Source organism: Longimicrobium sp. (assembly GCF_036399935.1).
Taxonomy (GTDB): domain Bacteria; phylum Gemmatimonadota; class Gemmatimonadetes; order Longimicrobiales; family Longimicrobiaceae; genus Longimicrobium.
The window spans coordinates 1-56,818 of the sequence record NZ_DASWMD010000069.1 but is presented as its reverse complement, the minus strand read 5'-3'; the positions used below and the strand labels follow the sequence as shown (position 1 = coordinate 56,818).

Annotated in this window: 41 protein-coding genes, 28 tRNA genes and 1 pseudogene (1 of these 70 cut by a window edge); 43 read left to right on the top strand and 27 right to left on the bottom strand. The window is 69.2% G+C overall.

The window, feature by feature from the left end:
• From VGB24_RS20650 to VGB24_RS20635, 4 genes are all read right to left on the bottom strand, one after another.
• Positions 1-3,059, bottom strand: the 5' portion of a protein-coding gene (locus VGB24_RS20650; RefSeq protein WP_331074812.1) for a PA14 domain-containing protein. The gene continues 2,671 nt to the left of window position 1, outside the view; the window shows 3,059 of its 5,730 coding nt (coding positions 1-3,059); its start codon is at positions 3,057-3,059; its stop codon lies beyond the left edge, outside the window.
• Between the two features lie 857 nt (positions 3,060-3,916).
• Entirely contained in the window at positions 3,917-4,636 is a 720-nt protein-coding gene (locus tag VGB24_RS20645; RefSeq protein ID WP_331074811.1) for a hypothetical protein, read from the bottom strand.
• 278 nt (positions 4,637-4,914) lie between these two features.
• Positions 4,915-5,130 (bottom strand): hypothetical protein, encoded by a 216-nt coding sequence (locus VGB24_RS20640; protein ID WP_331074810.1) that lies wholly within the window; start codon positions 5,128-5,130, stop codon positions 4,915-4,917.
• A gap of 127 nt (positions 5,131-5,257) precedes the next feature.
• The gene (locus VGB24_RS20635) at positions 5,258-6,865 is read right to left on the bottom strand and encodes a peptide MFS transporter (protein WP_331074809.1); all 1,608 of its coding nucleotides are present in this window, start codon (positions 6,863-6,865) and stop codon (positions 5,258-5,260) included.
• A gap of 219 nt (positions 6,866-7,084) precedes the next feature.
• Between VGB24_RS20635 and VGB24_RS20630 the strand changes: the two genes are divergently transcribed.
• The 5 genes from VGB24_RS20630 (at position 7,085) to VGB24_RS20610 (ending at position 12,757) form a co-directional block, all read left to right on the top strand.
• Positions 7,085-7,900 (top strand): inositol monophosphatase family protein, encoded by an 816-nt coding sequence (locus VGB24_RS20630; RefSeq protein ID WP_331074899.1) that lies wholly within the window; start codon positions 7,085-7,087, stop codon positions 7,898-7,900.
• 88 nt (positions 7,901-7,988) lie between these two features.
• Complete coding sequence (locus tag VGB24_RS20625) at positions 7,989-8,195, top strand: hypothetical protein (protein ID WP_331074808.1); 207 nt, start codon at positions 7,989-7,991, stop codon at positions 8,193-8,195.
• Between the two features lie 67 nt (positions 8,196-8,262).
• Positions 8,263-8,703 (top strand): OsmC family protein, encoded by a 441-nt coding sequence (locus VGB24_RS20620; protein ID WP_331074807.1) that lies wholly within the window; start codon positions 8,263-8,265, stop codon positions 8,701-8,703.
• A gap of 57 nt (positions 8,704-8,760) precedes the next feature.
• Positions 8,761-10,509, top strand: coding sequence for an aminodeoxychorismate synthase component I (pabB, locus tag VGB24_RS20615; RefSeq protein WP_331074806.1), 1,749 nt, complete (start codon positions 8,761-8,763; stop codon positions 10,507-10,509).
• A 67-nt stretch (positions 10,510-10,576) separates the two neighbouring features.
• Positions 10,577-12,757: a TonB-dependent receptor gene (locus VGB24_RS20610; protein WP_331074805.1), complete on the top strand. Its 2,181-nt coding sequence runs from the start codon at positions 10,577-10,579 to the stop codon at positions 12,755-12,757.
• 754 nt (positions 12,758-13,511) lie between these two features.
• Here VGB24_RS20610 and VGB24_RS20605 read toward each other — a convergent pair.
• From VGB24_RS20605 to VGB24_RS20545, 13 genes are all read right to left on the bottom strand, one after another.
• A tRNA-Gln gene (locus tag VGB24_RS20605) sits at positions 13,512-13,584 on the bottom strand.
• 34 nt (positions 13,585-13,618) lie between these two features.
• Positions 13,619-13,692 (bottom strand) — tRNA-Asn (locus VGB24_RS20600).
• Positions 13,693-13,706: 14 nt separating this feature from the next.
• Positions 13,707-13,779, bottom strand: a tRNA-Gly gene (locus VGB24_RS20595).
• 20 nt (positions 13,780-13,799) lie between these two features.
• Positions 13,800-13,874: transfer RNA gene (locus tag VGB24_RS20590), tRNA-Val, on the bottom strand.
• A gap of 4 nt (positions 13,875-13,878) precedes the next feature.
• Positions 13,879-13,952 (bottom strand) — tRNA-Met (locus VGB24_RS20585).
• A gap of 18 nt (positions 13,953-13,970) precedes the next feature.
• Positions 13,971-14,043 (bottom strand) — tRNA-Glu (locus VGB24_RS20580).
• A gap of 13 nt (positions 14,044-14,056) precedes the next feature.
• Positions 14,057-14,140: transfer RNA gene (locus VGB24_RS20575), tRNA-Leu, on the bottom strand.
• 22 nt (positions 14,141-14,162) lie between these two features.
• Positions 14,163-14,236: transfer RNA gene (locus VGB24_RS20570), tRNA-Arg, on the bottom strand.
• A 4-nt stretch (positions 14,237-14,240) separates the two neighbouring features.
• A tRNA-Lys gene (locus VGB24_RS20565) sits at positions 14,241-14,313 on the bottom strand.
• 194 nt (positions 14,314-14,507) lie between these two features.
• A complete protein-coding gene (locus VGB24_RS20560; protein ID WP_331074804.1) occupies positions 14,508-15,233 on the bottom strand; it encodes a hypothetical protein in 726 nt (241 codons plus the stop codon).
• A 165-nt stretch (positions 15,234-15,398) separates the two neighbouring features.
• Entirely contained in the window at positions 15,399-16,241 is an 843-nt protein-coding gene (gene ypfJ / locus VGB24_RS20555) for a KPN_02809 family neutral zinc metallopeptidase (protein WP_331074803.1), read from the bottom strand.
• A gap of 160 nt (positions 16,242-16,401) precedes the next feature.
• Positions 16,402-16,707, bottom strand: a complete 306-nt coding sequence (locus VGB24_RS20550; protein ID WP_331074802.1) for a hypothetical protein — start codon at positions 16,705-16,707, stop codon at positions 16,402-16,404.
• A gap of 71 nt (positions 16,708-16,778) precedes the next feature.
• Entirely contained in the window at positions 16,779-17,240 is a 462-nt protein-coding gene (locus VGB24_RS20545; RefSeq protein WP_331074801.1) for a hypothetical protein, read from the bottom strand.
• A gap of 170 nt (positions 17,241-17,410) precedes the next feature.
• On the opposite strand from VGB24_RS20545, the gene VGB24_RS20540 reads away from it, so the two are divergent.
• The 3 genes from VGB24_RS20540 (at position 17,411) to VGB24_RS20530 (ending at position 20,276) form a co-directional block, all read left to right on the top strand.
• Complete coding sequence (locus tag VGB24_RS20540) at positions 17,411-18,469, top strand: isocitrate/isopropylmalate dehydrogenase family protein (RefSeq protein WP_331074800.1); 1,059 nt, start codon at positions 17,411-17,413, stop codon at positions 18,467-18,469.
• A gap of 282 nt (positions 18,470-18,751) precedes the next feature.
• On the top strand, positions 18,752-18,967 hold the full coding sequence (locus VGB24_RS20535) for a hypothetical protein (RefSeq protein ID WP_331074799.1): 216 nt from the start codon (positions 18,752-18,754) through the stop codon (positions 18,965-18,967).
• Positions 18,968-19,094: 127 nt separating this feature from the next.
• A complete protein-coding gene (locus tag VGB24_RS20530) occupies positions 19,095-20,276 on the top strand; it encodes a CapA family protein (protein ID WP_331074798.1) in 1,182 nt (393 codons plus the stop codon).
• Between the two features lie 483 nt (positions 20,277-20,759).
• On the opposite strand, the gene VGB24_RS20525 is transcribed toward VGB24_RS20530, so the two are convergent.
• A complete protein-coding gene (locus tag VGB24_RS20525; RefSeq protein ID WP_331074797.1) occupies positions 20,760-21,353 on the bottom strand; it encodes a C40 family peptidase in 594 nt (197 codons plus the stop codon).
• Between the two features lie 308 nt (positions 21,354-21,661).
• On the opposite strand from VGB24_RS20525, the gene VGB24_RS20520 reads away from it, so the two are divergent.
• From VGB24_RS20520 to VGB24_RS20510, 3 genes are all read left to right on the top strand, one after another.
• Positions 21,662-22,600: a serine hydrolase gene (locus VGB24_RS20520; protein WP_331074796.1), complete on the top strand. Its 939-nt coding sequence runs from the start codon at positions 21,662-21,664 to the stop codon at positions 22,598-22,600.
• A 23-nt stretch (positions 22,601-22,623) separates the two neighbouring features.
• Complete coding sequence (locus tag VGB24_RS20515) at positions 22,624-23,571, top strand: TIGR01777 family oxidoreductase (protein ID WP_331074795.1); 948 nt, start codon at positions 22,624-22,626, stop codon at positions 23,569-23,571.
• 715 nt (positions 23,572-24,286) lie between these two features.
• Positions 24,287-24,565 carry a hypothetical protein gene (locus VGB24_RS20510; protein ID WP_331074794.1) on the top strand — a complete coding sequence of 93 codons (279 nt, stop codon included), beginning with the start codon at positions 24,287-24,289 and terminating at the stop codon, positions 24,563-24,565.
• A 132-nt stretch (positions 24,566-24,697) separates the two neighbouring features.
• On the opposite strand, the gene VGB24_RS20505 is transcribed toward VGB24_RS20510, so the two are convergent.
• Entirely contained in the window at positions 24,698-25,759 is a 1,062-nt protein-coding gene (locus VGB24_RS20505; RefSeq protein ID WP_331074793.1) for a M23 family metallopeptidase, read from the bottom strand.
• A 329-nt stretch (positions 25,760-26,088) separates the two neighbouring features.
• Here VGB24_RS20505 and VGB24_RS20500 point away from each other — a divergent pair, with 329 nt between their 5' ends.
• The 24 genes from VGB24_RS20500 to VGB24_RS20385 all read left to right on the top strand — a co-directional run bounded on the left by VGB24_RS20500 (position 26,089) and on the right by VGB24_RS20385 (position 38,840).
• Complete coding sequence (locus tag VGB24_RS20500) at positions 26,089-27,948, top strand: serine hydrolase (protein ID WP_331074792.1); 1,860 nt, start codon at positions 26,089-26,091, stop codon at positions 27,946-27,948.
• A 227-nt stretch (positions 27,949-28,175) separates the two neighbouring features.
• Positions 28,176-30,662 carry a leucine--tRNA ligase gene (leuS, locus tag VGB24_RS20495; protein ID WP_331074791.1) on the top strand — a complete coding sequence of 829 codons (2,487 nt, stop codon included), beginning with the start codon at positions 28,176-28,178 and terminating at the stop codon, positions 30,660-30,662.
• Positions 30,663-30,818: 156 nt separating this feature from the next.
• Entirely contained in the window at positions 30,819-31,361 is a 543-nt protein-coding gene (locus VGB24_RS20490; RefSeq protein WP_331074790.1) for a hypothetical protein, read from the top strand.
• A gap of 133 nt (positions 31,362-31,494) precedes the next feature.
• Entirely contained in the window at positions 31,495-32,091 is a 597-nt protein-coding gene (locus VGB24_RS20485) for a hypothetical protein (RefSeq protein WP_331074789.1), read from the top strand.
• A gap of 159 nt (positions 32,092-32,250) precedes the next feature.
• A tRNA-Met gene (locus tag VGB24_RS20480) sits at positions 32,251-32,324 on the top strand.
• Positions 32,325-32,380: 56 nt separating this feature from the next.
• Positions 32,381-32,453, top strand: a tRNA-Phe gene (locus tag VGB24_RS20475).
• A gap of 12 nt (positions 32,454-32,465) precedes the next feature.
• Positions 32,466-32,538 (top strand) — tRNA-Trp (locus tag VGB24_RS20470).
• A 7-nt stretch (positions 32,539-32,545) separates the two neighbouring features.
• A tRNA-Thr gene (locus VGB24_RS20465) sits at positions 32,546-32,618 on the top strand.
• Positions 32,619-32,628: 10 nt separating this feature from the next.
• Positions 32,629-32,700: transfer RNA gene (locus VGB24_RS20460), tRNA-Glu, on the top strand.
• A gap of 18 nt (positions 32,701-32,718) precedes the next feature.
• Positions 32,719-32,791 (top strand) — tRNA-Gly (locus VGB24_RS20455).
• A gap of 42 nt (positions 32,792-32,833) precedes the next feature.
• Positions 32,834-32,907 (top strand) — tRNA-Asp (locus VGB24_RS20450).
• 53 nt (positions 32,908-32,960) lie between these two features.
• A tRNA-Ala gene (locus VGB24_RS20445) sits at positions 32,961-33,033 on the top strand.
• 24 nt (positions 33,034-33,057) lie between these two features.
• Positions 33,058-33,141: transfer RNA gene (locus VGB24_RS20440), tRNA-Tyr, on the top strand.
• Between the two features lie 4 nt (positions 33,142-33,145).
• A tRNA-Val gene (locus tag VGB24_RS20435) sits at positions 33,146-33,219 on the top strand.
• A 15-nt stretch (positions 33,220-33,234) separates the two neighbouring features.
• Positions 33,235-33,307: transfer RNA gene (locus VGB24_RS20430), tRNA-Ala, on the top strand.
• A 19-nt stretch (positions 33,308-33,326) separates the two neighbouring features.
• Positions 33,327-33,398: transfer RNA gene (locus tag VGB24_RS20425), tRNA-Thr, on the top strand.
• Between the two features lie 41 nt (positions 33,399-33,439).
• Positions 33,440-33,512 (top strand) — tRNA-Gly (locus VGB24_RS20420).
• Positions 33,513-33,536: 24 nt separating this feature from the next.
• Positions 33,537-33,609 (top strand) — tRNA-Gln (locus tag VGB24_RS20415).
• Between the two features lie 45 nt (positions 33,610-33,654).
• Positions 33,655-33,741: transfer RNA gene (locus tag VGB24_RS20410), tRNA-Ser, on the top strand.
• A 9-nt stretch (positions 33,742-33,750) separates the two neighbouring features.
• Positions 33,751-33,836: transfer RNA gene (locus VGB24_RS20405), tRNA-Ser, on the top strand.
• A 16-nt stretch (positions 33,837-33,852) separates the two neighbouring features.
• Positions 33,853-33,926 (top strand) — tRNA-Pro (locus VGB24_RS20400).
• A gap of 19 nt (positions 33,927-33,945) precedes the next feature.
• Positions 33,946-34,028 (top strand) — tRNA-Ser (locus tag VGB24_RS20395).
• Between the two features lie 329 nt (positions 34,029-34,357).
• Positions 34,358-37,447 carry a SusC/RagA family TonB-linked outer membrane protein gene (locus VGB24_RS20390; RefSeq protein ID WP_331074788.1) on the top strand — a complete coding sequence of 1,030 codons (3,090 nt, stop codon included), beginning with the start codon at positions 34,358-34,360 and terminating at the stop codon, positions 37,445-37,447.
• A 13-nt stretch (positions 37,448-37,460) separates the two neighbouring features.
• Positions 37,461-38,840: a RagB/SusD family nutrient uptake outer membrane protein gene (locus VGB24_RS20385; RefSeq protein WP_331074787.1), complete on the top strand. Its 1,380-nt coding sequence runs from the start codon at positions 37,461-37,463 to the stop codon at positions 38,838-38,840.
• Between the two features lie 111 nt (positions 38,841-38,951).
• Here VGB24_RS20385 and VGB24_RS20380 read toward each other — a convergent pair whose 3' ends face one another.
• Positions 38,952-39,551, bottom strand: a complete 600-nt coding sequence (locus VGB24_RS20380; RefSeq protein WP_331074786.1) for a hypothetical protein — start codon at positions 39,549-39,551, stop codon at positions 38,952-38,954.
• Between the two features lie 255 nt (positions 39,552-39,806).
• Here VGB24_RS20380 and VGB24_RS20375 point away from each other — a divergent pair, with 255 nt between their 5' ends.
• The 3 genes from VGB24_RS20375 (at position 39,807) to VGB24_RS20365 (ending at position 43,244) form a co-directional block, all read left to right on the top strand.
• The gene (locus VGB24_RS20375) at positions 39,807-41,174 is read left to right on the top strand and encodes a sigma-54 dependent transcriptional regulator (RefSeq protein WP_331074785.1); all 1,368 of its coding nucleotides are present in this window, start codon (positions 39,807-39,809) and stop codon (positions 41,172-41,174) included.
• Between the two features lie 199 nt (positions 41,175-41,373).
• Complete coding sequence (locus tag VGB24_RS20370; RefSeq protein WP_331074784.1) at positions 41,374-41,919, top strand: hypothetical protein; 546 nt, start codon at positions 41,374-41,376, stop codon at positions 41,917-41,919.
• Positions 41,920-41,951: 32 nt separating this feature from the next.
• Entirely contained in the window at positions 41,952-43,244 is a 1,293-nt protein-coding gene (locus VGB24_RS20365; RefSeq protein ID WP_331074783.1) for a tetratricopeptide repeat protein, read from the top strand.
• Positions 43,245-43,323: 79 nt separating this feature from the next.
• On the opposite strand, the gene VGB24_RS20360 is transcribed toward VGB24_RS20365, so the two are convergent.
• From VGB24_RS20360 to VGB24_RS20350, 3 genes are all read right to left on the bottom strand, one after another.
• Positions 43,324-43,548: a hypothetical protein gene (locus tag VGB24_RS20360; RefSeq protein ID WP_331074782.1), complete on the bottom strand. Its 225-nt coding sequence runs from the start codon at positions 43,546-43,548 to the stop codon at positions 43,324-43,326.
• On the bottom strand, positions 43,545-43,946 hold the full coding sequence (locus VGB24_RS20355) for a hypothetical protein (RefSeq protein ID WP_331074781.1): 402 nt from the start codon (positions 43,944-43,946) through the stop codon (positions 43,545-43,547). The genes VGB24_RS20360 and VGB24_RS20355 overlap by 4 nt, the downstream gene beginning before the upstream one ends.
• A gap of 172 nt (positions 43,947-44,118) precedes the next feature.
• Complete coding sequence (locus VGB24_RS20350; protein WP_331074780.1) at positions 44,119-46,344, bottom strand: aconitase family protein; 2,226 nt, start codon at positions 46,342-46,344, stop codon at positions 44,119-44,121.
• Positions 46,345-46,594: 250 nt separating this feature from the next.
• On the opposite strand from VGB24_RS20350, the gene VGB24_RS20345 reads away from it, so the two are divergent.
• From VGB24_RS20345 to VGB24_RS20335, 3 genes are all read left to right on the top strand, one after another.
• Entirely contained in the window at positions 46,595-47,005 is a 411-nt protein-coding gene (locus tag VGB24_RS20345) for a hypothetical protein (RefSeq protein ID WP_331074779.1), read from the top strand.
• 83 nt (positions 47,006-47,088) lie between these two features.
• A tRNA-Ala gene (locus VGB24_RS20340) sits at positions 47,089-47,161 on the top strand.
• Positions 47,162-47,347: 186 nt separating this feature from the next.
• Positions 47,348-50,122: a phosphoenolpyruvate carboxylase gene (locus VGB24_RS20335; protein WP_331074778.1), complete on the top strand. Its 2,775-nt coding sequence runs from the start codon at positions 47,348-47,350 to the stop codon at positions 50,120-50,122.
• 138 nt (positions 50,123-50,260) lie between these two features.
• On the opposite strand, the gene VGB24_RS20330 is transcribed toward VGB24_RS20335, so the two are convergent.
• The 4 genes from VGB24_RS20330 to VGB24_RS20315 form a co-directional block, all read right to left on the bottom strand.
• Positions 50,261-52,423: a multicopper oxidase family protein gene (locus VGB24_RS20330; RefSeq protein ID WP_331074777.1), complete on the bottom strand. Its 2,163-nt coding sequence runs from the start codon at positions 52,421-52,423 to the stop codon at positions 50,261-50,263.
• Between the two features lie 232 nt (positions 52,424-52,655).
• Positions 52,656-53,990: an ATP-binding protein gene (locus VGB24_RS20325; RefSeq protein WP_331074776.1), complete on the bottom strand. Its 1,335-nt coding sequence runs from the start codon at positions 53,988-53,990 to the stop codon at positions 52,656-52,658.
• Complete coding sequence (locus VGB24_RS20320) at positions 53,987-54,799, bottom strand: alpha/beta hydrolase (protein ID WP_331074775.1); 813 nt, start codon at positions 54,797-54,799, stop codon at positions 53,987-53,989. The genes VGB24_RS20325 and VGB24_RS20320 overlap by 4 nt, the downstream gene beginning before the upstream one ends.
• Before the next feature lie 154 nt (positions 54,800-54,953).
• Positions 54,954-55,748 (bottom strand): Cof-type HAD-IIB family hydrolase, encoded by a 795-nt coding sequence (locus VGB24_RS20315; RefSeq protein ID WP_331074774.1) that lies wholly within the window; start codon positions 55,746-55,748, stop codon positions 54,954-54,956.
• Positions 55,749-55,992: 244 nt separating this feature from the next.
• Here VGB24_RS20315 and VGB24_RS20310 point away from each other — a divergent pair, with 244 nt between their 5' ends.
• Complete coding sequence (locus tag VGB24_RS20310) at positions 55,993-56,445, top strand: hypothetical protein (RefSeq protein ID WP_331074773.1); 453 nt, start codon at positions 55,993-55,995, stop codon at positions 56,443-56,445.
• Positions 56,442-56,818, top strand: a pseudogene (locus tag VGB24_RS20305) (hypothetical protein); the annotation flags it as partial. The gene VGB24_RS20310 and the pseudogene VGB24_RS20305, both read left to right, overlap by 4 nt.

Below are 56,818 nucleotides of genomic sequence, written 5' to 3'. Positions count from 1 at the left end.
GGCCCGTGGAGCATGGGTGCCGAGGTGGTCACGATCTTGGGGCGGTCGGCGCCGTCGAAGGTGGTCACCGTAATCGCGACGCTCACGCCGTCGATGGGCGATTCGGTTTTCCACGTACGGCCCAGGTTGTCGTTGAACGAGCGTGTCTTAAGACCGGATTGCAGGCCGAGGGGCGTGGTGCTGTACTCCAGGTTTCCACGCGTGTCGTACTCGAACCGCTGCAGGGCTTCTGGCTGGGCGGCGGTGGCGGGGAGGCGGATCCATTCCAGGAGGCCTGCCGCGTTGTAGTCGAACCGCACCGCGTGCGTCGTGTTGTCGCCCGGCTGCTGCCACGCGCGGTTGCCGCTGGGATGATAGCCAATGCGCGTCACCTCCCCCTCCGGCAGCGTGACCTTGGCGACGAAGTCCGGCCAAGCCGGATCGTAGTTGTACGACGTGCTCGCGCTTCTGCCGTCGCCCAGCGGGTCGTACGAAGTGCTCGTGGACAGGTTGCCGCGGGCGTCGTACGTGGCACCGGTCGTGTGCCTGCGGCCGTCGGCCCCCACGGGCCCGTCCATCCGGGTGACCAGGCCGGGAAAGCGCAGGTCGCTCCGTGTGAGGACCGTTTCCTGGCCGAGCGCGTTCACGATCCTCCACGGCCCGCCAAAGCGGTCCGGCCAGAAGTACGTCCGGTCCACGACGTCTCTGCGCGGGCCGTCCACAATGGAGTATGCGTCATGTGGCGCCACGGGCGCTTCGGCCAGTCCGCGGGTTTCGGCGTTGGTGAACCAGGTGATCAGGTCGTCGCCCTCACCGTACACACCGTCCACCATCTCGCCCATGTCCAGGCTCACCTTCGCCAGCTTGCCGCCCGCGTCGTAGAAGTAGTGGGCGCCTCCGGTCACCCGCCGCCGGTCCGTGCGCCTGCTGACCGCCTCGGGGCGGCCCGCGTCGAAGTAGGCGTACTCCACGTACGTTCCGTCGGGATCCTGGATGGTCCCCACCCGGTGGTCGCCGTTCTGTGGCCCGATCACCACCTGGCGGCCCGCCCCGCCGTTCAGGTCCGGGGCGGTCACGCTGTACAGGCGCCCGTTGGACCCTCCGGCGCCGTACGTGAAGCGGTACTCGGGCTTGTACGCGGAGTATCCGGCGCCGGCGGGTACACGCACCGTCGCCAGGCGGCCGCTTGCGTCGTAGCCGAAGTGCGTGTGGTGCTCCAGCCGGTTCACCGTGGCCACGTGGCGGCCGGCGGCGTCGTAGTACACGCGGACCTTGCCGGGGAGGTACCTGACGAAGCGGGCGTTCGGGTAATCCGCAACCACCCGCAGCGTGTCGGTCCCGCGGTCCGGCGTGCGGGCAATCCACAGGTTCGCGGGATTTTCGGCGAGCGGCTCGTACACGCGCGTGCTTCCGTCGCCCCCGATCAACAGGTACGACGTGGTGGGCCCGCACTCGATGCACCGCAACTGCTCCAACCCGGCCAGCCACCATCCGGCGCCGAAGGGAGACTGGCGCCGGTTCACCACGGCCAGGCTCCCCCGCATCGCCCAGCGAAGGGTGGAGCCGTCTGAATAAGTGGCGGTGACCTCGAGGAGATACCTGTACACCCCCTCCGGATCGTTGGCCGCGTCGTACGCGAGGGCGATCCGGCGCGCCTGTCCCAGCGGCCACTCCGACCCCGCCCAGGCCCGGTTCGCGCGCTTCACGAGCTGGTAGTTCGGGCCCGCGGACAGCACGGCTTCGACCCGCGTGGGGGTGCCGCGGTCGGCCGGCAGCATTACGCGGCCGGCCACGACCGGCATGGGGCGGGCGTGCTGGCTGTTGTACACCAGGATGGGGGCGCGCACCGTGTTCAGCGTACGGATGGCGGGCAGTGCGTGCGCGAGGCGCAGCTCGCCGCACTCCGACGCTCCGCCCGGCACCGCCACCGTCAGGCACAGGTCGCGTTCCTTGTCGGCGAAGCCCGTCTGTGGATCCAGCACGAGGTGCGCGCGGCGCGCGTCCCACAGTGCCACGGGATACCCTGGGACCGCGTGGTCGCCGAACCACTCGCCGTATGTCCAGTAGGCCAGCAATCCGTCCACCATCTCCACCCAGCCGCCGCGGGCCACGATCGGCTCCCAGTAGTCCAGCTCGTCAGGCCGCCCCTCGCGGGCGTAGATGTGCCGGTACAGTGTGGCGGCCACCGCCCGGGCGGGCCGCCCGGCCACGAACCTCTCGTACTGCTCCGGCGAGGTTCCGAACGAGCGGATGGCCTGCTTCACCGTCCAGCCGGACTCCAGTTTCGCGACCCAGTAGTCCACTCCCGCAGGTTCTCCCTCGCGCTCCTTCACCAGCCGGTAGATTCCCTGCACCACCTCGCGTAGAGACGGGGTAGCGCCCGAGGTCATGGGCACCGTCGGAACACTCCATCCGGACCGGACCAGTGCGCCCCCACCGCGTTCGTAGTACTCCACCTTCACCTCGTGCTCGCCCGCGGTCATCACCCGGTCGGCCGTGTAGGTGGTGGGGCCCTGGTCCACCCAGCGGTCGATCAGGAGCACTCCATCCACCCAGAGGCGCACGCCGTCGTCGGCGGTCACCGTGAAGCGATACGTGGCCTCGCCGAATGAGTGCCGCCCCACCCAGCGCGCCGAGAAATGGTCACCCCCCACGGTTCCGTTCAGGGTGCCCGCGCCCCAGTCGTGGTCTATCTTCGCCGCGCAGGCCGTCTGGATCGGGGAGCCCGAGAGGTTCACGCCGGCGTAGTACGTGGCCAGGTACTGGCCTACCGGACAACTGAGGGGCGGCGGCTGTGTGTACGCGTAGGATGCGCTCGCCGACCAGTCGTTGCCCGCCTGGTCCCACACCTCGGCTTCGAGCGTGTTTTGCCCCGGGTTCAGCGTCACCGTTCCCACCGACTGCGCCGAGGTCGCCGTTCCGCTATACGTGAACTGGGCCCTCACGTCCTCGCCGTTCAGGTAGATGGAGTGTGCGCCCGCGTCCAGCCCCACGTTGTCGCTCCAGTAGATGGTAACGCCGACGGTGGAGTTCGCGTAGCTGCCCTGTGCGGGATCGATGCTCACGGTCGGGCGAGTCACGTCGGTCTCGCAGCCGGTCGCCGTCACCTCCGCCGTTCCCTCCCTCGGTGCGCGGCGTTTGCGGGGCTTCTTCCTGCCGTTGTCCTTGTCCGCAGTGGAGTCGCTGGATTGCGTCGCGCTCGCGGTGCTCGTGAGACACACCTGGGCCGCCGCGCGGTTCGGCAGTGCCGTGCATAGCAGCACGGCCAGCGCGAGCAAGAGCACGCGCCACGCCGCGGAAACCGGGGCGACTGGGCGATGCACAGCACAATGCTGCGGAGGATTCGTCCGGTGCCCAACGAGTTCGCCAAATGCGACAGCCTCGCGCGGATCCGCCTCGCGCTCCAGTACGTGCACGTAGGTCACCTTTATGGCGTCTTCGCGCGTGAGGGCGCCCGCCTGCGCTCGCAGCGGATAGGGCATCGAGGAAAGTCGCCGCCAGGGCGATCGCAAGCAGAAGGCATCGGCGCAGAAACGGCGTCGAGCCCCGCGCGGAAATGCGCGCATCAGTGGGAAAGCGGGGGAGTGGCATGGAGTCCTCGGGCGTTGAACGGGCGGGATGATGTGAGTGGAGGGCCGGCGATTCGCGGTTGCGGGACGCTGCCGCGCGCGAGACCCGATGGATGATTAACATAACCCGAATAAAAAGAGAAGATCCGCGAAACAAGGAGTGCGGAGTGGGCGGGGTGGTGCCTCTAAATGTGCATCTCGCAAACGTTTGCGCAGATTGCGCGCAGGGACCGCTCGCCGCGAAAGTAGCCGAAAAGTACGTGGTGCCGCTTGGGTGGCAGCCGCTTCCGACGCATGCACGAAGAAGCCGCCCGGGAAAGCTCCCGGGCGGCTCGTCGAGGGGGTCTGGCGGGCGAGGGGTGCGATCGTCAGCGCCGCTGGCGAGGTGGCAGGCGCGCGGGGTCCAGGAACGAGAAGGGATTCCGCGTCTGCACCGACATGCCGAAGAGCACGGCGATCACCGGCTGGCGGGGGAGCGGCTCGTGTGCGGTGCCTGGGTCATGGCTCCCGAAGGCGCCAGAGAGGTAGAGGGTAGCCGTCGCTTCGTGGTATGCCACCGTAGGGCTCCAGTACACGGCGGCGACGCGCTCGAACACGATCCCGTTTCCGCCGTTCAGGAACACCTCGGGCTCGGGGCGAAACGCGGCCAGCACGATTCCCTGGGTGGTGTACCAACCATGTCCCCGCTCGTCCTCGCGCCCGAACTGCAGGTACGGCATCACGTCCATGAACGACACCGTCACTCCGCCGCCGTACACCGGTTCCCCCGGCGGGGCGGGCATCTGCGTGTACAGGTCCAGCGTGGAGCCGGGAAGGAAGATGAAGCCGGGGATCAGCAGCCCCACCGAGTACCCGGGCCCTTGCGGACCGCGCGGAGTCCAGCTCGTCCGCATGGTGGCGCCGATGGGAGGGACGAGCCCGGCGCGGCACGAATCGCAAGCCGGCAGGCTCCACCCGCCGGCCATGCCGAACTCGGTTCCCGGCCGTACCCGCGCCGGGTGCGTAACCACGGGCGCGCACGAGGCCAGCCCCGCCAGCGCGGCGAGCGCGAGGACCTGGGTCGCAACGGCGAGCATGCGATCAGCCATGGTCGCGAATCCGATCGAGGGCGAGTAGCGAAGGGGAGACCTGAATCGCGCTTCGACGTGAGCCCGCGCACGCCGCGGCCGTCCCCGCGCGCTCTACTGGCTCCCTTCCCCCGCGGCTGTTTGCGGGGGAAGGGTTGGGGATGGGGGGCGCCGGCCCGAGCACCGAGCCCAACCTGACGCACCCGAACGCGGAAGCAAAAAGCCCTCCCCCAGCGCACTGGAGAAGGGCCATCCACTGTTTCGCACTCACGCACTAACGCACTCACGCACTCACGCACTCACGCACTAGTAGTTCCCTCCGCATCATCCGCCAGCGCCAAGGTCCTCAGCGCGGCCTTCCGCCGCTGCGGCATGGTGGCCGTATCCAGCGCATCGATGCTGTCCACCGTGAACCCCTCCGCCGGGTCGAAGCCCAGGCTGGCGAGCAGCTCGCGGATGTAGTCCTCTTCCAGCCCGCGGTCGCGGAGGCGCTCCCCGATCTCGTCGTCCGTCATTCCCATCTCGTTGTGCGTGGTCGGGGTGCCCGTACACCGGCGCATGCGGCGGGTGCCCCCGAAAGAGACAAGCGCCGCGCGCGAACCCCGTTCGCGCGCGGCGCTCCTCACTGCATCACGACGGGCCTCAGTGCGCGCCCGCCGCTCCACCTTCCTCGCGCATCATACGCCGGATGGGAATGCTCAGCAGCGCCAGCACCGCCGCGGCGATGAACAGCGACGCCGTGGTCACCGTGAACAGGCGGGGCATCTGCTCCAGCTTCTCCGGGTCCACGTGGCCGCCCACCAGGCCGCCGATCAGCGTGCCCACGGACGACGCCAGGAACCAGATCCCCATCATCTGCCCCACGAACTTGCGCGGCGACAGCTTGGTCATCGACGACAGGCCCACCGGGCTCAGGCACAGCTCGCCGACCGTCTGGAAGAAGTAGCTGCCCACCAGCCACCAGGGCGAAACCAGCACCTGCCCGCCGCCGGCCACCACCTTGTTGGCCGCGAAGATCATCATCAGAAAGCCCAGGCCGGCGAAGAACAGGCCCAGCGCGAACTTGCCAGGGCTGGAGAAGTCGCGGTTGCGGCGGCCCAGCGTCAGCCACAGCGCGGCGAACACCGGTGCCAGCGCGATCACGAAGAACGAGTTGATGGCCTGGAACCAGGTGGCCGGCATCTCCCAGCCGCCGATGTTGCGGTCCGTGAAGTCGGCCGCGAACAGGTTCAGCGAGGTGGGCGCCTGCTCGAAGGCGCTCCAGAAGATCGCCGCGAAGATGAACAGCACCATGATCACCGCCACCCGCTTCACTTCGTCGCGATTCAGCTCGCCGAAGATGAAGATGTAGCCGAAGTAGACGGCCGCGGTGCCCACCAGCACGTACGTCATGTATCCACCGATCGCCTGCGCGTCCAGGTGGATCATCTTGGTGGCGCCCAGGATGAACACGATGGCGATGGCGATGCCGATGGCGCTGATCACGGCCTTCACCGTGCGCTCCTGCCGCGCCTGCACCACGGGATCGGGGTGGCGCGTGGGCTCGTTGCCGATGTCGCCCAGCGTCTTCTGCGCGCGCAGCGAGTACCACAGCAGGCCGAAGAGCATGCCCACGCCCGCCGCCGTGAAGCCGGCGTGCCAGCCCACCTTTTCGCCCAGCGCGCCGGTGATCAGCTGGCCGGCGAAGGCACCCAGGTTGATGCCCATGTAGAAGATGCTGAATCCCGCGTCGCGCCGCGATCCGCCCTCGGGGTACAGGTCGCCCACGATGGCCGAGATGTTGGGCTTCAGCAGGCCGGTGCCGCAGACGATCAGCAGCAGGCCCAGGAAGAACATCGACTTGCCCAGCGTGCCCTCGCCGCCGAAGTACGACAGGCCGATGGAAAAGTGGCCCGCCGTGATCAGCGCCGCGCCCACGAAGATGGCGCGGCGCAATCCCAGCAGCCGGTCGGCCACCCATCCACCCGGCAGCGACGCCAGGTACACCAGCGAGCCGTAGATGCCCACGATGGCCGATGCCTCGCCGCGCTCGAAGCCGAAGCCCCCGCTGGTGACCGCCGCCGTCATGAACAGCACCAGCAGCGGGCGCAGGCCGTAGTACGAGAACCGCTCCCACATCTCGGTGAAGAACAGCGTCGACAGGCCGAGCGGATGCCCGAAGAACCGGGTGTCCTGCGAGGCGTGGCCGCGCATCGGGTCGTCGGCGAGGGTTCCGCCGCCGCCGTACTGGGGTGAGAGTCGCTTGCTCATGCCGAATCGGTGGATGGGTGTGGGGCCGGGAAGCCGGATCAACGTTCGTCCGACCGGCGGTGCGGCGATGGGCCGCAACTGACAGCGTGCGGACGTGCTTGCGTGTGGGCGGCGCAATGTACAGAATGCCCCCGCGCCGCGCCACCATGGGTGCGGTGCGGCCCCTTGCGGGCGGACCTGCGTACCGGCGGCGGCGCCCGGGAGTTCCTTTTCGTGACGATGGATACGCGGCCGTTCGCGGCCGAGCTGGCGGTGGCGCTGGACGCGGCGGCGGGCGCGGCGGCGCTGATCACCGCGCGCGGCGGGGCGGCCGAGGTGCGCGAAAAGGGCAGGGCAGACCTGGTGACGGCGGTGGACGAGGCCGCCGAGCGCCTGGTGGCGGAGCGCATTTTGGCCGCCTTTCCGGGCGACACCATCGTCGGCGAGGAGCTGTCGTCGGCGCACGTGCACACGGGCCGGCGCTGGTACGTGGACCCGGTGGACGGAACGACGAACTTCGTCCACGGCCACCCCTTCGTCTGCACCAGCATCGGCTTCGCGGACGACGACGGCATGGCCGCGGCGGTCATCCACGCGCCGCTGCTGGGTGAGGTGTACCATGCCGCACGCGGGGGCGGCGCCTTTCTGAACGGCGCGCCGATCCGCGTATCCGGCGTGACGGACGCGCGCCGCGCGCTGCTGGCGACGGGGTTTCCGTTCAAGAGCGGCAAGGGAAACCTGGACGCGTACATGCGGCTGGTGGCCGATGCGGTGCGCGGCACCCACGACGTTCGCCGGGCCGGAAGCGCCGCGCTGGACCTGGCTTTCGTGGCCGCGGGAAAGGTCGAAGGCTTCTTCGAGGTGGGCCTGTCGCCATGGGACGTGGCCGCGGGAATGCTGCTGGTGCACGAGGCGGGGGGGCGCGTCAGCGGCTGGCCCGGCGATACTCACGAGCCGCTGGTGACCGGCCGCGTCCTGGCGAGCAACGGCGCGATCCACACCTGGCTGGTGGCGCTGGCGGCGTCGCACGTGGACGCGATCGGCCCGGAATCGTAGTCCGCGTCTCGCTTCGGCACCTCTCGTGCATCGGTGGCTTGTGGACCGCGCCGCTACACGCGGCCACACCAACGCGGAGAGAACGACAATGTCGGCTTTCGGAACGTACCTCGTGGGATTCGTGATCTTCGTGATCGGGCTGGCGATCGGCGCCCACCTGATGGGCGCGCCCACCATGTGGATCGCGGTCGGCGTAATCGTGCTGATCGGGATCGGCATCATTTCCGCCACCAGCCGCACCAAGCCGCGCGACCCGCAGCAGCCGCCGTCCGGGCCGCCTCCGCCCCAGTACTGAGCGAACCCGGTACACGCGGCACCGCCCGCCCCGCGGAGGGGGCGGGCGTTTTCCCGTTTCGAATCCGATGATGACCGAAATGCCCGAGGGTGTGCCGGCGGAGTACCCGATCGAGGTTGTGTGGGAAGGCGGCATGCGCTACCGCGGCGGGCGCCCTGGCGGGGCCACGCTCACGGTGGACGGCGACGCGCAGGCGGCGCCCAGCCCCGTGGACGCGCTGGTGGTCTCGCTCGCCTCCTGTTCCGCCATCGACGTGGTGGATTACCTGGAGAAGCGCCGCACGCCCGCGTCGTCGCTGTCGGTTTCCGTGCGCTTCTCCCGCGCGCCCAACCCGCCGCGCCGGCTGACGGATGCCGTGCTCACCTATCGCCTCGCGTCCGACTCGCCCCGTGAGCACGTGGAGCGCGCGGTGCAGCTCTCGTTTGAGAAGTACTGCTCCGTCGCGGGCTCGCTGGCGCCTGACACGCGGCTGGACTACGAGATCGAGCTGAGCCCCGCCGCCGGCTGAACCAGCCGCGCCGGATCCCTGTCGATCCGGTGCGCCGTTTCTCCATCCGACCCGCCCTTGGCCGTCCCGCCCGTCATTCGCTTCGATTCGCTGGATCCCCGGCGCGGCGCGCGTTCCCTGCGCTTCGGGGATTTTCAGAGCGTGCTGCGGGCAGACACCGTAGACGAGGTGCGGCCGGTGCTCGCCGCCGTCCAGCGCGCCGTTGACGACGGTCTACATGCGGCCGGGTTCGTCGCATACGAGGCCGCGCCCGCGTTCGATCCCGCCCTCGTCACCCGCCCGCCCGATCCGCGTCTTCCCCTCGCCTGGTTTGCGCTCTACGCCCGACGCGACGAGGTGAAGCCGGCGTTCGGCGAGGCGGCGGACGTGGAGCTCGGGCCGTGGCGGATGGACATTTCCGAAGACGAATATCGCCAGCGGATCGAACGCATCCGCTCCCTGATCGAGGCTGGCGACACCTACCAGGTGAACTTCACCGCCCGTCTGCGTGCGGAGTTTCGAGGAGACGACCTGGCGTTCTACGAGCGCCTGTGCCTGGCGCAGCGCTCGGCGTTCTGCGCGTTCCTGCGGCTGGACGGCTTCTCCATCCTTTCCGCGTCGCCCGAGCTGTTCTTTCACGCAACGGGCAGCGACCTGGAACTTCGGCCGATGAAGGGCACCCGGCCGCGCGGCAGGTGGCCGGACGAGGACCGCGCGCTCGCGGCGGAGCTGGCCGCCTCGCCCAAGGACCGGGCCGAGAACCTGATGATCGTCGACCTGCTGCGGAACGACGCCGGCCGCGTGGCCGAGTTCGGCAGCGTGCGCGTGGAGCGGATGTTTCAGCCCGAGCGGTACGAGACGGTGCACCAGCTTACCTCCACCGTCCGCGCCCGGCTGCGTCCCGGTGCCGGGCTGCCGGAGATCTTCGGCGCGCTCTTTCCCTGCGGCTCGGTGACCGGCGCGCCCAAGGTGAGGACGATGGAGATCATCGCAGAGCTGGAGAATGCGCCCCGTGGCGTGTACTGCGGCGCCATCGGCTTCGCGTCGCCCGGCGAGTCGGCCTTCAGCGTGGCCATCCGCACGCTGGTGCTCGATCACGCCACAAGCGAGGTGGAGCTGGGTGTCGGCAGCGGGGTGACGTTCGATTCCGACGCATCCGCCGAATACGGCGAGTGCCTGGCGAAGGCCGCCTTCGCCCGCCGCGCGCCCGCCGGGTTCCACCTGCTCGAAACGCTGCTGTGGGAGCCGGACGGCGGATGGTACCTGCTGGGCCGCCACCTGGAGCGGCTCACCGGTTCCGCCGAGTACTTCGACTTCCCGTTCGACCGCGAGGCGGTGATCCAGTCCCTGGCCGACGCCGCGGACACGTTCACCGGCCGCCCGATGCGGGCTCGCCTGACGCTCGCGCGCGAGGGATTGATCTCAGTCACGAGCGCGCTGCTGGAGCCATCACCCGAGCCCGTCCGCGTTGCAATCGCCCGGGAGCCGGTCGACAGCCACGACCCGCTGCTGTATCACAAGACCACGAGCCGCGCGGTGTACGAAAGCCGGGCGGCCACGCGTCCGGATTGCGGCGACGTGCTGCTGGTGAACGAGCGCGGCGAGATCACCGAATCGACCATCGCCAACCTGGTCGTCCGCATCGACGGTGCGCAGTGGACGCCACCGCTGGAGAGCGGGCTCCTTCCCGGCGTGCTGCGCGCAGACTTGCTGGCGCACGGCGAGATCCGCGAGCGCGTGATCCGTCCGGACGACCTCCTCCGCGCCGAAGAGATGTGGCTGGTCAACTCCGTCCGCCGCTGGCGCCGGGCCGTGCTGGTCGCGTAAGTCCGCGTGGCGATGTAAGTTTGGGGCAATCTCAACGTGCTCACCGATCCCGGGCCGCCGCGCATAGATGTCTTCTCGTCTCGTATTCATCGCCATCGCTCTTGTGTCGGTCCTGCTCGCACCCGTGGCCACGCGCGCGCAGTCGGCGGCTGATTCCGTCGCGATCACCGTCACGGTCACCTCCGCGGACCGGCCGATCCCTGGTGCCGTGGTGCGCGCCGGCAGCCGTGCGTGGGAGACGGACCGCGGCGGTGCCGCGGTGCTGCGGCTCATCGCCGGCCGCCACCGCCTGCGCATCTCCGCGGACGGGCATCGCCCCGCCTCGCTGGACGTCGTCACCGATCGCGACACCGCCGTCACCATCCGTCTCGCCCCGTCAGAAGCCGAAACCGGCGAGCACGAGCACGACGCGGGGGAGTTGGAGACGGTGATCGTCACCGCCACGCGCAGCGAGCAGCGCATCGAGGACGCGCCGGTTCGCGTGGAGGTGCTGGCGCGCGAGGAGGTGGAGGAAAAGATGATGATGACGCCCGGCGACGTTTCGATGATGCTCAACGAAACGAGCGGGCTGCGCGTGCAGACCACGTCGCCCTCGCTCGGTGGCGCGAACGTGCGGGTGCAGGGGCTGCGTGGGCGCTACACGCAGGTGCTCTCGGACGGGTTGCCGCTGTACGGCGGCCAGAGCGGGTCGCTGGGCCTGCTGCAGATTCCGCCGATGGACCTGGGGCAGGTGGAGGTGATCAAGGGCGCGGCATCGGCGCTGTACGGGGCGTCGGCGCTCGGCGGCGTGGTGAACCTCGTTTCCCGCCGCCCCGCGGACGACCGCGAGCTCCTGCTGAACGCCACCACGCTGGGCGGTGCGGACGCGGTGCTCTGGTCGTCCGGCGCGCTGGGCGGCCGCTGGGGCTACACCTTCCTGGGCGGCGCGCACGGGCAGCGGAGGGCGGACGTGGACGGCGACCGCTGGGCCGACCTGCCCTCGTACGCCCGGGGCGTGGTGCGCCCGCGGCTGTTCTGGGACGACGGGCAGGGCCGCTCGCTCTTCGTCACCGTCGGCGCGACGGCCGAGGACCGCAACGGTGGCGGGGAGATCCCCGGCGGCGCGCGCTTCGCCGAAGAGCTGCGGACGCGCCGGGCCGATGCGGGCCTCGTCGCCCGCTGGCTCACGGGCGGCACGCTGCTGAACGTCCGCGCGTCGGCCATGGGGCAGCGCCACGACCACCGCTTCGGCGAGGTGCGCGAACGCGACCGGCACGCCACCTGGTTCGGCGAGGGGTCGGCGGCGTGGACGCGGGGCGCGCACACGCTCGTCCTGGGCGCGGCCCTGCAGCGCGAGGCGTACGCCGCGCAGGACGTTCCCGGCTTCGACTACACGTTCACCATCCCCTCGCTGTTCGCGCAGGACGACTGGCACCCCGCCGAGTGGCTGGGCGTGACGGCGAGCGGCCGCGTGGACCGGCACAGCGAATACGGCACCTTCGTCAGTCCGCGCGTTTCCGCGCTGGTGCGGCCGGGCGCGGGGTGGAACGTCCGGGCGTCCGCGGGTGGCGGCTACTACGCCCCGACACCGTTCACGGAAGAGACGGAGGCGATCGGCCTGGCGCCCCTGCGGCCGCTGGAGGGGCTGAAGGCCGAGCGGGCCCGGGGCGCCTCGCTGGACGTAGGACGGACGATCGGCAACCTGGAGTTGAACGCCAGCGTGTTCGGGTCGGTCGTCGACGATGCGCTTCAGCTCGTGGTCCCGGAGCTGGCGACGGACCTGGTGCTGGCGAACGTCCCCGGCGAAACGCGCACGTGGGGAACGGAGGCGCTGCTGCGGTACCATCGCGAGCCGTGGCACGTGACGGCTACTCACACCTACGTGCGCGCCACGGAGCCGCAGTTCCGGACGAGCGAACGGCGCACCGTCCCGCTCACGCCGCGGCACCAGTCGGGGCTCGTAGCCATGTGGGAAGCGGAGGGGCGGGGAAGGCTGGGGCTGGAACTGTACTACACCGGACTGCAGTCGCTGGAGGAGAACCCGTATCGCGACCAGAGCCGGGCCTACCTGATCGTCGGGATGCTGGCGGAGCGCACCATCGGCCGTGCGCGTGTGTTCGTGAACGCCGAGAACCTGCTGGATGCGCGGCAGACGCGGTGGCAGCCGCTGGTGCTCCCCATGCGCTCCGCCGAGCGCCGCTGGACGACGGACGCGTGGGCACCGCTGGAGGGGCGCGTGATCAACGCGGGCGTGCGGCTTTCCTGGTAGGGGCCCTCACCCGGCCGCGCCGACACGCGTGCCACCCTCTCCCACAAACAGCGTGCCAAACAGCGTGGGAGAGGGGGTACACTTCAAGCCCAGGCGCGCGCCCAAGTTCTCGGTGCACCACAGCCTGTCATCCTGAGGCCCAGCGCCCAAGGTATTAGCGCACCACAGCTTGTCATCCTGAGGCCCAGGCGCACCGCACCCGCCCGCAGCACAACCCTCGCGGGCCGAAGGATCTAGCCTGAACCACGAATAAGCATTGGCGCGGCAGCGGTCACGCAACCCGGGACCTCGGACGTGCGCGAGCCTCGCCCAGCCGCTGGAAGCTCGGAATGGCGCGCCCTCGGGACTGCACGGGCGAATGAATTCGCTGCAACGACCACACGATGTCCACCTTCGTGGGCTACAAACGGCGGCGTGGTGATTGGTGCGTGGCGCGACCCGGCAGAGCAGCGGAGGGGTGAGCCGGACGGAACGGTGCGCTTCGGCGGGTGTGTGGCGGATCCCTCGGTCGCTGCGGTCGCCGGTGTACACTCAGGCTTGGCCGTGGCCGCTCCGTCGGGATGACAATCGTGCTTCGGCAGGTGGCGCGCGCGTGCGGTTGAAGCCCCGAACGGGACGCGCCAGCGGCCCGTGTCGGGGCTTACCGCTTTCCGAGCGGCGGGTTCACCCGCTCCCGCGGGGGGCGTCGGCAGGAGACTCACCCGTGATGAACGACGAAACGCCCGGATCGCTTGCGCGTCCGGGCGTTTGGGAGTTGCCCCTCCAGGGCTCGAACCTGGACTCTTCTGATCCAGAGTCAGACGTGTTGCCAGTTACACCAAGGGGCAGCAAGCCGAACCGAACCAACCATCCCGACGAGAACGCCCACTCCAGGACTCGAACCTGGGACCCTCTGATTAACAGTCAGATGCTCTAACCAACTGAGCTAAGTGGGCTTACCGACCTACAGAGCGGGCAACCAGATTCGAACTGGCGACCTCAACCTTGGCAAGGTTGCGCTCTACCAACTGAGCTATGCCCGCACAACGTACTACACCAGCAGTGGTCGCCGTAGGATTCGAACCTACGACCTCTCGCGTGTGAAGCGAGCGCTCTGGACCAGCTGAGCTAGGCGACCCTCATAGCGGGGGCGGGATTCGAACCCGCGACCTTCGGGTTATGAGCCCGACGAGCTACCAGGCTGCTCCACCCCGCGACACGTTCCTGCAAAAAGTACCCCGTACGGGAATCGAACCCGTGTTTTGGCCTTGAGAGGGCCATGTCCTAGGCCACTAGACGAACGGGGCCCTGCACCCATCATGCTCCCGAGAGGACTCGAACCTCCACGAGCTTGCGCCCACTAGATCCTGAATCTAGCGCGTCTACCAGTTCCGCCACAGGAGCAAATTGTCAAAAACCCGGAAGGTGCGCCCAGAGAGATTCGAACTCCCGACCTTCTGATCCGTAGTCAGACGCTCTATCCAGCTGAGCTATGGGCGCGCAGTGCACCGAGTAGGAATCGAACCTACAACCTTGGGATTAAGAGTCCCCTGCTCTGCCAGTTGAGCTATCGGTGCCTAATTGCTTGCAGCCGCAGAATTTACAATCGCCCGGCCGCCTGCGCAAGCCCCCGCCGCGTCGCCGTGTCGCGCGTGCTGCCACGCTTCGGTCGGTGCGGGGCGACGAATATACCAGCGCGGCGCCCGCTTGTGAAGCCCCCCGCCACGATCTCCCGTCTCGCCGTGCCGATCTGCCCGAACTGGCGCCTGCCTCAGGCCAATGACTGTCGCTCCGCGGGGGGCTCCCGGCCCAGGAACCACGCCACCGCCTCGGCGGCCAGGTCCGGCGGAACGGTGTGCGCACCGCCGAACTCGTGGTAGTTCACCGCGTAGCCCGCCGCCGCCAGCCTGGGCACCAGCCGGCGGCTGCACGCGTCGATGGGCAGCACCCGGTCGGCCCGGCCGTGCGACACGTAGATCTCCGGCGCGCCCCGCTGGGCCGGGGGCGACGCGAAGCCCGGCGAGAACGCGATCAGGTGGGTGAACAGGTCGCCGTTGGCGATGCCCAGCGACAGGGCGTACGAGGCGCCGTCGGAAAAGCCTTCCACCGCCACGCGCGCGGGGTCCACGGCGCACCGGTCGAAGGTTTCCTCCAAGGCCGACTGGATGAACGCCACGTCGGGGCCGAACCCGCCCACGATCACGTCCCACGTCTGGTCGCGCGAATCCGGCGCCAGCAGCACCAGCCCGGCGTCGTCCGCCATCCCCTGCAGGATGCGCAGGGCGTTCTGCCCGCTGCCGCCCGCGCCGTGCAGCATCACCACCAGCGGCGCCGGCCGCGCGGCGTCGTACCCGGCGGGAACGTAGAGCAGGGCGTCGCGGCGCGGATCCAGCTCTAGCCGGTGCAGCCCCGGCTCCACCGTCCGAGAAGGCTGCCCGGGCCGGGTCGTCAGCCGCCCGCCGGCATCGTCGCCGCGAATGGTTCTGCTTACGCTCACACCACGGTCCCGGTGGATGGGTTTCAGCCTGGACCTCGGGGGATGGACAACGAACGTGCCGCCCGTGCCTCAGCAGCGCTGCCCCGCGCGCCGGCTTCTACAGGAAAACGAACGCGGGGCCGCCCGTTCCAGGCAGCCCCGCATCTTCCCTCCGCCGGCCTTGGATCAGAGCCGCTCGGCCTTGAAGGTGTCGCACGAGCGGTCGTCGCCCGACTCGAAGCCCTGGCGGAACCAGCGCACCCGCTGTGCACTGCTGCCGTGGGTAAAGGTTTCCGGCCGGACGTCTCCCTGGCGCCCCTGCAGCGCGTCGTCGCCGATGGCCGTCGCCGCCCCCAGCGCCTCTTCCACGTCACCCGTCTCCAGCCACTTCCGTTGCTTCTGCGAGTGGTAGCCCCAGACGCCGGCATAGCAGTCGGCCTGCAGCTCCTGCATCACGGACAACTGATTGGCCTCTTCCTGGCTTACCCGCTGGCTCGCCGCGTTCACCTGCTGCGAGATGCCCCTGATCGTCTGCACGTGGTGCCCCACCTCGTGCGCGATCACGTACGCCTGGGCGAAGTCGCCGGGCGCGCCCAGGTCGCGCCGCAGCTGCTCGTAAAAGCTCAGGTCGATGTACACGCGTTTGTCCGCCGGGCAGTAGAACGGCCCCACGGCGGCGCTCGCCCCCCCGCACGCCGACTGCACGCGGCCGGTGAACAGCCGCAGCCTGGGTTCCTCGTAGGTTTCGCCCGACTGCTGAAAGAGCCCCCGCCACACGTCCTCGGTGCTCGCCAGGACCACCGACACGAACTGCGACATCGAGTCCTGCTGGGCGGTGGTCTGCGTGGGAGCCGGCTCCGCCTCGGGCGCCGCCGCCTGCTGCAGCCCCGACGAGTCGCCGGTCAGCGCGTAGTAGAGCAGGCCCAGCACCAGCGCCCCGATGCCGCCCCCGGCCGCCATCCCGCCGCCGCCGCCGCGCCCGCGGCCGTCCTCGATGTTGGAGCTTTGCCTTCCGCCTCTCCAGCGCATGTGCTTCTCCTCAGCCGATGCCTGCCGTTCCGCGTTGCGCGGCACACACTCGCCGTCCCTCTCGCAAGCGCAGTGCTAGCCCGCGCGGCGGCCGGACTTCGACGAAAAAGAGCGGGGCGGCGGACCGTGTGATCCGCCGCCCAGCCGTGATCCAGTTGCCTCAGCCGTTCTGCGGGCCGGTGCGGTTGATGTCGTCCGGGGTAGATGCTTCCACCCGGCGCGCCTGGTCGCGCAGCGCCTCGGTGTTTTCCTGGACGTTGCGCAGGTTGTCGTTCGCCTGCGAACTGTCTTCGCCGCCCATGCCGTTCACGCGAAAGCCCTCGACCGGCTGGTCGGTGTCGGGCGCCGTGGCCTCTACGCGGCGGGCCTGGTCCTGCAGCGCCTCGAGGTTCTCATGCGCGTTGCGGACGTGCGCTTCGGCGCTGCGCGTGTCTTCGCTGCCCTGGTTGCGATCGTTCTGGTCCATCCGTTTCCTCCTGCGATGGGTCGATTTGCGTTTGCAGCCGGCGAGTCCCGGTGCACGTCCCGTTCCGGCGCTCAGCTCCGCCCGTCGCCGTCTCCGTCCGTGGGCCCGTCCACCTGCGGGACCTCGGTCCGGGCGATTTGGTTGCTCACGTCGGAAAGCTGGTCGCCCAGCGCGCGGACGTTGTCGCGGATGTCGCCCACGTCGCCGCGGTTGTCGCGCACGGCGCTTTCCGTCCGCCTGAGCTCCTGGCCCGTCTGGCGCAGCCGCTCGGCATTCTCCTGCAGCAGCTGCGCGGCCTGCCGCTGCCCTTCGGCGACGTTCGCCTGCCGGTTCATCAGGTCCACGTCGTCGGCTCCGCGAATGCGGTCGGCCTCGGCCATGTCGGGCGGCAGGCGAAAGGCGTAGTCCGTTTCCTGGCCGCCGTGCATCGCCCGCACGTTCTCGTCCAGCGAGCCCGCCGCCTCGCGTGCCACCCGTGCGGCCGTGTCCTCCACGTCGCGCAGCGTGCCGTCGCCGCCCTGGTCCTGGTCCATCGTCCACCTCAATGTCGGAGTTCGCGTTCCGTGCACCTGCGGGTGCAAACGCCTCGCCACGGGATTCCCGATGCGTCGCGGGCGTGCTTGCCGCGCTGCCGCCGCCGCGCCTAGCTTCCGCCCTTTCGGCCCTCCCGGCCGGCAGCCTCCCCCAGCAGAAAGTTCGATCGATGGCGAAAGTGGCGGTGATTCCCGGTGACGGCGTGGGTAAGGAAGTCACGCGTGAGGCGGTAAAGGCGCTCCACGCGGTGACGGAAGGCACCGGGTTCGAGCTGGACTTGGTGGAGTGGCCGCACGGGGCCGACCGCTACCTGGAAACCGGCGAGGCCATCACCGACGCCGAGTTCGCCGACCTGCAGTCCAACTACCAGGCCATTCTGCTGGGCGCGCTCGGCGATTCGCGGGTGCCGGGGAACGAGCACGCGCGCCAGATCCTGCTGGGAATGCGCTTCCGGCTGGATTTGTACGTGAACTTTCGCCCCGTGCGCCTGTTTCACGAGCGGCTGACGCCCCTGCGCGACAAGCGGGTGGAGGACGTGAACTTCGTGATCTTCCGCGAGAACACCGAGGGCGTGTACGTGGGAATGGGCGGCACCTTCAAGCAGGGCACGCCCGACGAGGTGGCCATCCAGGAAGACGTGAACACGCGCAAGGGCGTGGAGCGCATCATCCGCGCGGCCTTCGAGTACGCGCGGCGCAACGGGCTCACGCGCGTGACGATGTCGGACAAGGCCAACGCGATGGAGTTCGCGGGCGGGCTCTGGCGGCGCGTGTTCAAGCTTGTGGCGGCCGAGTACGGCGACATTGAGAGCGAGGCGCTGTACGTCGACATGCTGGCGATGGACATGGTGCGCCGCCCGGAGCGCTACCGGGTGATCGTCACCGGCAACCTGTTCGGCGACATCCTGTCGGACCTGGGGGCGCAGCTGGCGGGCGGGCTGGGGCTGTCGCCATCCGGAAACATCCACCCGGGGCGGATCGGCCTCTTCGAGCCGGTGCACGGGTCGGCGCCGGACATTGCGGGAAAGGACCTGGCCAACCCCTTCGCCGCCATCCTCACCGCCGGGCTGATGATGGAGCACCTGGGCCGCCCCGCCGAGGCCGCGAAGCTGGAAGAGGCGGTGCGCGCCTGCATCCTGGCCGGCGAGGCGACCACGGACCTGGGTGGGACGCTGGGTACACAGGCCGCGGGCGACGCCATCGTGCGGCGGCTTGTGGCGGGACGGTAGTCGGCGGACGCGACGGTAGCGGCAGACGGGACGGTAGCGGCAGACGGGACGGTAGTCAGCGGACGCTGTGGTAGCCTGTCATCCTGAGCCCCAAGCGCACCGCACTCCCCCGTAGAACAGTCTCCGCGGGGCGAAGGATCTAGCCTGAATCGCCTCTCAGCCCGGGCGCGGCAGCGGCACGGGACCATGAGGCGCGGGTTCTGGACTCGGAGGGAGCCCAGGCCGGGACGGGCGAATGAATTCGCTGCAACAACCACACGATGTCCACCTTCGTGGACTGCGGTGAAAGGCTCGTCCTCGCACCTGGTGGGGCAGAGGCTTCGAATTGCGTTCAAGTGGCAGGGCGGATACGGCGCGTTCACCGTGTCGCCCTACCACGTCGAGAAAGTACGCAACTACGTGCTGCACCAGCCCGAGCACCACGCGGCGGGAAACACGCATCCGGCCCTGGAACTTCCGATGCCGAACGAAAATAGAGCCGGTCCACGCGCCGCGTAACACCCAGCCGAAGGCGCGCACCTGGGAACCGAACCACCCCAAAGCCGGTAGTCCGCGAAGGTGGACTTTGTGTGTTTGTTGCAGCGAATTCATTCGCCCGTGCACCGCCAGCCCCCGCTCCCCAACTATGCCACTCACGAAAAAGCTGGCCTTCGCTGTACTGACCGCCGCGCTCCTCGCTCTCGCCACCGCGCCCGCGGATGCCCAGTCGCGCCGCCCGGGCCAGCCGCCCGCTCCGGTGCGGGCGGACACGGTGGGCGTGCGCATCTGCGCGGGCGGAGACGTCACGCTGGGGACCAACCTCGACACCGCGTGGGTCCACACCGCACGGGCTCGCTTGGGCCGGCGCGTTCCCGCGCTGCCGCCGCCCGACTCGCTGGTCGAGCCGCTTCGGCCTCTGGTCGCGGATGCGGACATCGTGCTGTGGAACGTGGAGGGCGCGATCGGGGATGGGCCCATCAATCGGCGGAAGTGCGCGCCGCGCTCCACGGCGTGTTACGCCTTCCGCTCGCCGGAAGCATCGGCAGACGCGCTGCGGCGGGTGGCGGACGGCGCGGAGGTGGTCGCGAACGTCGCCAACAACCACGCGCGGGACGATGGGGACGTGGGCCGCCGCACCACCATCCGCCACCTGCAGCTCGCCGGCGCACACGTTACCGGGGCCGACACCCTGGCCACCGTGGTCGCCACGGCGGAAGGTGATACCGTGGCGTTCCTGGGCTTCGCGCAGTGGGCGGGGCCGGACCCGCGGAACCTCGCCGCCGTGCGCCGCCACGTCGCCCGCGCCGCGGAGCGCTGGCCTCGGGTGGTGGTGACCATGCACATGGGCGCGGAGGGCCGCGGGCACCAGCGCACGCCCGACCGGCGCGAGATCTTCTATGGCGAAGACCGCGGCAACGTCGTCGCGTTCGCGCGCACCGCGACGGACGCCGGCGCGGACTTGGTGGTCGGGCACGGGCCCCACGTGATGCGGGCCGTGGAGTGGCGGGGCGACGCGCTGGTGTTCTACTCGCTGGGCAACCTGCTGACGTACGGGCCGTTTTCGCTGGTGGAGCCGCTGAACCGCGGCGCCATCGCCTGCGCGGTGCTCGACGACGACGGCCGCGTGCTCTCGGCCCAGCTCCGGTCCACGCGCCAGCTGCCGCCGGGCGAGGTGCAGGCAGACGACACCGGCCGCGCCGCTGCCCTGGCCGACTCGCTGTCGGCGCTGGACTTCCCGGACACGGGTGCCCGCATTGATCCCGCCACCGGGGAGGTGCTCCGCCCCGGCACCAGGCCACCCGTCGAGGAGCCCCGCCGCCGCCAGTAAAGCGTCTACGAACTCGCTCATATCCGCAGCAAGGTCGCGCCCCACGCCCATCGAATGCACCAGAGCAAGCCAGTCCGCGAAGGCGGACTTCGTGTCGTCGGTTGCAGCGAATTCATTCGCCCGTGGGGGCCGGGGGCTGATTCGAGGTGGGATCCCAACACCCGCCCCGTTCCCCACGCGACGATCCGAGTCCCCGAGGTCTCGTGTCGCTGCCGCGCCCAGGCTTATTTCGTGGTTCAGGCTAGATCCGTCGGCCCGGCACAGTGCGGTGTGCGGGCGAGTGCGGTGGGTTCGGGCCTCTGGATGACAGAGTCTGGTGGGACGGCGGGGGACGGCGGGGGACGGCGGGGGACGGTGGGGATGGCGGGGACGGCGGGGACGGCGGGGACGGCGGACGGCGGGGACGGCGGATTCTGGTGACCCACACAAACGAAGAAGCCGGCCCCCTCGGGCCGGCTTCGATGTTTCCAGAGCCGTCGTACCTCAGCCGCGGCGCTTCGGCGCGACTGGGCGGGTGCTGGGCTGGGGGGCGGGAGCCGCCTGCGCCACGGCCCGCGTCTCGGCGCTGTCGCCGCGGATGTAGCGCCGAACGCCCATCCACGCGCGCACCAGGTTGGACTGCGGCCGGTCCAGGCTGCTCTCCACGATTCGACCCTGGCCACTGCTGGCGTGCACGTACCGGCCCTCGCCCACGTACACGCCCACGTGCGTCACGCGGCCGCCCCGCCCAAAGGTCAGGATGTCACCCGGGCGAAGCAGCGACCGGTCGCGCGGCACTTCCTGCCCGGCCCGCGCCTGCTGCGCCGCCGTCCGCGGCGTTTCCACACCGAAGGCGCGCATCAGGTACTGCGTAAAGCCGCTGCAGTCGAAGCCGCGCGGGCTGGTGCCACCGAACACGTACCGGCGCCCGAGCTGCTCCCGGGCCATGCTCACCACGGAATCGCGCCGAGCCTCGATGCTGAAGCGGGGCCCCGCTGAACGGGCGGAGCGGGGGCCTTCCTGTGCGGCGACGAACACCGGCGCGGACAGAAATACGAGCACGAGCGCGCAGAGCGCGTTCCGGGGTGACCAGACCATCGTGATGCGGGAGTTCAGGTTCGACAGATCGGTGCCAGGAACCGGATCACCGGGGGGCATCCCCTGCCAGGGACGGCCGCGGCGGCACCGAAGCGAATCGCAGAGCGAATGCGTTTGAGACGGGCGCCATCTTACGCCCGCGGTCCGGTAGGCGCAACACCTTCGGTCTGGACGGATTCCCAAGCCGTTGAATCACAATCGGTTGCGGATTCATCTTCGGTCCTCCCCGCAGGGCGCGGTGGACAGGCGATGCGCCGCGCTCCATCTTGCCCCCGCATCCTCTCTCCGCCCCCGGCTCACACACGCCCATGCCGCTGATCCGACTCGCCCTGCTCCTGGCGCTGGCCCTGCTTCCCGCCTGCGCGCCCGCCGCCGCACAGGCCGGTTCCGCGCGCGCCTCCACCGATACGGCCGCGCTCCGGCGCGCCATCGAGAACGCCTCGGCGGGCTACCAGGGAATCGTGGGCGTCAGCGTGCGAAATCTGGCGACTGGCGAGTCCCTCTCCATCCGCGGCGGCGAGACGTTCTCCAGCGCATCGCTGATCAAGGTGGCCGTCCTGGTGGCGCTGCTGGACGAGGTGGAGAAGGGAACCATGCGGCTGGACGAGCCGCTGTCGATGCTGGCGCGCGACCGGGTGGGGGGCAGCGGCGTCCTTCAGCACTTTCGTCCCGGGCTGCAGCTGACGGTGGAAGACGCGGCGCGGCTGATGATCATCATCTCCGACAACACCGCCACCAACCTGCTGCTCGAAAAGCTGAACATCCGCACCGTGTGGACGAAGATGGAGGCGCTGGGGCTGCCCCACACCAAGATCCACTCCAAGACCTTCAACCGTGCCACCAGCGTGGCGATGGACAGCTCGGTGAAGTACGGGCTGGGCGTCACCACGCCCGACGAGACGGTGGAGCTGTTCGCCCGGCTGCACGCCGGAACCGCCGTGTCGCCGCGCCTGGACTCGCTGGCGATCGCCATCCTGCGTGAGAACGAAGACTGGAACAAGCTCACCCGCTGGCTGCCTGCGGGAGCGCGGGCGGCGCACAAGAGTGGCGACGTGGACCAGGCGAGAAACGACTGTGGTCTCCTCTATGGACCAGATGCCACGGTCGCGATCTGCGTGATGACGCGCGAGAACCGCGACACCTCGTACGCCACCGACAATCCCGCCAACCTCCTGATCGCCCGCATCGGTGCGGAAGTCTACCGCCACTACAACCCGTCGGCCCCGCCACCCGCCATCCCTCAATGACACCAATCCAGGAGAGACGGTGGATGAAGATCGTGCTGCCGGGCGGGTCTGGGCAGGTGGGAACCCTGCTGGCCCGCGCCTTCGTGGCGGACGGGCACGAGGTGGTGGTGCTGTCCCGTGATCCATCGCCCGCCCCGTGGCGGACCGTGCACTGGGACGCGCGCACCGTCGGCGGCTGGGCCGCGGAGCTGGAGGGCGCCGACGCCGTGGTCAACCTGGCGGGCCGCAGCGTCAACTGCCGCTACAACCAGGCGAACCGGCGCGCCATCCTGGAGTCGCGGGTGGATTCCACGCGCGCCGTGGGCGAGGCAATCGCCCGTTGCGCCGAGCCGCCGCGCGTGTGGCTGCAGGCCAGCACCGCGACGATCTACGCTCACCGCTTCGATGCGGCCAACGACGAGGCCACGGGCATCGTCGGGGCGGGGGAGGGCGCGCCCGACACGTGGAAGTTCAGCATCGACGTGGCGCAAGCCTGGGAAGCCGCCCTGATGGATTCCGACACGCCGGCGACGCGAAAGGTGGCGCTGCGCTCGGCCATGGTGATGAGCCCCCATCGCGGCGGCATCTTCGACGTGCTGCTGGGGCTGGTGAGGCGCGGGCTGGGCGGGCGCGCCGGAAGCGGGCGCCAGTACGTCTCGTGGGTGCACGAGGCCGACTTCGTCCGCTCCCTGTACTGGCTGATGGGGCACGGCGAGGTGGAAGGCCCGATCAACATCTCGTCGCCCAACCCGCTGCCCTACGCCGACTTCATGCGCGGCCTGCGCCAGGCGTGGGGCACGCGCGTCGGGCTGCCGGCGAGGGAGTGGATGCTGGAGATCGGCACCTGGCTGATGCGCACCGAGACCGAGCTGGTGCTCAAGAGCCGCCGCGTGGTTCCCGGGCGGCTGCTGGAAGGCGGCTTCGAGTTCCAGTTCCCCCACTGGCCCGAAGCCGCCCGCGACCTGGTGGAGCGCTGGCGGCGGGGCGGGTAAACGTCAGGATTCTACATCCGGGAGCCAGCGGCCCCCGCGAAGCCTTTCCACCCACTCGGGTACGGCAACTCCGCTTTTCGTGTGGACGTCGGCGATAATGTCCAGCAAGTCGTCAGCAGCCCGCGTACGCCCCTCCTCGGGCAGGTCCCCGACCAGCAGCTGGAGAGCGGACCGTTGGTGCGTCCAGCCCACAGCCGGCGCAGCGAATTCACTCGTTTCGCGGTTCGCGAGATACCAGAGCGCGACCTGACGTCGCACCCGCGGATGAGGCGTCGTCTCCGCGTTTATGAATTTCTGGAGTGTCGTTCGGCCGAGCCCGATGGCTGCGGCGACTTGGCGGAGAGAAGAACGCTCCGACTGGTCGAGTGCAAACTCCCTCAGCACGTCCAGAGGCACTGCCCGGTGATCCATCGCGCTGCCCATCCCCACCCCAAAGGTGCTCGGTCCGATTGGCTACTTCGTCCACTATGGCACGAGTGGTGCAAGTGGCCCCTATGGCCTTGCTGGACCTTACGTTAGCTGCGTCCGTGTTGTGCGTTTTCCCACGGGTAGGGTACACTCCAGCAGGCGTGATTGCAAGGTTTTCCTCGGTCCGCCACGGGTGAACCAGCCGGTGTCGACGTGCGCCCCGGCGCCATCTCGCGGATCGAAGAAACGGGCAGCCTCCAGACACTATTCCCGACTCGTGCGACTCATTCGGAAGGGGCGGAACTTGATGGGTGAGCTGAAGGAGATCATCGATACAGGTGGGCAGTCGCTCCTGCGGCTGATCGCGCTCGCATGCATCCTGGTTGTGACGGTGACCTTGGGCTGCGTGGTGTTCAGTGATCTCGACGGAACCCTTGCAGTTGTCGCCGCACTGGTCGTGCTCGTTCTCTTTGTGGCTGGCGGCATTCTTACGGCGAACGGCTGGCTCACCCGGCCCGGGCATCCGCGTGAGCGCGAGGACATCGGCGCGGCCGCCGATGCAGAGGGGACTGGACGGCAGGTGTAGATTCGCAGTGGGTCGGCCGTTTACGGCGAGGAGCCGCCGGCGTCACTGACGTCGGCGGCTCCTGTTTCGATTCGCACCATCGGGGTGAGGGCCCAAGCTTCCGCTCATCCGGAACGTTCCCGAAGGCGAGCGCTACGGGTGCGCGCCCGCTCCCGGCGGCTGGTCGAACACCCGCACGGCGGAGGGGAAGGTGCCGCGCAGCGACGGTGTGGCCGGGCCCTCGCCGGCAACCGCGGCGCCCACGGGCAGCAGGGTGAAGGGCTGGGTATGGATGAGCTTGCTACCCTGGTACGTACGGATCTGCCACGCACCCGGCTCGACCAAGTAGCCGTTCACCGGCACGTCCACCAGCAGGTAGCGCATGCTGAACGAGGCGCCCACCTGCGCCTGTCCCGCGTCCCTGAGCGTACCTCCCGGTGCACGCAGCTCGAACCGGGTCTGGCCCGCCGGCTGGTTCGCAACCTGGAGCCAGAACCGCATGCCTTCGGCATTCAACGGGAATGCGTTCACCGTGGGCGGCCGCTCGAGCAGCATGGCATACGTCAGCGGGTGGTCCGCAATGCCCGCATCCGTCACCTTGAACGCGTCCTGATAGGCGAGCTGGTCCGCCCACAGGCCTTTCGTCGGCGAGCACTCGCCGGCGAAGGGATCGAGAGGCCCTCCATCCTTGCGCACCTCGAAGTGCAGATGCGGCCAGTTGGACCTGCCGGAGCTGCCCACCAGCCCGAGGACCGCGCCACGTCGCACGCTCTCCCCATGGCTGACCGCGACCGAGCCGCGGCGCAGGTGGCCATAGATTGTGCTCAATCCACCGGGGTGGGTGATTTCGACGGCGTTCCCGAACCCACTGGTGCCCTCCCACGTGGTGTTCCGGTCGGGAAGCCCATCACGCACCCACGTCACGGTGCCATCCGCCGCCGCGATCACCGGTACGCCGTTGTCCTGCACCTGGAAGTTGCGCAGCAGGATGTCGACGCCCGTGTGGCCGTCGTACGCCTTCAGGCCGCACGCGTGGTCCCGGGCACCGCCGCCAGGGTCGTGGTCGAGGTACGCGCCGTAGAACAGGTCGGCCATCGGCGCGCCCACGATGGGCGCGGTGAACAGGGAATCATCCTCCGGCGGCCCGGTGGCATCTCTGCAGCCGGCCAGGACTGCAAAGGTCAGGGCTGCGCCGAGCGCGCGCGCGGTGGACATGGTTCCTTTCGGTGGGGATCAAGCGAGGGTGCATCGATTGATAATCGTCCGGGCCACACGCCACAATGCTCCTGTGGCGGTGCCACGATCATGATTGCGGTTTCGCTGCGGCATCGGCAGGAATGCACGGTTCAGCGTCGATCAGTGATGCGTCCTACGTGCGGCACGTCCTGACGGTTCGCCTAGCAGGTTCGGCGCGTGCCCTTTCCCCCTGCGGCGCGCCGCGGATCCCCTGCTCGCGCTGCAACCCTTCCGCATCTCCGCGCTACCCAGTGGGAGGAGTATCCCCACCACCCTCCCATGGCTGTCCAGCACCCCGGAGAGCAGCAATGGTCGTCCTGAGAATCGCGGTCGCGGCGGTCGCCCTTGCCGTCGCCACACCGTCCCCTGCACAGGCACCCGCACCGAATTCCGCCGACACGACGGCGTCCGAACTCCTCGGGCTATGGCGCGCGGTTCGGCGTTTCGGCCCCGACGAACGGGGCGTGCTGCTCATGGAGCGGCGGGAGGATGGCTGGGTCGCAGACTTCCATGGCTGGCGGATTCCCGTGACGCAGCACGGAGGGGTGCTATCGTTCGCGGTTCCGGGGGGCCGTGGCTCCTTTCGCGCTCGCCTCAACGCCGGCGGTGGCCTGGTGAACGGACAATGGTTCCAGCCGTCTTCACCGGTTGCGCCTGCATTCGGGACGGGGATCCGCTTCCAGCCGGATGGCCCCGCGCGCTGGCGCGGCGAGGTGTTGCCCGTCGAAGATGCCTTCACGCTCTACCTCATGGTCGAGCGCCGGGCCGACGGGACGGTTGGCGCGTTCATCCGGAATCCCGACCGGAACATCGGGATCAACCTCGGAGTGGATCGCCTGGAGCGGGAGGGGGAGAGCGTTCGGCTGATCGGCCGCCGCCCGGGACGGCCGTCGCCGGAACCCGTCATGAGCGGGAGCTTCGATGCCGGGTCAGGCGTTCTCCGGCTCTACCTGCGGGAACGCGGTGGAACGTACGATTTTCGCCGCGAGGGAGACCACAGCCATTTCTGGCCGCGGGGCCGAAATCCTGGGCAGTACACCTACGAGCCGCCCGCGGCGCTCGGTGACGGCTGGCCCGTAGGCACGCTGGAAGAGGCCGGCGTCGACAGCGGAGCGATCGAGGCGTTCATCCAGATGATCCTGGACACCCCGATGTCGTCGGTGAACGCTCCTGAAGTGCACGGCATCCTCATCGCACGTAGCGGCCGTCTCGTGCTCGAGGAGTACTTCCACGGGTACGATCGAGATCGCCTTCACGACACGCGTTCGGCCAGCAAGAGCCTGACGGCCACCCTCGTCGGCGCCGCGCTCGAGAATTCACCCCGGTTCCACCTGGATGACCCGGTCTACCGCATCATGAACGGCGGCCGGTTTCCGGCGGAACTCGAGGCACGCAAGCGCGCGATGACGCTCGAGCACCTGCTGATGATGAGCTCCGGGATTCACTGTGACGACGGCGCTCCGGACGCGCCGGGCAACGAAGACGGGATGCTCGATCAGGAGGAGGAGCCGGACTTCTACCGGTACTACATGGGGATGCCGATGGATCGGGACCCCGGCGAACGGTCCATCTACTGCAGCGGCGACCCCAACCTCGCCCTCGGAGTGATGAGCCGAGCCACCAGCGAGCACCCGATGGACCTCTTCGACCGATTGCTCGGGGCGCCGCTCGGCATCCGGCGGCATGGCTGGTATCTGTCGCCATCGCTGCAGCCTTATGGCGGCGGCAGCGTGCAGATCTCGCCTCGCGACTTCATGAAGATGGGCCAGTTGATGTTGAACGGCGGTACATGGAACGGCCGCCGCATTCTACCGGAGTGGTTCGTACAGCGTGCTTCTTCGCCGCTTTGCCCGCTCAATCGAGTCGGGTACGGCTATCTCTGGTGGGTCGCGGACTTTCCGTACGGTGAGCGGCAGGTGCGTGGATACTGGGCCGGGGGAAACGGCGGCCAGGGAGTCATGGTCGTTCCCGAACTGGACATGGTCGTCGCCACGTTCGGCGGGAGCTACGGCACTCAGGTCGGATTGGAGATCCAGCAGGCCTATCCAGCGAGATGGATCATTCCAGCGGCGCGCCGGGACGATGACCGGCGAACGAGAGTGGATGTGCCGGCTCCTTTCGAGCTGACCTATGGGCGGCAGCGGCCGGCGCCCGCATGTTCGAGGTAGTGGCCGAGCCATCACGCGCCTGGTGACTGATCGGGATTGGCTGGTCGGCGCTTTTCGGAACGCCGCTGATCGCGCGGAGGCGGGGACTGGACGGGGGTTGTAGATTCCGTTGATCCGTGGCAGTTTAGGACGAGGAGCCGCCGACGCCACCGACGCCGGCGGCTCGCGTTTCAGTCGGCGGAAATCGGCAGGCGCAACCCATCGGGGCCGCGGGGTCTGAACGGAACATGAGCGACGGAAATCACACCAACAGCTACAATCCCGCCGAAGTCGAGCGGAAGTGGCAGGCGCGCTGGGACGAGCGGGGTACCAACGCGTGGACGGACGAGGCGCTGCGGTCCGCGGAAAAGCCCTTCTACAACCTGATGATGTTCCCGTACCCCTCGGCCGAGGGGCTTCACGTGGGCAACATCTACGCGTTCGCGGGGGCCGACATCTACGGCCGCTTCAAGCGCCTGCAGGGATACCAGGTGTTCGAGCCCATCGGCTTCGACGCGTTCGGCATCCACAGCGAGAACTTCGCGCTGAAGCAGGGGATTCATCCCACGGAGCTGATCCCGCGCAACGTCGAGCGGTTCACGCGCCAGCTGCGGCGCGTGGGGCTGATGTACGACTGGAACCACACGGTCGACACCACCACGCCCGATTACTATCGGTGGACGCAGTGGATCTTCCTGCAGCTGTACAAGGCCGGCCTCGCCGAGAAGAAGGCCGCCCCGGTGAACTGGTGTCCGTCGTGCAACACCGTCCTGGCCAACGAGCAGGTGGTGGGCGGCGAGTGCGAGCGCTGCGGCACCGCGGTGGAGATGCGCTTCCTGTCGCAGTGGTTCTTCAAGATCACGAACTACGCGGGCAAGCTGCTCGACAACCTCAAGACGCTGGACTGGTCCGACACCACGCGCAAGGCCCAGGAAAACTGGATCGGCCGCAGCGAGGGCGCCGAGCTGGCGTTTCCCATCGCGCGCCGCAAGGTGGCCGACGACCGGCACGAGGCCGCGCAGGTTGAGGCCGAGCGGCCGGTGATCCGCGTGTTCACCACCCGTCCCGACACGGTGTTCGGCGCCACGTACATGGTGCTGGCCCCGGAGCACCCGCTGGTGGACCGCGTCACCACGCCCGAACGGCGGGACGCGGTGGACGCGTACCGCCGGCAGGCGTCGGCCCAGGACCTGGTGACGCGCAAGAAGACCGACAAGTCCAAGACGGGCGTGTGGACGGGCGGCCACGCCGTGAACCCGGCCACCAGGCAGGAGATCCCCGTCTGGATCGCCGACTACGTGCTGATGGAGTACGGCACCGGCGCCATCATGGCCGTTCCCGGGCACGACGAGCGCGACTTCGAGTTCGCCACGGAGTTCGGCCTGCCCATCATCCGCGTGGTGGCGGGTGAGGGCGACGGAGCGGATACGCCGCTGGCCGCGGCGTACACCGGGCCGGGGCGGCTGGTGAACAGCGGCCAATTCGAGGGCACGGACGTCGGGGAGGCCAAGTCCGCCGTCACCGAGTGGCTGGCGTCGATGGGCGTGGGTGAAAAGCGGATCAACTACCGCCTGCACGACTGGACGATCAGCCGGCAGCGGTACTGGGGCCCGCCCATCCCCATCCTGTACTGCGACGAGTGCGGCATCGTCCCCGTGCCCGAAGACCAGCTGCCCGTGGTCCTGCCCTTCGTGGAAGACTTCAAGCCCGACGCCTCCGGCATCTCGCCCCTGGCCCGGCACGAGGAGTGGTACCTGACCGAGTGCCCGACGTGCGGGGGCAAGGCGCGGCGCGAGACGGACGTCAGCGACACCTTCCTGGACAGCGCCTGGTACTTCCTGCGCTACCCCAGCGCCGGGAACGAACAGGTGCCGTTCGATCCCGCCATCACGCGCACCTGGCTGCCGGTGGACAGCTACATCGGCGGCAACGAGCACGCGGTGCTGCACCTGCTGTACGCGCGCTTCGTCACCATGGCGCTCAGGGACATGGGACACGTGGACTTCGAGGAGCCGTTCACCCGCTTCCGCGCGCATGGGCTGATCGTCAAGGACGGGTCGAAGATGTCCAAGTCGCGCGGCAACGTGGTGGTGCCCGACGACTACATCGCGGAGTGGGGCGCCGACACCTTCCGCACGTACCTGATGTTCCTGGGGCCGTACCAGGAAGGCGGCGACTTCCGCGACAGCGGCATCACCGGCCCGTACAACTTCCTCACGCGCCTGTGGGACTCGGCGCTGACGGCGGAGGACCGCGAGCTTGACCGCGACGTAGAGCAGAAGCTTCACGCCACCATCCGCAAGGTGACGGAAGACCTGGAGGTGCTCTCGTACAACACCGCCGTCGCGGCGATGATGGAGTACCTGAACGTGGTCCGCGCGGGCGGCCGCACCCCGGAACGGGGGGCGGTGGAGCCGCTGGTGCGCCTGGTGGCCCCGTTCGCGCCCCACATGGCCGAGGAGCTGTGGGAGCGGATGGGCGGCGAGGGCTCCATCTTCGACGGGGCGTCGTGGCCGGAGTTCGACGCCGCCAAGGCCGTGGCCGACACGGTGGAGTTCGTGGTGCAGGTGAACGGAAAGGTGCGCGCGCGCATGCCCATGGCCCGCGGCATCGCCGAGGCGCAGGCGCGCGACGCGGCCCTGGCGGACGCCCACGTGCGCCGGTGGATCGAGGACAAGCAGGTGCGCAAGACGGTGTTCGTTCCCGACCGCCTGGTGAACCTGGTCGTCGGCTGAGCAGACCCGTCGCGCCACGATGTGGAGAGACCCCGGCCCCGAGCGATCGGCGCCGGGGTCTCTCCCGTTTTCGGCGCCACTAGATGTGAGCGGTGCTCACATACGTTTCCATGCGACAGACCGGTGTCTTCGTTCTACAGCCATACGAGCGCATCGATGCAGGTATTCAAGGCAAGCTCGCCCCGCGACCGCGTGTCGGGGGCTTCGGTCCAGGCGTTCGTAGCGGCGCTGGGATTCTTCGGCCCACGGGGGGTGCAGATCCTCTCCGAGAACGGCATTCCCGACCCGCAGCCCACGGAGTGGTATCCGTGGCAGGCGTACCTGGACGCGCAACGCACGGTGTACGAGAAGGTGGGCCCCAACACCCTGGCCCGGGTGGGTCGAAAGCTGGTGCAGGAGACCACCTTTCCGCCGGCGCTGGACTCCATCCACCAGGCGCTCTCCACCTTGGACGCCGACTACCACACGCGGCACGAGGGGAGCGACGTGGGCGGCTTTCGCTACACGCGTACGGGCGACCGCTCGTGCACCGTGGAGGTGCGCAACCCGTACCCGTGCGAGCTGGACCGCAACGTGGTCGAGGAGCTGTCCCAGCGCTTCAAGCCCGGCGACTCGCCGGCCGTCTTCGTCAGCCACGCCGACGAGGCCCGCTGCCGAAAGCGCGGGGCCGACGCCTGCCTGCTGGCCGTGAAGTGGTGAGCCGGGGCGTGGCATGATGGTCGGTTGCGGAGGAGCCGGGCGCGGCTCCTCCTTTTTCGCTCGGGCCGGGAGGACTGGAGCACGGGCCCGGATTGCTTATCTTGGGGAGAGTGCGAACCCGCGAGGTGAGACGATGAGTGCGCCGATCGAGGCTCCCAACGTTCAGGTGACGCTGCCCGCCCACCCACCCGCGCCGGCGCGGGTGGGGCTGGTGCCGCAGCCGCTGCCCGGGCGCGCGTTCAAGGCGCTGCTCTCGCTGGCGTTCTTCTGGGGCGTGATCCCGTACTCCGTGTGGGTTCCGCCGCACTACCCGTGGCCGGCGGTGTGCGTGTGCGCCGGCGGGTTCCTGGCGCACCTGTTCTGGACCGGGCGCTACCGCGTGCTCTGGTTCCTGGGGGTGTGCCCGCGCTGCGGAAAGCACCTTCGCATCGCGTCGGGAACGCGCATCGCGCTTCCGCACACGCTCACCTGCTTCGCCTGCCACTTCGAGCCCGTGCTGCGGGTGCAGGAGCCCGCGGAGGCGCCCCCCGAGGCATTGCTGCGCCACCTGAAGCCCGAGTGCACCGGCAGCTGGAGCGAGGGATGGATGTGGGACGAGCGCTTCCTTTCGTGCGACGGGTGCGGCGCGCGGCAGCCCGCCACCCCGGAGCTGCGCCGCGTGGCCGGCGACGAGAACGAGCGGGGCGCGCTGCTGCGGCGGCTGGCCGACGAAGGGCGCTTCCTGAGCTGACCCCGGCCAACGAAAAAACCAGTTCTTGTCAAGGCCTTGAAAAGATCGGGGATCGGTTTATACTTGTGCCGTCGCCGCCGGGGACACGGGCGGTGAACGCGAAAACCGGCCAGTGGGGTTGACGCGGACCGGTGAGGGTGATAGATTCGGTGTCCTTGTCGCGGGGTGGAGCAGCTTGGTAGCTCGTCGGGCTCATAACCCGAAGGTCGCGGGTTCGAATCCCGCCCCCGCTATGCCGGACCCCGCCGCCGCAGCCGGGCGGCTTTTTGTTGGGAAAGCAAGGGTTGAGGGCCAGGTAGCTCAGTTGGTAGAGCACACGACTGAAAATCGTGGTGTCGGGGGTTCGACTCCCTCCCTGGCCACCTGAACGCCGTAGGTCAGTAGCTCAATTGGTAGAGCACCGGTCTCCAAAACCGGCGGTTGGGGGTTCGATTCCCTCCTGGCCTGCTTGGGTGCTCGCGTAGCTCAGCCGGCAGAGCACTTCCTTGGTAAGGAAGAGGTCATGGGTTCGAGTCCCATCGCGAGCTTGAAGGGTATGCTCCCATCGTCTATCGGTTAGGACACGACCCTTTCAAGGTTGAGAGCGGGGTTCGACTCCCCGTGGGAGCGTCGGGTAGCAGTGGTAGTGCGGGCATAGCTCAGTTGGTAGAGCGCAACCTTGCCAAGGTTGAGGTCGCCAGTTCGAATCTGGTTGCCCGCTCCTGGCCGGAGATGAAGACTCCGGGGTACAAGTCAAACGCAAGGGGCCGTAGCTCAGTCGGTTAGAGTGCCGGACTGTCACTCCGGAGGTCGCGGGTTCGAGTCCCGTCGGCCCCGTTCGCGGGAAGGTTTGAAAATCCGGGTTGGTTTCCGCCCTTTCGCGGCGGTCTGGGGCCGTAGCTCAGTTGGGAGAGCGCTTGAATGGCATTCAAGAGGTCAGGGGTTCGATTCCCCTCGGCTCCATTGGCACGCAGTGAGCACCAAAGCGGTGGGGTGGCCGAGTGGCTAATGGCAGCAGACTGTAAATCTGCCGGGCTAAGCCCTACGTAGGTTCGAATCCTACCCCCACCACTTCGGGCGGTTAGCTCAGTTGGTTAGAGCGCCACGTTGACATCGTGGAGGTCACAAGTTCGAGTCTTGTACCGCCCACTCGCGCTGGTTTTTGGGGCTGTAGCTCAGATGGGAGAGCGCTGCAATCGCACTGCAGAGGTCAGGGGTTCGATTCCCCTCAGCTCCACTTCGTTCCAACGGACGTTGCCACCGTAGCTCAGGGGTAGAGCACTCGATTCGTAATCGAGCGGTCGTCGGTTCAATTCCGACCGGTGGCTCTGGTGCAACCGCGGCAGTGGGTTTACATTCGGTAGGCCGTGCGGGAGTAGCTCAGTTGGCAGAGCATCAGCTTCCCAAGCTGAGGGTCGCGGGTTCGAATCCCGTCTCCCGCTTCGTTTTTGACAATCCGGTTTTGGTGCCCTCTGGTGTAATTGGCAACACGCCTGACTCTGACTCAGGAAAGTCCAGGTTCGATCCCTGGGGGGGCAATGGAGGAAAGGTGCGCGTGGTGGGCTGCCGCGCGTGCACGGTACTGGAGAGGTGGGTGAGTGGCTAAAACCAACGGTTTGCTAAACCGTCGTGCCCAAAAGGCACACGCGGGTTCGAATCCCGCCCTCTCCGCTCCGTCTTGGACCGGTGTCCGAGCGGCTTAAGGAGCACGATTGGAAATCGTGTGGGGTTAACAGCCCTCGTGGGTTCGAATCCCACCCGGTCCGCTCCGTGGGAAGTATTCGGGACGTGGCTCAGCCCGGTAGAGCACTCGCTTCGGGAGCGAGGGGTCGCCGGTTCAAATCCGGCCGTCCCGACTGACAAGTCGGTTGTGTGGGAGGCGTAGTCTAACTGGTAAGGCACCGCACTCGAAATGCGGCGGGCGCAAGCCTTTGGGGGTTCGAGTCCCTCCGCCTCCGCTGTGTCGACATCATCAGAACGGCCCCTCTGCCCCTCGCGGGTGGAGGGGCCGTTTTGCGTTGTACGTATGCCTTGGCCTGCGCCCTGGCCGCGTGCGGCGACGTTTCCCTTGTGCGGCCTCGCCCCGCGTTCTATCATCCGAAAACTCCGTATACTCCGCCGCATGCCGCGCGCGGCCACACACCACCACGACCAACGTTCGCCCGTCCCACGGACCAGTGCCGCGGCCCGTCTCCGCGTCCTCCCTCCGTGGCCTCGCCGGTTCGGTGTCAGTCCGGTTCACCACTCCGTCCGTCCCTTTCCACTTAGCCCCTCGGAGGTGTTCCTCGTGAAAATCGTTCGTCTACTCTGTGCGTCCGCTCTCGCCGTTCTTGCCTGCGCGTTCGACGCGGGCCCGGCGGCGGCGCAGGCGGGCACGGTCACCGGCCGCGTGACCGACGCCAGCTCCGGCCAGCCGGTTCCCGCCGCCCAGGTGCGGGTTGCGGGCTCCACCCTGGGCACGCTCACCAACGAGAGCGGCACCTATACCCTTCGCGGCGTGCCCGCGGGCACGGCCACCGTGCGCGTGCTCACCATCGGCTATGGCGAGAGCAGCCAGCCGGTGACGGTGTCGGCCGGGGGAACGGCGACCGCCAACTTCGCCCTGCGGGCCTCGACGATCGCGCTGAACCCGGTGGTGGTGACCGCCACCGGCGAGCAGCGGCGCGTGGAGGTGGGCAACGCCGTCTCGCAGATCCAGGCCGCCGAGGTGGTGGAGCGGAGCTCGGTGCAGAACGTGGGAGACCTGCTGACCTCCCGCACCCCCGGCGTGATGGTGGTGGGCGGCACGCAGACCGGCGCGGGCGTGCGGGTGCGGGTGCGCGGCACCAGCTCGCTTTCGCTTTCCAACAACCCCATCTACGTGATCGACGGCGTTCGCGTGGAGGGGAGCACCGGGTCCAGCACGGTGAGCGTGGGCGGCACCACGCCCAGCCGCGTGGGCGACCTGAACCCCGAGGAGATCCAGTCGATCGAGGTGGTTCGCGGACCGTCGGCGGCCACGCTGTACGGCACCGACGCGGCGAACGGGGTGATCGTGATCACCACCAAGCGGGGCGTGGCGGGTCCGCCGCGGTGGACGTACTACACCGAGCAGACCGCCATCGAGGACCGCAACGACTATCCGCTGGCGTACCACGGGTGGACGGCCGCGTCGAAGCCCAACAACGTCACGCAGTGCACGCTGGCCCAGAGGGCCGCGCCTGCACCGGGCAATTGCATCCAGGACAGCGTCACCGCGTACAGCCCCACGCGCGACCCCCAGGCCACCCCGTTCGGCAGGGGCTACCGCCAGCAGCACGGCCTGCAGGTGCGCGGCGGCTCGGAGTCCATGCGCTACTTCCTGCACGGCGAGTGGGAAGACGAGGACGGCGTGACGCAGGTGCCCCAGTTCGAGCGGAACTACCTGGCGGCGCGCGGCCTTTCGCTGCTTCCGGAGCAGCGCAGCCCCAACCACTTCGGCCGCATCACCGGGCGCGCCAACTTCAACATCACGCTCCCGCGGAACAGCGACCTGGCGGTCAGCGCCGGCTACACGTCGCAGGACCTGCGGCTGCCGATGAGCGACGACGCGGGCACCGCCGGCATCGCCGCCAACATCTACGGCGGCCCCGGCTTCAAGCACAACATCAACCCGACCACGGGCGACAGCCTGTTCGGCTGGCGCGAGTTCACCCCCCGGCGGGTGTACCAGGCCGTCACCACGCAGTCCATCGAGCGGCTGATCACCTCGGTGGCGGGGAACACGCGCCCGGCCGAGTGGCTGACGCTGCGCGGCAGCGCCGGGCTGGACTTCACGCAGCGCACCGACAACCAGCTGTGCCGCTTTTCGCAGTGCGTGGGGGCCGACACCCTGGGCTACAAGATCGACAACCGCGCGAACTTCTTCGTGTACACGCTGGACGCGGCGAGCACCGCCACGCGGCAGTTCGGCCGTGACGTGGAGTCGCAGACCACGGCCGGCGTGCAGTACTACCGCAACGTGTTCAACCGCAACGGCGCGCGCGGCAACCAGCTCCCGCCGACCGCGATCACCGTGGGCTCGGGCGCGGTGAAGTTCGCCGACGAGACCACCAGCGAGAGCCGCACCCTGGGCGGCTACATCGAGCAGCGGGTGAGCCTTCGCGACCGCCTGTTCCTGACCGGCGCCGTGCGCTCGGACCGGAACAGCGCCTTCGGGGCCCAGTTCGAGACGGTGTTCTACCCCAAGCTGTCGGCGTCGTGGGTCCTCTCCGACGAGCCCTTCTTCCCGGGCCTCGGCTTCGTCGACCAGCTTCGCCTGCGCAGCGCGTACGGCGCCTCGGGCGTGCAGCCGGGCACCATCGACGCGCTGCCGTACTTCAGCACCACCACCCTCCTGGGGGAGAGCGGCGAGCGGCCGGGGATCGTGTTCAGCGCCCTGGGCAACCCCGACCTGCGGCCGGAGCGCTCGACGGAGTTCGAGGCGGGCATCGACGGCACCTTCTTCAACAGCCGCCTGACCACCGAGATCACCTACTACAACAAGCTCTCGCGCGACGCGCTGATCGAGCGGGTGCTTCCGCCCTCCGCGGGCACCGGCGGCACGGTGCGCTTCGAGAACCTGGGCGAGGTGCGCAACAAGGGGTGGGAGGGCCTGGTGAACGCGCAGGTCGTGCAGAGCGACGCCTTCGGCTGGGACATGAGCCTGAACGGCACGACCAACGACAACGAGCTGGAAAGCCTGGGCGGCGAGGCATCCATCGTCATCAGCAGCACGCTGCGCAACGTCGAGGGCTATCCGCTGAACGGCTGGTGGTCGCGCCGCCTGACGGGCTACGAGGACAAGGACGGCGACAACATCATCGAGTACGACACCGCCGCGGCGCGCAGCGAGGTGTTCGTCAGCGACAGCGTGGAGTTCCTGGGCCACTCGGCACCCCGGTGGGAAGCCGCGCTGACCAACGGCTTCGACTTCTGGCAGAAGCGGTTCCGCCTGTCGGCGATGGTGGACTACAAGGGCGGCCACATGATCTACAACAACACCGACCGCATCCGCTGCGCCAGCCGCAACAACTGCCGCGGGCTGGTGGACCCGGCGGCCCCGCTCGACGAGCAGGCGCGCGTGGTGGCCGTGCGGCAGCACCCGAGCAAGACGGTGGCCGGGTTCATCGAGCCGGGCGACTTCATCCGCTTCCGCGAGCTGTCGCTGAGCTTCGACGCGCCGGAGAGCCTGGCGGCGCGCGTGCTGGGAAGCCGGCAGGTGACGGCCACCTTCGCCGCCCGCAACTTGGGGATCCTGTGGACCCGCTACTCGGGGGTGGACCCCGAGGCGTTCGGCACCACGGGCGACGCGCCGTCGTCGTTCCAGGCGTTCGCGCCCCCCACCTACTTCACCTTCCGCCTGACCCTTGGCCTGTAGGATGATACACGAGATGAAGCACACCCTGAGAACCCGCGCCGGCGCACCGTGGCTGCGGCGCCGGTCGCGGCGGGCGGCCCTGGCCGCGGCGGTCGTCCTGGCGTCGGGGATCGCCGCCTGCGACCCGGGCGAGATCCTGCTGGTGGAAGATCCCGACATCATCAACCCGGCCGACGTGCAGTCGCCCGCAGGCGCCAACGCCGTGCGGCTGGGCGCGCTCGCGCGGCTGATCGCCGCCACCAGCGGCGGCACCGCTGGCGGCGACAACATCTTCCTGCTGGGCGGGATGTTCGCCGACGAGTGGATCAACGGCGACTCGTTCATCTACCGCTGGGAGATCGACCAGCGGACGATGACTTCGGACAACAGCTTCCTGAGCGGCACCAACCGCTCGCTGCACCGCGCGCGGGTGGGCGCGGCGCAGGCGGCGGAGCTGATGGCCGAGTACAACTCCACCGCGCCGGGGTGGCAGGCCGCCGAGATGCACTTCGTCCAGGCCTACACGGTCAACATTCTGGCCGAGCACTTCTGCAGCGGCCTGGTGTTCAGCGAGGTGGTGGACGGCCAGGTGCAGTTGGGCAGCCCCGAGACCACCGCGGCGGCGTTCGAGCGCGCGCTCGCGCACGCCAACGCCGGGCTGGCGGTCGCGACCGGGGCGCCCGCGGCGGACAGTGCCCGGGTGCGGCACGCGCTGCAGGTGGTGCGCGGCCGCATCCTGCTGAACCTGAACCGGCCGGCCGACGCCGCGGCCGCCGTGGCCGGGGTGCCGACAGCGTTCGCGTATCAGACGCGGCACTCGGCCACCACGGAGAGCAACTACATCTGGCTCCGCAACATCCAGGAGCGCCGGTACAGCGTCGGCAACAACGAGGGGGGCAACGGCCTGAACTTCGCGACCGCGAACGACCCCCGCCTTCCCGTCACGGCCTCGGGTGTCCGCGATGATCAGGGCACGCCGATGCACAGGCAGGGACTGTGGCCGGCGCGGGAAACTTCGGTGACCATCGTGGGTGGTGTCGAGGCGCGGCTGATCGAGGCCGAGGCACAGCTTCGCGCGGGCGGGGCGGCGGCGGCGCTGTTGACCCTGAACGCGACGCGGCGGGCGTTCTTCACGGCGGCGCAGCTTCCCGACCTCACCCTTGCGACTACGGAAGCCGGCCGGGTAGACCAGCTCTTCCGTGAGCGGGCGTTCTGGCTCTTCGGGCGGGGCCACCGCACCGGCGACCTGCGGCGCCTGATCCGCCAGTACGGGCGGTCGCCGAACACCGTGTTCCCCACGGGGACCTGGCACAAGAACGGTTCCCAGTACGGCCCCGACGTCACGATGCCGAACCCGTCGGCCGAACTGAACAACCCCAACGTGCAGCAGCTCTGCATCGACCGGAACGCCTGACCCGCGGCCGTAATACGAGGCGGCAAGCTCAGAGGCCGGCGCCGTTGCGCCGGCCTCAGTCGTTTCATCGCGAGGCAGACCTCAACGATAGAGATCCGCGGAATGGCCTCCTTACAGTCCGCACGGACTTTGAAAATTTTCTCGGAACACGGCGAGGAACTCGTAGTCCTGCGTATCGGCCGGCCTCTGAATATTCGAGTTGCAGTCGAAATAGACGTAGGTGCCCGCGGCGTTGCTGATGCGCCAGTGCTGGAAAACGTAGTCGTCCCACGGCGTCGCCCATAGGTATAGGGTGGTTCCGGATGTCGGGACGTTGGTGATAGTGCCTACGGATTGCTGATCCGCCACGATTCCCACGTACGCGGTGGTATCACCTTCTACGTACATGCCGATGTTGCCGCCCACCCGCATGTCCTCGTCGTAGCCGCCCCAATAGTTGCAATGCCGGTCTGTCGAGGTTTCCTGGACCCAAATGGGCGGTCCGGCAGTGGCCCAATTGACACTGTCCCGCCGAATCGCGTATGTCGCGCTGCAAGCCGAGTTCGTCATTTCGTCACCGCTTTGTCCGTAGCTTGCGCCTCGGGTCTGAAATTCGGCACGGCCGGATGCCAGTAGCCCTAGACGCGGCTCTGCTCCGACCGGTTCGGCTTCGCCGCACGCGAGCCCAGCGGCTGTGAGTATCAGGGCGAGCAGGGGAATGAGTCTGCGCATTTCGCCATCCTATCCGAGAGTGTGAGGGCCTATGATCGTCTCGCATCAATATTGGCGAATTCCGAATGTGTCAAGGACACAAGCATCACCGGGGTTCCTTCGAGTATTCCAGCGGGTTCTAAGCGGAGTGTTCGGCGAATCTAAACGGTAGGGTTCTGCTGGGCCCTCGCAGTATGTACGCGGTTGCACCATTTTGCAGAAAGATGCATAATGGGCCAGCCGCGCCTTGCTTCCGCATTTGCCTGGCGGTGCCGTTTGCCCGCGTTCCTCGTCATCGATGCCGCCCCCGAGACGCTTGCCGCCGCCCGTGAGGCGGCCGGGGGGCGTGTGGACGTGCGCGCCGCCGCATCGCTGGGCGAGGGGCTGGAGATGCTGCGCGCCAGGAAGTGGGATGCGGTACTCCTTTCGCTGGACTTCGAGGCGGCGGACCTGGCGCTGGTCGCCCGTCTGGCCGAATCCGGCGTGCAGCCGAATTCCGTGGTGCTCACCTCGTCGCGCCCCACCATGCAGGCGATGGTGGAATCGTCGCGCCTGGGAGTGCTGGGGCTGATCGCCACGCCCGTGAACGCCGGCGAGCTCGCGGCGCTTCTGCGCGAGGTGTTCGCGGGCGAGGACGTCGTCCCGCTTCCCCCCGCCGATGCCCCGGCCGACGACGAGGAGACGGCCATCGGCGCCAGCCCGCCCATGCTGGAGGTGTTCCGCATGGTGGGCCGGGTGGCCGGGAGCGCGGCCACGGTGCTGGTGCTGGGGCAGAGCGGAACGGGCAAGGAGCTGGTGGCCCGCGCCATTCACCGCAACAGTCCCCGCTCGTCCGGCCCGTTCGTGGCCATCAACTGCGCGGCCATCCCCGAAAACCTGCTGGAGTCGGAGCTCTTCGGCCACGAGAAGGGAGCCTTCACCGGCGCCATCGCCCGCAAGGTGGGCCGCTTCGAGCGGGCGCACGGCGGCACGCTGTTCCTGGACGAGATCGGCGACATGTCGCTGCCCCTGCAGAGCAAGATCCTGCGGGCCCTGCAGGAGCGGGAGATCGAGCGGGTGGGCGGCGAAGGGCGCATTCCCGTGGACGTTCGCGTGGTCGCCGCCACGCACCGCGACCTGCGCTCGGCCATCGCGGACGGGGCCTTTCGCGAGGACCTGTACTTTCGCCTGGCCGTGGTGACGCTGAACCTTCCCCGGCTGGCGGACCGCGGCACCGACCTGGACCTGCTGATCCGCTTTTTCGTCGCCCGCTACGCCGTCCGCTACGGGCGTCCCCTGCGCGGCGTCAGCCGCACCGTGATGGACCTGCTGCAGCGCCATCCCTGGCCCGGCAACGTGCGCGAGCTGAAGAACGTGCTGGAGCGGGCCGTGCTCCTGGCCCGCGGCCCCATTCTGCTTCCCGAGCACCTTCCCCTGGACCAGCTTCGCAGCCACACCGGCGACCCCGCCCCGGCGAACGCGTCGCCCCTGCCGGGCTACGCGCCGGAGCTGTCGATGGAGCAGGTGGAGGCACTGCACATCCGCGAGGTGCTGCGCCTGGTGCGCGGCCACCTGGGGCGCGCCTCGGAGGTGCTGGGCTTTCACCGCAACACGCTCACGCGCAAGATCCGGGAGTACGGGCTGGAGGAGGCGGTCCGGGCGTGACCTTCGGGAGGACAGGAGAGGGGGACACCCGCTTTTTGGTGAGGCTTGCCCTCTTTTTGTGCAGACTGGTGGATCGCGCGGCTGGGCCTGGGGTCGTAAATCCAGAATCTACGCGGAGATACGTGATTCCGTCCGCGGGCACGTCCCGTGCTAAAGTCAGGCTCATCTCCGATCCCGCATCCACCGACAGGAGCCATCCGTGACCGCTCGCCGCACGCTCGCCCTTGCCGCCGCTCTCTTTGCGCTGGCCGGGTGCTCTGATTCTTCTCAGCCCATGCTGTCGACCCCGGCGCCCGCCGCCGAGTCGCTTACCGGAACCGTCAGCGTAAACGGCCTGCTGCAGTTCGCGGGCACGCCCAGCCTGCTGGGCTCGCGCCACGCCGAAAAGCGCATCATCGCGGCGCAGGGCGGCTTCGTGGAGCTGAACGGCTTCCGCGTCGACATTCCCGCGGGCGCGCTGCCGGCCGACACCACGGTCACCATCGACCTGCCCGCCGACGCGCTGCTGGCCAAGCGCCTCGTCGCCGAGTTCGGGCCCCACGGCGTGCAGTTCAACGCGCCCGTCACCCTGACCTTTCCGCTCACCGGCGTGCTGTGGAACGGTAGCGCCGTCGAGGTGGCGCGCTGGGAGAACGGCGGGTGGACCTCGCTGGGCGGTAGCGTGAACGCGGCAGGCACCGCGCTGTCGGGCACCACGCCCCATTTCAGCCTGTACGGCGGCAAGTACCTGCTGGCCGGCGGCTGAGGCAGGGCGCCCTGAACCGTTCCGCGGTACAGATGAGCAAGCTGTCTCCGCCCCACCTGCTGGTGGAGCGCGCGCTGGCGCTCGTTCCCGACTACGAGGAGTTCCTGCCGCTGAGCGACGCGCTGATCGTCGGCTCGCGGGTGGACGCCGACAAGGTCTGGGCGCGCTCGGGCGGGTACGCCACCGTGGGCAAGCGCGTCGTGGACACCGACCGCGTGGAAAAGCTCATGCAGGTGCTGCTGGAACGGAACCAGGAGCGACTGCGCGAGCTTTTCGGGCTGGTGCTGGACGCCATTCGCGAGCAGCAGGCGGGGAACCCCGCCGCCGCCGCCGCCCTGCTGATCCGGGCGGGCGAGCTGGAAGAGGCCGAAGGGCGGCTGGACAAGGCCGAGCGCGTGTACCGCCAGGCGCTGGAGATCGCGCGCGACCTGCGCGCCAAGGACAGCCACGCCGTCGCCCTGCGCCGGCTGGGCCGCACCGCGCGGACGGCCGGGCGGCTGGACGACGCACGCGCGTGGTACGAGCAGAGCCATCAGCTGGCGCTGGACGGGATGGACGCCGTGGGCCAGGTGATCGCCTGCCAGGGCCTGGGCAACGTGTGCGACGACCGTGGCGAGCGGGAGCAGGCGCGGCGCTGGTGGGAGGCGGGGCTGGAGATGGCCGCGGGGCTGAACGCCCCCGAGCTGGACTGGCCGCTGTACGCCAACCTGTCGGTGCTCACCATGCTGGAGGGCAACCTGGCCGAGGCCGAGCGGCTGCTGGGCCGCGCCCGTGAGCACATCGAAGCGGGCGGCGTGCCGGGCGGGCACCTGTACTGGCTGAACAACCGCGGCCTCCTGCTGCTGGAGCACGGCGACGTCGCGGGGGCCGAGGCCGTCTTCCGCGAGGCGCTGCCCGAGTCGGAGGGGCGCTGGGAATTGACGCTCCGCGTGAACCTGGGCGAGTCGCTGCTGCGGCAGGGGCGGCTGCTGGAGGCCGAGGACGAGGCCCGCCGCGCGGAGGAGATCGCCATCGTCCAGCGGCTCATCACCGACCTGGTGGACGTGTACTCGCTGCTGGGCTCCATTGCCCGCGAACGGTGCGACGACGAGGGGTTCGTCTTTTACGAGCAGGCGCTGCGCGTGTGCCACGAGCGCGCTCTGCCGCGCAAGACCGAGGCGGCCATCCTCCACGGCAACGGCCGCTTTCACCTGGCCTGCGCCCGCGACGAGGAAGGACGCGCATACCTGGAAGCCGCGCGCGAGATCTATCGCGAGCTGGGCTTTGCGCAGGAGCTGGCGCGGGTGGAGCACGACATGGCGCGCCTGGTGCCCGAGCCGGTGTAATCGGCTGTCGGGCGGGACGGGGAGCCGAAGGGGAGCCGCGGCCGCGGCTCCCCTTCGTGCATCCTTTCCTGCGCTGATCTCAGTCGGCCTGGACGGCGCGCTCGACGTCGCGGAGCAGCTCCTTCGCGCGCTTGCCGGAGCGCGCCACCATCCGCTCGCGCCGGCCCGCCGCGTCGGTGATGGTGATGATGATCTGGTCGGCAGGCTGCCCCCGTCGGCTGATGCGGCTCATGGCCACCGCCGAAAGCGACATCGTGCTCGAGATGATGGCGACAAGCATCGCCGCGGTTTCCATCCTCATCATACCACCTCCTGATCGTTGGCCAGGTACACGCATCCCGCGCCCGCCACAACGGCGCTGGCGAAGAGCAGCAGCGACGTCGCGCGGATGGGTGACGGATCCGGCGAGGCCCGTGACTTCACGGCGGCGAAGCACGACGTGGAGAACAGCACGATCAGCATGCACGCCCCTCCCGCGATGAGCTTCTCGACCGGCTTGCCGCGGCTGACGGGGATGAGTTCGCCGATGCAGCCGGCTGCCACGGTCGTGCTGATCAGGAGCAGCTCTCCACCCGCGAGCAGACCGCCCAGGGTCGGAGCCCTGCGGTCGAGCTTGAGGCTGAAGTACGACACGGCCAGCGGAATCAGCGAGATCAGGACGCCGAAGATGAACCAGCGGGTCATACGCTCGGGGCGGCTCATCGTGCTGTTCCGGGTGAGGGCAAGTGCCGGTCTGCTGCGAACGCCTCAACGATAGTGAACGGAGGGAACGCCGTCAAGGGCGTCCAGAAACTCGTCGCGCCTGTGGCCTGAAAGCAGCGGGGGAGCACGGAAAACCCTTGCTCCCCCGCCATTTATCCCACCCGTGTCGGGTTCAGACGCCCGCGGGCTCCGGCTGCGGCTCCCAGGCCACGATGCGGCCCTCCATGGCGCTGGCGGCCACCGTGTAGGGCGAGGCCAGGTACAGCTGCCCGGGGCCGGAGCGCCCGGGGAAGTTGCGGTTGATGGCGCTGATGGTGACGTCCGTGGGCTTGCGGCTGACGCCCGGGCCGGCGTTGATGCACGCCCCGCACGACGGCTCGATGAAGGTGGCGCCCACCTCGTTGAAGAGCCGGTCGTAGCCCAGCTCCTGGCAGTACGCGTACACCTCCTGCGAGCCGCACTGGATGTACAGCTGCACGTGCTCGGGCTTTTGCACCCCGCGCTCCCGGTACTCGCGCAGCACGCGGGCGTACATGTCCATGTCTTCCTTCTTGCCGGCCGTGCAGCTTCCCGCGTAGGCGATGTCGATGCGCACGTCCTCGCCCAGCTCCTCGACGTACAGGCCGTTGCCGGGGTCGCCGGGAAGGGCGATCATCGGCTGCAGCGCCGACGCGTCGATCTCGATCACCTTCACGTACTCGGCGCCTTCGTCGCTGAACAGGCCGTCGATCAGCCGCTCGGCCTCGGCGCGCTCCATCCCGCGCTGCTCCACCAGGTAGTCCACCGTCTTGTGGTCGGGCGCCACGATGCCGGTAAAGGCGCCCACCTCGGCGGCCATGTTGGTCATGGTGGCGCGCTCGTCCACCGAGAGCGACTCCACCGCGGGGCCGGCGTACTCGATGATCTGGCCGATGGCGTGCCCGTCCTTGATGTACGGGTGGCGAAGGATCTCGAGCATGAAGTCCTTGGCCGACACGTTCTCGGGCTTCTGCCCGTTGACGATCACCTTGAACGAGCGCGGCACCTCTACGCGTACGTCCTTGGTGATCCACGAGTTGAAGATGGCCGTGGTGCCCACGCCGAACGCCACGCACCCCACGGCGCCCGCGTGCGGCGTGTGGCTGTCGGAGCCGATGATGATGTGCCCGGGAAGCGCGTACGCCTCCAGGATCTTGCTGTGGCAGATGGCCTCGGAGCCGTGCTTGCCGTGCCCCAGCTCGCCGTACAGGCGCACGCCCTGCTTTTCGGCGAACTGCCGCTGCTTCACCTCCAGCTGGTTCGCCACGTCGAGCAGGCCGAGCTGCACGCGCTCGGGGGGCATGGCGTCCTTGAGGAAGGTGAGGTGGTCGCGGAAGAAGAGGATGGTCTCGGGCTCCACCACCCGCTCCTCCGGCCCCACCAGCGACTCGAAGAAGATGGCCGACATGGGGGTGACGTACTCGTGCGAGAAGCGGATGTCCGTCTGCACGAAGCCCGAGTCGCCCGGCTGCACCCACTGCACCCCGATGTCGCCCCGCGAAAGGTCCGTCACCCAGTGGCGGGCGAAGATCTTTTCGGCAATGGTCATGGGGCGCCGGCCGCGGTGGCGGGTGCCTTCGGGGGCGCCCACGCTGTCGGATTCCACGTTGCTGGTGGAGGTGGCCACGAACTGCGCCGCGGCGTAGTCCACGCCCGTGTCCGGCCCCGGGCCGGGAAGGTTGCCCTCGCCGCTGCCGCGCATGGCGCGCACGTCGGCCGCGTCCGTGGACGTGGGGGCGTCGCCGGGCTGGCCGTGGTGGCAGGAGATGGCCGGCGTGCGCACCGTGCCCTGCAGGCGCGCCACGTTGTAGTTGAAGAGCCCGCCGTGCTCGATGATGCCGCGGGTGATCTCGTCGGCACCGTCGGTGAACTCGGTGAGCGGAATGGTGTCGCCGCGGCGGATGCGCTCCACCAGGTCGAAGTTGGTGGACGTGAGCACGCCCAGGTTCTGGCAGTTTTCGCGGTAGATGCGCTCGATGTTCTCGGCGATCACCACCTTGATGCCGGCCATCATCTCGGCGTACGGGCTCTGCTCGCGCGAGCTGCCCTTGCCCCGGCGCGTGCCACTGGCCGAGGCCACGAACCCGCCCTGCCTGACGCTCCCCTGCTTGATGGGGAACTCGCTGCCCGCCTTGAGCCCCAGGTACGGGAACTCGCCGAGCGTTTCGTCGAAGTAGTAGCAGATGTACGCCGGGGTGATCTCGTCGGTGGAGATGTTGTCGCGCAGGTTGGCGCGCACCTCGTCCGTAAGCTCCACGTCTTCGCCGGCCAGCTGCCGGCGGATGAGCTCGGGGTCGTCCAGCAGGAAGAGCACGCGGCCCTGAAGGCGCACCTCCGGCGGCAGCTTTTCGATCGTGCGCGTCAGCAGCGAGGGAATCATCGAGTACCCGCGGGATGGATCAGGATCGTAAGGACCCGGGTCGTGCACCGGGCCGCGACGGAACGTCCGCAACCTTGCAAATTTGGGCGATGCGGCGGCATCCGGCAACCCGTCCACCCCCCGCCTCGGCGCGGGGTTCCGGCCATCATGTACTTTTTCAGACATTTTGGAACCAATGCGGCCCGTCGCGGGGTACCTGTTCCGGCCCCATCGAAGGGCATCTTTCCCAACCTGTTTCACGGAGTCACCCATGTCCCGCACCCGTACCTCCCTTTCCATGCTGGCCGCCGTGCTCGCCCTGGGCACCGGCGCCTGCGACTCGGCGCCGACCGCGACCGCCGAGGGCACCTCCGCCAGCCTGACCCTGAACCAGGCGCCCGTCGCCGTGGTGAACCTGACCCTGCTGGGCACCGCCTACTGCAGCGGGACGTGCGTGTACAACTATCGCTACGACGGCTACGAGTCGTACGATCCGGATGGCAGCATCGTGGCGTACGAGTGGAAGGAGGGCGGCTCCGTGGTATCGACGAGCGCCACGTACAACCTGACGGCGCTGCGGGCGTACGAGGCCTGCACCGGAAAGCCGGCGGTCGGTACGCTGAAGGTCACCGACAACTCGGGCGCGACCGCCACGGCGTGCTACAGCTACACGGCCCCCTGATGGACGAGCGGGCCCGGCGCGCGGTGCGCCGGGTTCGCCCCGTTGAATTTCTCTCCCGGTGGGGTTAGCTTTCCCGGCCTCAAGGGGCGTTAGCTCAGCTGGGAGAGCATCCGCTTTGCAAGCGGAAGGTCATCGGTTCGAACCCGATACGCTCCATCGATGGACGACACGCAAGCGCGCCCACGCCGACCCCTCGGTGTGGGCGCGCTTGCGTGTCGTCCACCATCTTGCCTGGGCCTTGCGGAGATGTGCGCCTCGGCCGACCCCGGCGACGGAGTCGCCGCGGCCCGGATCGCGCAAACGAAAAAGCTGCAGGCTGATCCACACACCACGGCGGTGAGCATGGCGCACGAACCACTCTGGACGGTGCAGGACCAGGCGCGGCACCTGGCCGAGCTGACGGCGGATGAGGCGGCGCTCAAGGAGGCACCGCTTCGCCGCGACGTGCGTTCGCTCGGCATGCTGCTGGGCGACGTGATCCGCGAGCAGGAGGGCGACGAGCTCTACGCCGCGGTCGAGGAGCTGCGCCACCTGGCGATGAGCCACCGCGAGGCCGAGGACGCCGAGGGCGCATCCGTCGAGGGGCCGGTGGACGAGGCGATGCGGCGCGCGGAGCAGGTGGTGGACGGAATGCCGGTGGATTCCGCCTACCGGCTGACCAAGGCGTTCTCCATCTACTTCGAGCTCACCAACCTCGCCGAGACCAACCACCGCAAGCGCCGCCGCCGGGCCACGGCGCTGCACGCGGACCAGGCGCCCCAGCCCGGCACCTTTCACGGCACCCTGCTGCGCCTGCGCGACGCGGGTCTCGACGCCGAAACGGTGCTGCGCCACCTGTCCCGCGTCCGCGTGGTCCCCGTCTTCACGGCGCACCCCACGGAGGTGTCGCGGCGCACGGTGCTCTTCAAGCGGCGCCGCATCGCCGAGGCGCTGGAGCACCTGGACCGACTGCCGATGACGGACGCCGAGGCCGCCGGGCACGAAGCCGCCATCGCCGCCGAGATCACCGCCATCTGGCAGACGGACGAAGTGCGCCGCCGCCAGCCGTCCGTGACCGACGAAGCAAAGATGGGGCTGGACTACTACCCCGGCGTGCTGATCCCCACGCTGCCGGCGCTGTACTTCGAGATGGCAGATGCCTTCCGCCGCGCCTTCGGCCAGGCGCCGCCGCCGCGCGAGCTACCGCAGGTGGTACGGTTCGGGTCGTGGATCGGGGGGGACCGCGATGGAAACCCGTTCGTGACGCCGGATGTGACGCGAAAGGTCCTGCGCCTGGCCCGCGAGGCCATCCTGGACTACTACGTCACCGACCTGGAGGCGCTGACGGAACGGCTGAGCTCGTCGACGCTGCAGGTGCCCGTTTCCCCCGAACTGGCGGACGCGCTGGAGCGGTACACGCAGACCATCCCCTCGCTGGACCCCACCCCCGAAGCGCGCTCCACGACGGAGACGTATCGCCGCTTCCTGGGCTACGTGGGCTGGCGGCTGCGGGCGGCGCGCGACGAACCGGCGAACCCCCACGCCTATCCCGACGCGGCCGCGTTCGCCGCAGACCTGCGCCTGGTGCGCGAAAGCCTGGTCCGGAACCGGGGTGAGCGCCCGGCGCGCCTTCTCCTGGGCCCGCTGCTGCGCAAGGTGGAGACGTTCGGCTTTCACCTTCACACGCTCGACATCCGCCAGCACGCGCGCTTTCACGAGCGCGCCATGGCCGAGCTGTTCGGCGGGGCGGGGGAGGGCGATGCGCCCCTTCCGCCGCCCCCGTCGGAGGAGACCATGCAGCTGCTGGAAACCTTTCGCGCCGTCGCCGAGCTGAAGCGCACCTATCCCGCGGACGCCGTGCAGACGTACGTCATCAGCGGCGCGCGGTCGGTGGAAGACGTGCTGGCCGTCGTCCGGCTCGCCGAGACGAGCGGCGTGCGGGTGGCGGGAACGGAGGATGACCCCGGGCTGATGCCGGTGCCGCTCTTCGAATCCATCGAAGACCTGCGCAACGCCCCCGGGGTGTGCCGGGCGCTGTGGACGCGGGAGGACTACGGGCGCCTGCTGGACTCGTGGGGGCGCCGCCAGGAGGTGATGCTGGGCTACTCCGACAGCAACAAGGACGGGGGGATGCTCACCAGCACCTGGGAGATCTACAAGGCGCACCGTGAGCTTCACCGGGTGGCGCGCGAGTGCGGTGTCACCCTGCGGCTCTTCCACGGCCGCGGTGGCACGGTGGGGCGCGGCGGCGGGCCCACGCACCGCGCCATCACCTCGCAGCCGGCGGGCGCCTTCGACGGCGAGATCAAGATCACCGAGCAGGGCGAGGTGCTCAACTGGAAGTACAGCGACCCCGTGCTGGCGGAGCGCAGCCTGGAGCTGATGGTGGCCGCGTCGCTCGACGCGCTTGCGCGGACGGATGCGCCCGAGCCGGCGCAGGAGGAGCGCTGGGAACGGGCGATGGAGGAGATGTCGGCGGACGCGTTCGGCTTCTATCGCGAAAAGATCGCGGAGAACGCCGACATCCTCGTCTACTTTCAGCAGGGCACGCCGGTGGGCGAGCTGGAGCACGCGCGCATCGGCTCGCGGCCGGCGCGGCGGGGCGAGACGCGCGGGCTCGACGACCTGCGCGCCATCCCCTGGGTGTTCGGGTGGATGCAGAGCCGCCACGTGCTCCCCGCCTGGTTCGGCGTGGGGTACGCGATGGAGCGGTACGCGGCGCGCGGGGCGGCGGAGGAGGCGCTGCTGCGCGAGATGATGGGGGCGTTCCCGCTCTTCGAGGACTTGATCCGCAACGTGGAGATGGGGATGGCCAAGGCCGACTTTTCCATCGCCCGCCGCTACGCCGCGCTGGTGCCCGACGAAGCGCTGCGCGAGCGCGTCTTCGGGATGCTGGTGGAGGAGTTCGAGCGGACGCGGCGGGTGGTGCTGCGGATCACCGGGCAGAAGCAGCTGCTGGAGGACAACCCGGTGCTGGCGCGGTCCATCCGCCTGCGCAACCCGTACGTAGACCCGTTGAGCCTGATCCAGGTGAGCCTCCTGCGCCGCAAGCGCGCGGGCGAGGAGGGCGACGACCTGAACTACGCCCTGGCCGCCACCATCAACGGCATCTCCGCCGGCCTGCGCAACACGGGCTGAGCCGGAACGGCAGCATCACGCAGAGGACGCAGAGAAAACGGAGAGGACGCAGAGGAAACGACGAATTCCTCTGCGTCCTCTCTTTTCCCTCTGCGCCCTCTGCGTGAAACGGTCTTCAGCAGTGCGCGCGGCCCGCGATCAATGCCGGTGCTGCGGCTGTGCCGCCGGACCGGCGCCGGCCGGGTGCGCACCGTGGCCCCCCTGGCCCGCCGCCCGCGTGCGCCCTCCGGGCCCGACGATCTCCAGCACCTGCATCATCCCCCGCTCCTCGTGGCCCAGGATGTGGCAGTGCATCACGAACTCCCCGGTGGGCGGGCCGCACTTGCCGTCCACGCATCCCGTGAAGGGGTCGTAGCGCTGCGTGATCACCGCGTAGCCGGTGTTCGCGACCCGGGTGACGACGGTGTCCACCCCGCCATTCGGCTTGCTCCGGTACGTGGTGTCGGCCCGGGGCAGGGGCAGCGGCAGCACGTCGAGCCAGATGGGGCTCCCGGCCGCCGACGCGGCGTTCAGCTCCGCGAACAGGTCGGCAAACGGGTCTCCGGCGAAGTACACCACCGAATTCACCTGGAAGGGGTTGATGTGGATGTGGAACGGGTGGTTGATGGCGATCGCCGAGTTGTTGACGACCTTCCAGGTCTGCGTCGAGTCCAGGATCATCGGCATGGGCCTGCCGGCCGCGTTCGACGGGACGAAGACCACGTCGTCGTCGAACCGCTGGAAGGGGGTCCTGCCGCCTCCCAGGAAGAACTGGGCGGGCTTCTGGAAGTTGCCGGGCGAGCCCGTGTCGGTGAACACGATCAGCGCCGAATCGCGCGCCGGCCTCAGGGTGCCGCCCAGGAAGGCCGGGGGGCCGCCGACGTTCGTTCCCAGGAACGAGGCGAGGTTCGGGATGCTCGCCGGCAGCCCCGTGCTGCTGGCCCTGCGCGAGGAATCCACCACCACGCGGAACAGGAGAAAGGCGTTCGCGTCGTTTACCCGCAGGCTCTCGGTCGGCTGGTGCTCCAGCGTCTGCGGCGGAAGCGCCGGGTCGCGGCTCCGGCGGCTGGCCCCCGGAAGGTGGCGCAGCCGGAAGTGGTGCGTCCCGGGGGTCAGCGGCGCCTGGACGATCACGTCCAGCCGGTTGCCCGCGCCCATCAGCAGGATGGGGTCGACGTCCCTGGCCATGTTCGCCGGCGAGAACTGCACGCCGTCGCGCGCCACCTCCACGACCACCGGCTCGTGGCCCGGAAGGTCCTCGAACCTGAACTCCAGCGTCTTGGTGTTGCGGGTGACGTTCTCGTTCACGATGCGCCAGCGCTGCACCTCGCCCGGCGCCATGTAGATCACCGGCGAGTTCTGCCCGTTCACCAGGGGCGGCACCTTGTCGAGGATGTTGGTGGTGTCGCCATGGAACAGGCCCACGGTGGTGTCGATCTGCTGGAAGCCGATCAGGTGCTGCCGGAGGTTGTGACGCTGCGTGAACCGGTCCAGCCCCGTCGCGGGGTCTTCGACGATGAACGCCCCCGCCATCCCGTTGGCCACCTGCAGGGCCACCGAGCCGTGCTTGTGCGGGTGGTACCAATGCGTGCCCGGCGACTGGTTCAGCGGGACGCGGAAGGAGTACAGGATGGAGTCGCCCGGGGCGATCACCATCAGCACGTCGTCGCCCACCGCCGTCGACGTGCTGTCGGGGGTGACGTGCATCCCGTGGTAGTGGATGTTGGTGTAGTTGGGGCCGTGGAAGCAGTCCTGGAAGTGGTCGCGTGGGTACTTCACGCTGTCCGGAGAGATGTCGGCCGCCGGGTACGTCATGCAGACGTCGTTGCGCTCGTCGCGGCGGGTGGGCGGGGGCAGCTTGTTCCGCAGCCAGATCTGCACCAGGTCGCCGGGCCGCACCCGGAAGGTGGGGCCCGGGTAGCGGGGGGTGAACCGGGGATCGTTCGCCCGGTACGCGGTGTCGGTGGTGGCCGCCAGCGTATAGGTGCGCAGGGGCAGCGTGTCGGTGATCAGGGTGTCGGAAAGGACCACCTTGTTGGTGACGGTGCCGTAGCGCGTCACCGGCAGGTCAGCGAAGCTCACGTCCAGCGTGGCGCTGAGCACGCCGTTCATCGACCTCACCTCCAGGGGCGAGCGCAGCGAGTCCTGGTACATGAGCGCGGCGCCGGCCACCGGGCGGCGCACCACGGGCTCCGCGCGGCCCGGCGTTCCGGTGCCGGGCGCGCACGCCGCGGCGATCATCGCGGCCCCAAAGGCGGCGACCCCGAGCAGCGCCGGCAGGCTGCGGCGCGGGGGCGGACGAAGATGGCGGGGATCGGGCATGGCAGGCGCTCCACTGGGGCGGGTTGCGAAGGTGGGCCGGACTGCGCCCGGGGATGGCGAGATCGACGTGGGCCGCGGGAGCCGCCGGCCTACAGTCGTGGCCCAATATGGGAGTTGCGCCCCGGGCATGCAACGACGCTCCCCGCGGCGGCCCCGGGCGGTAAACACATGATTCGCAAGGGAATGCGGCCGCCGCCGGGAGTGGGCGTACTCCGGGTAGTGACGGAGGGGATCAGGGGGCGGGCGGGTTGCCGGCGGCGGGAAGGGTGAGGGTGAATACGGACCCGCCACCGTCGCGGCTGCGGACGTCCAGGTCGCCGCCCATGCCGCGGGCCAGGTCGCGGCTGATGGCCAGCCCCAGCCCCGTGCCCTCGGAGCGGCGGGTGCGGCTCATGTCTACCTGCACGAACGGCTCGAACACCGATGCCTGCTTTTCCGGCGGAATGCCGATCCCGGTGTCACTCACCGAGAGGGAGACCACTGACGGCTGCCCGGGGACCACGCCGGCGTCGACCGTGATGCGGCCGCCCGGGGGGGTGAACTTCAGCGCGTTGCTCAGCAGGTTGATCACCACCTGCTGCACCTTTTCGCGGTCGGCCCGCACGGGCGGGGCGTGCACGTTCACCTCGAACGCCAGCTCCTTGGCGGCCATCTGCGGCTCCACCATGGGCGTTACGGCGGCCATCAGCTCGGGGACGTTCACGTCCTCCACCATGTACTCCACCCGGCCAGACTCGATGCGCGCCAGGTTCAGCACGTCGTTGATCAGCCGCAGCAGGTGCTGCTGCCCGCGCGCGATGCGGTCGAGCGCACCCAGCTGCGCCTCGGTCACGGGCCCGTGGATGCCCATCTCCAGCAGCTGCACGTAGCCCGCGATGGCGTTCAGCGGGGTGCGCAGCTCGTGGCTCATCACCGCCAGGAAGCTGCTCTTGGCGCGGTTGGCTTCTTCGGCCGCCGCGCGCTGCCGCTCCAGCTCCCCGGAGCGGTCGATGAGCTCGTTGTTGATGGCCGCCATCTCCTCGGCCTGCGCCTCGAGCTCCGTGGCCTGCTCCTGCAGCTGGGTGTGCTGAAGCTCCAGCTCCATCCCCTGCTGCTCCAGCATGTCGTTGGCCTCGGCCAGCTGCGTGGCGTGCGCCTCGGCCACGGCGCGGGCCTGCTCGGCTTCGCGGCGGGCGCGCAGCAGCTCGTCCTCGAACTTGCGCCGCTCGTTCACCTGCATGAACACGCAGTCGTTGGCCCACGCGCCGCCCCGCTCGCGCCGGGCGGCGTTGGCCAGCACGCCCACGTCCTGGCCGTCCCTGGCACGCAGGAGCAGAAAGATCTCCTCGGCGTGGCCGTGCAGGCGAACGAGGGGAAAGAAGTGCGTCTGGTAGAAGATGCGCGTTCCCACCCCCATCAGGCTCTCGATGCGGCGCCCCTGCAGCTCGCCGCGGCCGTAGCCCAGCATGGCCGCCAGCGTGGCGTTGGCGGCCGTGATGGTGCCGTCGTCCGTGAACGACGCATAGCCGCAGGGCGCCTGGTCCAGCAGCTCGTCAAGCACGGTCTGCGTGGCCCCCACGGTGGTCACGCGACGGCGGCGGGCTGCAGGTAGTCGCGGATCAGCTCGATGGTCTCTTCCGGGTGGCTCATGTGCGGGCAGTGGCCGGTGGCGTTCATCACCCGCAGCGTGCTCCCCGGCAGCTCGCGGTGCAGGTAGTCGCCCACCTCCAGCGGGGCCACCATGTCGTCGGAGCACTGCAGGATCAGCGAGGGCACGCTCACCCTGGCCAGGTCGGTGCGGTTGTCGGACAGGAAGGTGGCCTCGGCGAAGCGGCGCGCCACCACCGGGTCGGTGCTGCAGAAGCTGGAGGTAAGCTCCTCGCCCAGCTCCGGCCGGTCCGGGTTCTTCATGATGGCGGGCGCCAGGAAGTTGGCCCAGCCGATGAAGTTGCGGTCCATCATGTCCAGCAGCCCCTCGATGTCGGCGCGCTCGAAGCCGCCCACGTACGGCGGGTCGTTGATGTAGCGCGGCGACGGCCCGATGAGCACCAGCCGCTCGAAGCGCTCGGGCTCGCGGTTGGCCGCCAGCACCGCCACCATGCTGCTGACCGAGTGCGCCACCAGGACCACCTGCCGCAGGTCCAGCGCGTGGACCACGTCGAGCACGTCCTGCGCGTAGCCGTCCAGCGTGGAATACCGGCCGGCGTCGTACGCGGCCAGGTCGCTGCGGCCGGAGCCCACGTAGTCGAAGAGGACGATGCGGTAGTCGTCCTCGAAGGCCGGCGTCACCAGGCGCCACATGTTCTGGTCGCACCCGAAGCCGTGGGCGAACAGCATGGGCTGCGTGCCGCGGCCGAAGACCTTCACGTTGTTGCGAGCAAGCGCGTCCTGGGGCATGTCCAATTTCCGTCTAGGGTTGGGCGAAAAGCCAAGCTGCTTCCCGCCCGCAAACATCATGCGCCGTCAGCTTTTGGCGGCTGGCGGCGGCGTTGTTATGCGTTCCCTGCAAGACACTTCGCGGGGGCGGAGCGTTGCGGTAGGAGAGGCTGGATTACAGCGTGGCGGCGTACTCCAGCGCCTCCACCAGGCCGCCGCGGTCCACGTGCCCCACGTGGTGGCGGGCCACGGCGCGCACCTCGGCCGCGGCGTTGCCCATGGCCACGGGAAAGCCGACCACGCGCATCGCTTCAAGGTCGTTGGTGCCGTCACCCACCATCATCACGCGCTCCAGTGGAATCCCGTACTCTCCGGCCACCGCGCGCACCGCGCCGGCCTTGTCGAGCCCGGGCGCCGTCAGGCTGATGAACGCCGTGTCGGGCATCACCGGCGAGGTGGAGGGGGTGAGCACCAGCCCGTCGTGCGGCTCCACGAGGACGGCGGCTTCCTCCGCCAGCGGCACCAGCCACTGCGCGCGGACGATGGCGCCCCGCAGCTCGCCGAACGGCCGCGGGGCGAAGGGCACCCCCAGCAGCCCCGCGTGGCGCCGGGCGCGGTCCTCGGTGCTCTCGACGGCGTATTCGGTGTCGGTGTACAGCTCCAGGATGCGCCCCGTCTCACCGGCACGGTCGACGAGCATGTGAATGGCGTCATCGGGTACGTGGCCGGAGCGCGAGCGGCCCGTCGGCAGGTGCACGATGCTGGCGCCGTTCTGAAAGACGTGCCATCCCTGGGGGTCCAGCCGCTCCGCCAAGTCGCGCGTCAGTCCGAACGCCGGCCGCCCCGAGCAGATCACCAGCCGCGCGCCGGCTTCGCGCGCCCGTTCCACCGCGGGCCACACCTCCGGCGCCACGTCGCCGGAGCTTCCCACCAGCGTTCCATCCACGTCCACGCATATCAGTTCGATCATTCTCGCACCCGCCGTTCTCATGTCCGCCGCCTGTCACTCCGGTTAATAGCGGAAGAACAAGGCCACGCGAGGCAAAGCCGAAGCACGCCCTGAACTTCCGGGGTGCGCTTCTGCCGTGTGTAGAGGTCGGCAGCGGGGTCCAACGTTTCCCCTCACGGCGGGGTCACTCTTTCGCGGCGGCGGGGCGGGAGTGCAAGATGCCGCTCGCGCGGGAGCGATGGTCGACGGCGTCACGGGGAAAGCGATGAGGGCAGGGGAGGGCGAGGGTGTGCTGCGGCGGCTGCTGCTGGCGCTGGTGATGGTGGGCGCGCTGGGGCTGGGCGCCGAGCTGTTCCTGCTGGAGCACTTCGAGTCCGCCTGGCAGTGGACCCCGCTGGCCGTCCTGGCGTTCATCTTCGCGGCCGGGCTGGCGATGGGGCTGCGTCCGACTTGCGCGACGGTGCGCCTGTTCCAGTTGGGGATGGGGCTGGCGGTTGCGGCCGGGCTCGTGGGGTTGTACCTGCATTACCGCGGCAACGCGGAGTTCGAGCTGGAATCCGACGCTACGGTGAAGGGCGTGGCCCTGGTGTGGGCGGCCCTTCGTGGCGCCACGCCGGCGCTCGCCCCCGGCGCCATGGTTCAGCTCGGGCTGCTCGGACTCATTCTGGCGCACCGGCATCCGGCGGTCGGGGCGCGAAACAACTCAGGAGACTCATGATGAACGGACCCATCCCGGCGAAGCTGATCGCGGCCACTCTTCTTTCCGTTACGCTGGCCGCCTGCGGGGGCGGCGAATCCGGCGACGCGGGCGCCGCGCAGGACTCGTCCGCTGCCACCGCCGCCCCGTTCGACAGCGGCGCAGCGGCGGCGCCCGCGGCTCCGGCCGCGTCGACGCCGGCGCCCGCCGCAACGACGGGCATGCTGGACCCCAACGCGGCGCCGCGCGAGCAGCTGCTGGGCGTGCCGGGCGTGACAGACGCCCTGGCCGACGCGCTGGTGGCGGGGCGGCCGTTCCAGGACATGACCGCGGTGGACAAGGTGCTGGCGGGCCAGAATCTGACGGAGCAGCAGCGCGACTCGGTGTACACGCG

Excerpts from the sequence above, each read along its gene's own strand:
- VGB24_RS20550 (WP_331074802.1), bottom strand. The coding sequence starts at position 16,707 with ATGGACCAGAACGATCGCAACCAGGGCAGCGAAGACACGCGCAGCGCC.
- VGB24_RS20345 (WP_331074779.1), top strand. The coding sequence starts at position 46,595 with ATGTCCCGCACCCGTACCTCCCTTTCCATGCTGGCCGCCGTGCTCGCC.
- VGB24_RS20485 (WP_331074789.1), top strand. The coding sequence starts at position 31,495 with ATGAGTGCGCCGATCGAGGCTCCCAACGTTCAGGTGACGCTGCCCGCC.
- VGB24_RS20490 (WP_331074790.1), top strand. The coding sequence starts at position 30,819 with ATGCAGGTATTCAAGGCAAGCTCGCCCCGCGACCGCGTGTCGGGGGCT.
- VGB24_RS20360 (WP_331074782.1), bottom strand. The coding sequence starts at position 43,548 with ATGATGAGGATGGAAACCGCGGCGATGCTTGTCGCCATCATCTCGAGC.
- VGB24_RS20540 (WP_331074800.1), top strand. The coding sequence starts at position 17,411 with ATGGCGAAAGTGGCGGTGATTCCCGGTGACGGCGTGGGTAAGGAAGTC.
- VGB24_RS20520 (WP_331074796.1), top strand. The coding sequence starts at position 21,662 with ATGCCGCTGATCCGACTCGCCCTGCTCCTGGCGCTGGCCCTGCTTCCC.
- ypfJ (WP_331074803.1), bottom strand. The coding sequence starts at position 16,241 with ATGCGCTGGAGAGGCGGAAGGCAAAGCTCCAACATCGAGGACGGCCGC.
- VGB24_RS20620 (WP_331074807.1), top strand. The coding sequence starts at position 8,263 with ATGATGACCGAAATGCCCGAGGGTGTGCCGGCGGAGTACCCGATCGAG.
- VGB24_RS20610 (WP_331074805.1), top strand. The coding sequence starts at position 10,577 with ATGTCTTCTCGTCTCGTATTCATCGCCATCGCTCTTGTGTCGGTCCTG.
- VGB24_RS20310 (WP_331074773.1), top strand. The coding sequence starts at position 55,993 with ATGAGGGCAGGGGAGGGCGAGGGTGTGCTGCGGCGGCTGCTGCTGGCG.
- VGB24_RS20385 (WP_331074787.1), top strand. The coding sequence starts at position 37,461 with ATGAAGCACACCCTGAGAACCCGCGCCGGCGCACCGTGGCTGCGGCGC.
- VGB24_RS20625 (WP_331074808.1), top strand. The coding sequence starts at position 7,989 with ATGTCGGCTTTCGGAACGTACCTCGTGGGATTCGTGATCTTCGTGATC.
- VGB24_RS20635 (WP_331074809.1), bottom strand. The coding sequence starts at position 6,865 with ATGAGCAAGCGACTCTCACCCCAGTACGGCGGCGGCGGAACCCTCGCC.
- VGB24_RS20515 (WP_331074795.1), top strand. The coding sequence starts at position 22,624 with ATGAAGATCGTGCTGCCGGGCGGGTCTGGGCAGGTGGGAACCCTGCTG.
- VGB24_RS20505 (WP_331074793.1), bottom strand. The coding sequence starts at position 25,759 with ATGTCCACCGCGCGCGCGCTCGGCGCAGCCCTGACCTTTGCAGTCCTG.
- VGB24_RS20365 (WP_331074783.1), top strand. The coding sequence starts at position 41,952 with ATGAGCAAGCTGTCTCCGCCCCACCTGCTGGTGGAGCGCGCGCTGGCG.
- VGB24_RS20630 (WP_331074899.1), top strand. The coding sequence starts at position 7,085 with ATGGATACGCGGCCGTTCGCGGCCGAGCTGGCGGTGGCGCTGGACGCG.
- VGB24_RS20545 (WP_331074801.1), bottom strand. The coding sequence starts at position 17,240 with ATGGACCAGGACCAGGGCGGCGACGGCACGCTGCGCGACGTGGAGGAC.
- VGB24_RS20355 (WP_331074781.1), bottom strand. The coding sequence starts at position 43,946 with ATGAGCCGCCCCGAGCGTATGACCCGCTGGTTCATCTTCGGCGTCCTG.
- VGB24_RS20500 (WP_331074792.1), top strand. The coding sequence starts at position 26,089 with ATGGTCGTCCTGAGAATCGCGGTCGCGGCGGTCGCCCTTGCCGTCGCC.
- VGB24_RS20320 (WP_331074775.1), bottom strand. The coding sequence starts at position 54,799 with ATGCCCCAGGACGCGCTTGCTCGCAACAACGTGAAGGTCTTCGGCCGC.
- VGB24_RS20525 (WP_331074797.1), bottom strand. The coding sequence starts at position 21,353 with ATGGTCTGGTCACCCCGGAACGCGCTCTGCGCGCTCGTGCTCGTATTT.
- leuS (WP_331074791.1), top strand. The coding sequence starts at position 28,176 with ATGAGCGACGGAAATCACACCAACAGCTACAATCCCGCCGAAGTCGAG.
- VGB24_RS20350 (WP_331074780.1), bottom strand. The coding sequence starts at position 46,344 with ATGATTCCCTCGCTGCTGACGCGCACGATCGAAAAGCTGCCGCCGGAG.
- VGB24_RS20335 (WP_331074778.1), top strand. The coding sequence starts at position 47,348 with ATGGCGCACGAACCACTCTGGACGGTGCAGGACCAGGCGCGGCACCTG.
- VGB24_RS20530 (WP_331074798.1), top strand. The coding sequence starts at position 19,095 with ATGCCACTCACGAAAAAGCTGGCCTTCGCTGTACTGACCGCCGCGCTC.
- VGB24_RS20315 (WP_331074774.1), bottom strand. The coding sequence starts at position 55,748 with ATGATCGAACTGATATGCGTGGACGTGGATGGAACGCTGGTGGGAAGC.
- VGB24_RS20640 (WP_331074810.1), bottom strand. The coding sequence starts at position 5,130 with ATGACGGACGACGAGATCGGGGAGCGCCTCCGCGACCGCGGGCTGGAA.
- VGB24_RS20380 (WP_331074786.1), bottom strand. The coding sequence starts at position 39,551 with ATGCGCAGACTCATTCCCCTGCTCGCCCTGATACTCACAGCCGCTGGG.
- VGB24_RS20330 (WP_331074777.1), bottom strand. The coding sequence starts at position 52,423 with ATGCCCGATCCCCGCCATCTTCGTCCGCCCCCGCGCCGCAGCCTGCCG.
- VGB24_RS20510 (WP_331074794.1), top strand. The coding sequence starts at position 24,287 with ATGGGTGAGCTGAAGGAGATCATCGATACAGGTGGGCAGTCGCTCCTG.
- VGB24_RS20645 (WP_331074811.1), bottom strand. The coding sequence starts at position 4,636 with ATGGCTGATCGCATGCTCGCCGTTGCGACCCAGGTCCTCGCGCTCGCC.